52 protein-coding genes and 2 pseudogenes (1 of these 54 only partly in view) are annotated in these 55317 nt (G+C 70.7%); 29 read left to right on the plus strand and 25 right to left on the minus strand.

Translation table 11 applies throughout. From position 1 onward, the window contains the following. Positions 1-256 precede the first annotated feature (256 nt). Positions 257-1498, minus strand: a complete 1242-nt coding sequence (locus H8B08_RS17510; RefSeq protein ID WP_187451487.1) for an argininosuccinate synthase — start codon at positions 1496-1498, stop codon at positions 257-259. Between the two features lie 292 nt (positions 1499-1790). After that, positions 1791-3758: a potassium transporter Kup gene (locus H8B08_RS17515; RefSeq protein ID WP_187451488.1), complete on the minus strand. Its 1968-nt coding sequence runs from the start codon at positions 3756-3758 to the stop codon at positions 1791-1793. A gap of 176 nt (positions 3759-3934) precedes the next feature. Here H8B08_RS17515 and H8B08_RS17520 point away from each other — a divergent pair, with 176 nt between their 5' ends. The 3 genes from H8B08_RS17520 (at position 3935) to H8B08_RS17530 (ending at position 5727) form a co-directional block, all read left to right on the plus strand. Further along, entirely contained in the window at positions 3935-4375 is a 441-nt protein-coding gene (locus H8B08_RS17520) for an Rrf2 family transcriptional regulator (RefSeq protein WP_187451489.1), read from the plus strand. Positions 4376-4616: 241 nt separating this feature from the next. After that, positions 4617-5417, plus strand: coding sequence for an SDR family oxidoreductase (locus H8B08_RS17525; protein ID WP_187451490.1), 801 nt, complete (start codon positions 4617-4619; stop codon positions 5415-5417). A gap of 19 nt (positions 5418-5436) precedes the next feature. Next, positions 5437-5727: a hypothetical protein gene (locus tag H8B08_RS17530; protein ID WP_187451491.1), complete on the plus strand. Its 291-nt coding sequence runs from the start codon at positions 5437-5439 to the stop codon at positions 5725-5727. Here H8B08_RS17530 and H8B08_RS17535 read toward each other — a convergent pair. Further along, positions 5724-7001, minus strand: a complete 1278-nt coding sequence (locus H8B08_RS17535) for an ammonium transporter (RefSeq protein WP_187451492.1) — start codon at positions 6999-7001, stop codon at positions 5724-5726. The two genes, H8B08_RS17530 and H8B08_RS17535, sit on opposite strands and share 4 nt — an antisense overlap. Before the next feature lie 213 nt (positions 7002-7214). Between H8B08_RS17535 and H8B08_RS17540 the strand changes: the two genes are divergently transcribed. Beyond that, positions 7215-8084: an alpha/beta fold hydrolase gene (locus H8B08_RS17540; protein ID WP_187451493.1), complete on the plus strand. Its 870-nt coding sequence runs from the start codon at positions 7215-7217 to the stop codon at positions 8082-8084. 172 nt (positions 8085-8256) lie between these two features. Here the strand turns inward: H8B08_RS17540 and H8B08_RS17545 are convergent, their stop codons facing one another. Next, on the minus strand, positions 8257-8823 hold the full coding sequence (locus H8B08_RS17545; RefSeq protein WP_187451494.1) for a hemerythrin domain-containing protein: 567 nt from the start codon (positions 8821-8823) through the stop codon (positions 8257-8259). A 94-nt stretch (positions 8824-8917) separates the two neighbouring features. Here H8B08_RS17545 and H8B08_RS17550 point away from each other — a divergent pair, with 94 nt between their 5' ends. The 4 genes from H8B08_RS17550 to H8B08_RS17565 all read left to right on the plus strand — a co-directional run bounded on the left by H8B08_RS17550 (position 8918) and on the right by H8B08_RS17565 (position 13955). Beyond that, positions 8918-10219, plus strand: coding sequence for an RsmB/NOP family class I SAM-dependent RNA methyltransferase (locus H8B08_RS17550; RefSeq protein ID WP_187451495.1), 1302 nt, complete (start codon positions 8918-8920; stop codon positions 10217-10219). Between the two features lie 256 nt (positions 10220-10475). Then, on the plus strand, positions 10476-11141 hold the full coding sequence (rpe, locus tag H8B08_RS17555; protein WP_187451496.1) for a ribulose-phosphate 3-epimerase: 666 nt from the start codon (positions 10476-10478) through the stop codon (positions 11139-11141). Between the two features lie 16 nt (positions 11142-11157). Further along, positions 11158-12885 carry a heparinase II/III family protein gene (locus tag H8B08_RS19490; protein WP_187451497.1) on the plus strand — a complete coding sequence of 576 codons (1728 nt, stop codon included), beginning with the start codon at positions 11158-11160 and terminating at the stop codon, positions 12883-12885. After that, positions 12882-13955: a UDP-N-acetylglucosamine 4,6-dehydratase family protein gene (locus H8B08_RS17565; protein WP_187451498.1), complete on the plus strand. Its 1074-nt coding sequence runs from the start codon at positions 12882-12884 to the stop codon at positions 13953-13955. Before H8B08_RS19490 ends, H8B08_RS17565 begins: the two co-directional genes overlap by 4 nt. 57 nt (positions 13956-14012) lie before the next feature. On the opposite strand, the gene H8B08_RS17570 is transcribed toward H8B08_RS17565, so the two are convergent. Beyond that, positions 14013-15194: a sensor histidine kinase gene (locus H8B08_RS17570; protein ID WP_187451499.1), complete on the minus strand. Its 1182-nt coding sequence runs from the start codon at positions 15192-15194 to the stop codon at positions 14013-14015. 134 nt (positions 15195-15328) lie between these two features. On the opposite strand from H8B08_RS17570, the gene H8B08_RS17575 reads away from it, so the two are divergent. Further along, complete coding sequence (locus H8B08_RS17575) at positions 15329-15592, plus strand: hypothetical protein (protein WP_187451500.1); 264 nt, start codon at positions 15329-15331, stop codon at positions 15590-15592. A gap of 232 nt (positions 15593-15824) precedes the next feature. On the opposite strand, the gene H8B08_RS17580 is transcribed toward H8B08_RS17575, so the two are convergent. Continuing rightward, positions 15825-16100, minus strand: coding sequence for a hypothetical protein (locus tag H8B08_RS17580; protein ID WP_187451501.1), 276 nt, complete (start codon positions 16098-16100; stop codon positions 15825-15827). Positions 16101-16246: 146 nt separating this feature from the next. On the opposite strand from H8B08_RS17580, the gene H8B08_RS17585 reads away from it, so the two are divergent. After that, positions 16247-17281: a fatty acid desaturase gene (locus tag H8B08_RS17585; RefSeq protein WP_187451502.1), complete on the plus strand. Its 1035-nt coding sequence runs from the start codon at positions 16247-16249 to the stop codon at positions 17279-17281. A gap of 11 nt (positions 17282-17292) precedes the next feature. Here the strand turns inward: H8B08_RS17585 and H8B08_RS17590 are convergent, their stop codons facing one another. Next, complete coding sequence (locus tag H8B08_RS17590; protein ID WP_187451503.1) at positions 17293-17550, minus strand: hypothetical protein; 258 nt, start codon at positions 17548-17550, stop codon at positions 17293-17295. 1 nt (position 17551) lies between these two features. Beyond that, positions 17552-17800, minus strand: coding sequence for a hypothetical protein (locus H8B08_RS17595; protein ID WP_187451504.1), 249 nt, complete (start codon positions 17798-17800; stop codon positions 17552-17554). Between the two features lie 341 nt (positions 17801-18141). On the opposite strand from H8B08_RS17595, the gene H8B08_RS17600 reads away from it, so the two are divergent. From H8B08_RS17600 to H8B08_RS17615, 4 genes are all read left to right on the plus strand, one after another. Further along, a complete protein-coding gene (locus H8B08_RS17600; protein ID WP_187451505.1) occupies positions 18142-18351 on the plus strand; it encodes a cold-shock protein in 210 nt (69 codons plus the stop codon). Beyond that, on the plus strand, positions 18351-18620 hold the full coding sequence (gene infA, locus H8B08_RS17605) for a translation initiation factor IF-1 (protein WP_187451506.1): 270 nt from the start codon (positions 18351-18353) through the stop codon (positions 18618-18620). The genes H8B08_RS17600 and infA overlap by 1 nt, the downstream gene beginning before the upstream one ends. 11 nt (positions 18621-18631) lie before the next feature. Continuing rightward, complete coding sequence (locus H8B08_RS17610; RefSeq protein ID WP_187451507.1) at positions 18632-18889, plus strand: hypothetical protein; 258 nt, start codon at positions 18632-18634, stop codon at positions 18887-18889. A 305-nt stretch (positions 18890-19194) separates the two neighbouring features. Continuing rightward, positions 19195-19422 carry a hypothetical protein gene (locus H8B08_RS17615; RefSeq protein ID WP_187451508.1) on the plus strand — a complete coding sequence of 76 codons (228 nt, stop codon included), beginning with the start codon at positions 19195-19197 and terminating at the stop codon, positions 19420-19422. An 8-nt stretch (positions 19423-19430) separates the two neighbouring features. On the opposite strand, the gene H8B08_RS17620 is transcribed toward H8B08_RS17615, so the two are convergent. Continuing rightward, positions 19431-20816, minus strand: a complete 1386-nt coding sequence (locus H8B08_RS17620; RefSeq protein WP_187451509.1) for an amidohydrolase family protein — start codon at positions 20814-20816, stop codon at positions 19431-19433. Positions 20817-21300: 484 nt separating this feature from the next. Between H8B08_RS17620 and H8B08_RS17625 the strand changes: the two genes are divergently transcribed. From H8B08_RS17625 to H8B08_RS17645, 5 genes are all read left to right on the plus strand, one after another. Continuing rightward, on the plus strand, positions 21301-21549 hold the full coding sequence (locus H8B08_RS17625; RefSeq protein ID WP_187451510.1) for a hypothetical protein: 249 nt from the start codon (positions 21301-21303) through the stop codon (positions 21547-21549). Positions 21550-21672: 123 nt separating this feature from the next. Beyond that, entirely contained in the window at positions 21673-23286 is a 1614-nt protein-coding gene (purH, locus tag H8B08_RS17630) for a bifunctional phosphoribosylaminoimidazolecarboxamide formyltransferase/IMP cyclohydrolase (RefSeq protein ID WP_187451511.1), read from the plus strand. A gap of 239 nt (positions 23287-23525) precedes the next feature. Then, complete coding sequence (locus H8B08_RS17635; RefSeq protein ID WP_187451512.1) at positions 23526-24386, plus strand: dienelactone hydrolase family protein; 861 nt, start codon at positions 23526-23528, stop codon at positions 24384-24386. A gap of 65 nt (positions 24387-24451) precedes the next feature. Next, on the plus strand, positions 24452-25273 hold the full coding sequence (locus H8B08_RS17640) for a dienelactone hydrolase family protein (protein ID WP_187451513.1): 822 nt from the start codon (positions 24452-24454) through the stop codon (positions 25271-25273). A gap of 101 nt (positions 25274-25374) precedes the next feature. After that, positions 25375-26118, plus strand: coding sequence for a dienelactone hydrolase family protein (locus H8B08_RS17645; protein WP_187451514.1), 744 nt, complete (start codon positions 25375-25377; stop codon positions 26116-26118). 101 nt (positions 26119-26219) lie between these two features. Here the strand turns inward: H8B08_RS17645 and H8B08_RS17650 are convergent, their stop codons facing one another. The 4 genes from H8B08_RS17650 to pyrF form a co-directional block, all read right to left on the minus strand. After that, positions 26220-26696, minus strand: coding sequence for a copper chaperone PCu(A)C (locus tag H8B08_RS17650; RefSeq protein WP_187451515.1), 477 nt, complete (start codon positions 26694-26696; stop codon positions 26220-26222). Positions 26697-26724: 28 nt separating this feature from the next. Continuing rightward, positions 26725-27765, minus strand: a complete 1041-nt coding sequence (trpS, locus tag H8B08_RS17655) for a tryptophan--tRNA ligase (RefSeq protein WP_187451516.1) — start codon at positions 27763-27765, stop codon at positions 26725-26727. Between the two features lie 240 nt (positions 27766-28005). Next, positions 28006-29667 carry a murein biosynthesis integral membrane protein MurJ gene (murJ, locus tag H8B08_RS17660; RefSeq protein WP_187451517.1) on the minus strand — a complete coding sequence of 554 codons (1662 nt, stop codon included), beginning with the start codon at positions 29665-29667 and terminating at the stop codon, positions 28006-28008. 223 nt (positions 29668-29890) lie between these two features. Next, entirely contained in the window at positions 29891-30592 is a 702-nt protein-coding gene (gene pyrF / locus H8B08_RS17665) for an orotidine-5'-phosphate decarboxylase (RefSeq protein ID WP_187451518.1), read from the minus strand. A 97-nt stretch (positions 30593-30689) separates the two neighbouring features. Between pyrF and H8B08_RS17670 the strand changes: the two genes are divergently transcribed. Then, positions 30690-31379, plus strand: coding sequence for a MarC family protein (locus H8B08_RS17670; protein WP_187451519.1), 690 nt, complete (start codon positions 30690-30692; stop codon positions 31377-31379). A 45-nt stretch (positions 31380-31424) separates the two neighbouring features. Here H8B08_RS17670 and H8B08_RS19410 read toward each other — a convergent pair. The 3 genes and pseudogenes from H8B08_RS19410 to H8B08_RS17680 form a co-directional block, all read right to left on the minus strand. Continuing rightward, positions 31425-31514 (minus strand): annotated as a pseudogene (locus H8B08_RS19410) (hypothetical protein); the annotation flags it as partial. 9 nt (positions 31515-31523) lie between these two features. Then, a complete protein-coding gene (rimO, locus tag H8B08_RS17675; RefSeq protein ID WP_187451520.1) occupies positions 31524-32927 on the minus strand; it encodes a 30S ribosomal protein S12 methylthiotransferase RimO in 1404 nt (467 codons plus the stop codon). Positions 32928-33187: 260 nt separating this feature from the next. Beyond that, complete coding sequence (locus tag H8B08_RS17680; RefSeq protein ID WP_187451521.1) at positions 33188-33634, minus strand: hypothetical protein; 447 nt, start codon at positions 33632-33634, stop codon at positions 33188-33190. 495 nt (positions 33635-34129) lie between these two features. Between H8B08_RS17680 and H8B08_RS17685 the strand changes: the two genes are divergently transcribed. Then, positions 34130-34516 carry a hypothetical protein gene (locus tag H8B08_RS17685; protein WP_222934569.1) on the plus strand — a complete coding sequence of 129 codons (387 nt, stop codon included), beginning with the start codon at positions 34130-34132 and terminating at the stop codon, positions 34514-34516. Between the two features lie 13 nt (positions 34517-34529). Here the strand turns inward: H8B08_RS17685 and H8B08_RS17690 are convergent, their stop codons facing one another. The 3 genes from H8B08_RS17690 to rfbA all read right to left on the minus strand — a co-directional run bounded on the left by H8B08_RS17690 (position 34530) and on the right by rfbA (position 37277). Continuing rightward, the gene (locus tag H8B08_RS17690; RefSeq protein WP_187451522.1) at positions 34530-34952 is read right to left on the minus strand and encodes a GFA family protein; all 423 of its coding nucleotides are present in this window, start codon (positions 34950-34952) and stop codon (positions 34530-34532) included. A 53-nt stretch (positions 34953-35005) separates the two neighbouring features. Then, positions 35006-36199 carry a hypothetical protein gene (locus H8B08_RS17695; RefSeq protein ID WP_187451523.1) on the minus strand — a complete coding sequence of 398 codons (1194 nt, stop codon included), beginning with the start codon at positions 36197-36199 and terminating at the stop codon, positions 35006-35008. A gap of 142 nt (positions 36200-36341) precedes the next feature. Then, a complete protein-coding gene (gene rfbA / locus H8B08_RS17700) occupies positions 36342-37277 on the minus strand; it encodes a glucose-1-phosphate thymidylyltransferase RfbA (RefSeq protein WP_187451524.1) in 936 nt (311 codons plus the stop codon). A gap of 66 nt (positions 37278-37343) precedes the next feature. Here rfbA and H8B08_RS19675 point away from each other — a divergent pair, with 66 nt between their 5' ends. Further along, positions 37344-38579 carry a glycosyltransferase gene (locus tag H8B08_RS19675; protein WP_187451525.1) on the plus strand — a complete coding sequence of 412 codons (1236 nt, stop codon included), beginning with the start codon at positions 37344-37346 and terminating at the stop codon, positions 38577-38579. Beyond that, positions 38576-38676 (plus strand): annotated as a pseudogene (locus H8B08_RS19680) (hypothetical protein); the annotation flags it as partial. The gene H8B08_RS19675 and the pseudogene H8B08_RS19680, both read left to right, overlap by 4 nt. Positions 38677-38688: 12 nt before the next feature. Here H8B08_RS19680 and H8B08_RS17710 read toward each other — a convergent pair. The 5 genes from H8B08_RS17710 to H8B08_RS17730 all read right to left on the minus strand — a co-directional run bounded on the left by H8B08_RS17710 (position 38689) and on the right by H8B08_RS17730 (position 45255). Continuing rightward, entirely contained in the window at positions 38689-40347 is a 1659-nt protein-coding gene (locus tag H8B08_RS17710) for a thiamine pyrophosphate-binding protein (protein ID WP_187451526.1), read from the minus strand. Between the two features lie 11 nt (positions 40348-40358). Beyond that, entirely contained in the window at positions 40359-41798 is a 1440-nt protein-coding gene (locus H8B08_RS17715; protein WP_187451527.1) for an aldehyde dehydrogenase family protein, read from the minus strand. Between the two features lie 121 nt (positions 41799-41919). Next, positions 41920-42240 carry a hypothetical protein gene (locus H8B08_RS17720; protein ID WP_187451528.1) on the minus strand — a complete coding sequence of 107 codons (321 nt, stop codon included), beginning with the start codon at positions 42238-42240 and terminating at the stop codon, positions 41920-41922. A 74-nt stretch (positions 42241-42314) separates the two neighbouring features. Next, positions 42315-42998 carry a Fe2+-dependent dioxygenase gene (locus H8B08_RS17725; RefSeq protein ID WP_187451529.1) on the minus strand — a complete coding sequence of 228 codons (684 nt, stop codon included), beginning with the start codon at positions 42996-42998 and terminating at the stop codon, positions 42315-42317. A 61-nt stretch (positions 42999-43059) separates the two neighbouring features. Then, positions 43060-45255, minus strand: a complete 2196-nt coding sequence (locus H8B08_RS17730; RefSeq protein ID WP_187451530.1) for a TonB-dependent siderophore receptor — start codon at positions 45253-45255, stop codon at positions 43060-43062. 112 nt (positions 45256-45367) lie between these two features. Between H8B08_RS17730 and H8B08_RS17735 the strand changes: the two genes are divergently transcribed. The 6 genes from H8B08_RS17735 (at position 45368) to otsA (ending at position 53979) form a co-directional block, all read left to right on the plus strand. Beyond that, positions 45368-46513 (plus strand): PepSY domain-containing protein, encoded by a 1146-nt coding sequence (locus H8B08_RS17735; protein WP_187451531.1) that lies wholly within the window; start codon positions 45368-45370, stop codon positions 46511-46513. A 95-nt stretch (positions 46514-46608) separates the two neighbouring features. Beyond that, positions 46609-47697, plus strand: coding sequence for a glycosyltransferase family 4 protein (locus H8B08_RS17740; RefSeq protein WP_187451532.1), 1089 nt, complete (start codon positions 46609-46611; stop codon positions 47695-47697). Then, on the plus strand, positions 47694-49886 hold the full coding sequence (locus tag H8B08_RS17745) for an amylo-alpha-1,6-glucosidase (RefSeq protein WP_187451533.1): 2193 nt from the start codon (positions 47694-47696) through the stop codon (positions 49884-49886). The genes H8B08_RS17740 and H8B08_RS17745 overlap by 4 nt, the downstream gene beginning before the upstream one ends. 57 nt (positions 49887-49943) lie before the next feature. Beyond that, positions 49944-50708, plus strand: coding sequence for a trehalose-phosphatase (gene otsB / locus H8B08_RS17750; protein WP_187451534.1), 765 nt, complete (start codon positions 49944-49946; stop codon positions 50706-50708). Beyond that, positions 50708-52510: a glycoside hydrolase family 15 protein gene (locus H8B08_RS17755; RefSeq protein ID WP_187451535.1), complete on the plus strand. Its 1803-nt coding sequence runs from the start codon at positions 50708-50710 to the stop codon at positions 52508-52510. The genes otsB and H8B08_RS17755 overlap by 1 nt, the downstream gene beginning before the upstream one ends. Further along, positions 52507-53979, plus strand: a complete 1473-nt coding sequence (gene otsA, locus H8B08_RS17760; protein ID WP_187451536.1) for an alpha,alpha-trehalose-phosphate synthase (UDP-forming) — start codon at positions 52507-52509, stop codon at positions 53977-53979. Before H8B08_RS17755 ends, otsA begins: the two co-directional genes overlap by 4 nt. A 22-nt stretch (positions 53980-54001) precedes the next feature. Here the strand turns inward: otsA and glpK are convergent, their stop codons facing one another. Continuing rightward, positions 54002-55317: the 3' portion of a glycerol kinase GlpK gene (gene glpK / locus H8B08_RS17765; RefSeq protein ID WP_255500932.1), read on the minus strand. Its footprint extends 178 nt past the window's final position; only the last 1316 of its 1494 coding nucleotides appear in the window; the start codon falls outside the window, past its right edge; its stop codon occupies positions 54002-54004.

The following is a 55317-nucleotide window of genomic DNA, read 5'->3' on the forward strand; positions in this document are numbered from 1 at the left end:
GCCGGCGCTTCCGGAGCGACCGGGGCCGCGGGCGGAGCCGGCGGGGCCGGCGGCTGGGCGGCGAAGGCGGCCGTCCCGACGAGCGCGGCCGTCGCGACGACGACCGCGGCCAACTTGTTGCTGCGCATGTGAAGGTCTCCCTATCCCTCGGTCGCGCAGCATGACCTCGGCCGGGCGATCAGGCACCTTAAGCTTGCGTAACCCGCCGCCGGGCGGGACGGCTCACGCCGCGCCGCCCGGACGTGCGGGAGATCGCTTACTCCGGGTTGGCCAGCTTGCGGTCGCGCTTGGCGGCGACGCGCAGACGCAGGGCGTTCAGCTTGATGAAGCCGGCGGCGTCGCGGTGGTCGTAGGCGACCGCGCCTTCCTCGAAGGTGACCAGGTCCTGGTCGTAGAGGCTGAACGGGCTCTCGCGGCCGATGATCGTGACGTTGCCCTTGTAGAGCTTCACGGTCACGCGGCCGGTGACCAGCTGCTGGCTGTGGTCGATGGCGGCCTGCAGCATCTCGCGCTCCGGCGAGAACCAGAAGCCGTTGTAAACGAGCGACGCGTATTTCGGCATCAGCTCGTCCTTCAGGTGCATGGCCCCGCGGTCCAGCGTGATGCTTTCAATGCCGCGGTGGGCGGCCAGCAGGATGGTGCCGCCCGGGGTCTCGTAGACGCCGCGCGACTTCATGCCCACGAAGCGGTTCTCGACCAGGTCGAGGCGGCCGACGCCGTTGTCGTGGCCCAGTTGATTCAACTTGGTCAACAGTTGCGCCGGCGACAGGCGGTGACCGTCGATGGCGATCGGATCGCCCTTCTCGAAGTCGATGGTGAAGACGGTCGGGGTGTCCGGGGCGGCTTCCGGCGAGATGGTGCGCTGGTGCACGAACTCCGGCGCCTCGACGGCCGGATCTTCCAGCACCTTACCCTCGGACGAGGAGTGCAGCAGGTTGGCGTCGACCGAGAACGGGGCCTCGCCGCGCTTGTCCTTGCTGATCGGGATCTGGTGGTTCTCGGCGAAGGCCAGCAGAGCCTCGCGGCTCTTGAAGTCCCACTCGCGCCAGGGGGCGATCACGTGGATGTCGGGCTCCAGCGCATAGTAGCCCAGCTCGAAGCGGACCTGGTCGTTGCCCTTGCCGGTGGCGCCGTGACAGACGGCGTCGGCGCCGACCTTGCGGGCGATCTCGATCTGCTTCTTGGCGATCAGCGGCCGGGCGATCGAGGTGCCGAGCAGGTACTGGCCCTCATAGACCGTGTTGGCCCGGAACATCGGGAACACGTAGTCCCGCACGAACTCCTCGCGCAGGTCCTCGATGAAGATGTTCTCCGGCTTGATGCCGAGCAGCTCGGCCTTCTTGCGCGCCGGCTCCAGCTCCTCGCCCTGGCCGAGGTCGGCGGTGAAGGTCACGACCTCCGCGCCGTATTCGGTCTGCAGCCACTTCAGGATGATCGAGGTGTCGAGCCCGCCGGAGTAGGCGAGGACGACTTTCTTGACGGGCGCGCGGTCGGACATCGGGGGGAGGAGCCTCGACTGGGGGAGAAAGGACGCGCGCCCTTAGCGCCCATACCCCCGAGGTTCAAGAGTCCATTGACGACAGTGTGGGAGGGCGGCGCCTCTCTCCTCACCTGTGGAGCGCAGCGGAACGGGGGAGGGGGACCGCCGAAGGCGGTGGAGGGGGCGAGCCGCGAGCGCGCCCTCAAAGAGATTTAGCAGTCTGGACCAGCCGTCGTGCGCCGGTTCGCCCCCACCGCCATGCTCCGCATGGTCCTCCTCCCCCGCTTCGCAGGGGAGGAGCAACGTCGACTTACACCGTCACCTGCGTGCCCAACTCGACCACGCGTCCCGGCGGGATGTGGAAGAAATCGGTCGGGTTGGCGGCGTTGCGCATCAGGTAGATGAACAGGTGGTCCTGCCACAGCGGCATGCCCGAGGTGGCCGACGGCACCACCGAGCGGCGGCCCAGGAAGAACGAGGTCGACATGATGTCGAACTTCAGCCCCTGGCGACGGCACAGGCCCAGCGCCTTGGGCACGTTCGGGGTCTCCATGAAGCCGTAGTTCAGCACCACGCGCTTGAAGTCCTCGTTGACGGTCTCGATCTGGATCCGCTCGCCCTCCGGCACCCGCGGCGCGTCCGAGGTCGTCACCGACAGGATGACGTTCTTCTCGTGCAGCACCTTGTTGTGCTTGAGGTTGTGCATCAGCGCGACCGGCGCGACCTGCGGGTCGGAGGTCAGGAAGATGGCGGTGCCCGGCGCGCGGTGCGGCGGACGCGCCTTCAGCATCTCGATCAGGTCGTTCAGCGGGATGGAGTCGCGGCGGGTCTTGTCGAACAGGATCTGCGTCCCCTTCGACCAGGTCCACATGATCAGCACCAGGCCGCCGCCCAGCACCAGCGGCATCCACGCCCCCTGCGGGATCTTCAGCAGGTTGGAGCTGATGAACACCACGTCGATCGCGCCGAAGCCGACCGCCACGGCCAGGGCCTGCCAGACCGGGCGCTTCCACATGTAGCGCAGGATCACGAAGGCCAGCAGGGTGTCGACGAACATCGCCCCGGTCACCGCGATGCCGTAGGCCGCGGCCAGGTTGGACGAGGTGCGGAACATCACCAGCAGGATCAGCACGCCGACCATCAGGAAGGTGTTCACCTGCGGCACGAAGATCTGGCCGGCCTGGGTCTCGGAGGTGCGCTTGATGTCGATGCGCGGCAGCAGGCCCAGCTGGACCGCCTGCTGGGTCAGGGAGAAGGCGCCGGTGATGACCGCCTGGCTGGCGATCACGGTGGCCGCCGCGGCCAGGATCAGCACCGGCCAGTAGGCGATCTCCGGGATCATGGCGAAGAACGGGTTCTTGTGGGCTTCGGGATGCGACAGCACCAGGGCGCCCTGGCCCAGATAGTTCAGGGTCAGGCACGGCAGGGCGAACCACAGCCAGGCGGCGCGGATCGGCTTCTTACCGAAGTGGCCCATGTCGGCGTACAGCGCCTCGGCCCCGGTCACCGCCAGGAAGACGCTGCCCAGGATGACAAAGCCTAGGATGCCATTGTCGATCAGGAAGGCCACGCCGTAGTGCGGGCTGAGCGCGCGCACGATCGAGAGGTCGTCGGTGATGTGGTAGACGCCCAGGCCCGCCAGGGTCAGGAACCAGGCGGCCATGATCGGGCCGAAGAACTTGGCCACGCTGGCCGTGCCCTTCGACTGGACCATGAACAGGGCGACCAGGATGACGGCGGCGATCGGCAGCACCAGCGGCGCCATCACCCGTCCCAGGCCCGGCGCGTCCTTCAGGCCCTCGACCGCCGACAGGACCGACACCGCCGGCGTGATGATGCCGTCGCCGTAGAACAGCGAGGCGCCGCAGACGCCCAGGAAGAAGATCCAGGTCGAGCGCTTGCCCAGCGCGTGCTGGGCCAGCGCCATCAGAGCCAGCGTGCCGCCCTCGCCCTTGTTGTCGGCCCGCATCAGGAACATGACGTACTTCACCGTCACGATCAGGATCAGCGCCCAGAACACCAGCGAGATCACGCCCAGCACCGCCAGTTCGGCGGTGCCGCCGCCCTTGGAATGGGCCAGGGCTTCACGCATGGCGTAGAGCGGGCTGGTGCCGATGTCGCCGAAGACGACGCCGACCGCGCCCAGGGCGAGCGCGAAGAAGCCCTCCCCCTCGTGCGCGTGGGGACCCATCATGCCGTGCTTGGAAATTTCGACGCCCGTGGGCGTCGGCGCGGGGCTCGGGGAGGAGCCGTTCGCGCCGGGGGTGTCCCCAGCCATTCAATCCCTCCGGGACCGCGGACTTGCGGCCCGATCTCGCGATTGCGGACGCGCCCATACGCCGTTTCCCGGCGCCGTTCAATCGCGCCGTAACGCTTTACAATCGCGGCGCGGCGCTTTGCGCTTTGAAACCGCCGGTCGTCGGTCTTACGTTCCACTGCAGGAAAACGACACCGATGTCAGACAGCCAGAGATTCCCCGTCGCCGCGCACGCCCTGGCCTATCTGGCCCACAAGGGCGCGTTTGCGGCCGAACAGGCGGTGTCCAGCGCCGTGCTGGCCGCCTCGGTGCCGACCAATCCGGTGGTGGTGCGCCGCGTCACCGCCCTGCTGGCCAAGGCCGGCCTGATCGCCACCCGCCCGGGCGCCAACGGCGGGGCGTGGCTGTTGCGCCAGCCCCAGACGATCACGCTCGATCAGGTGCTGCGCGCCGTGCACGGCTGCGCCCAGCTGGGCTGTCCGCCGGCGGGGGCCAAGGGCTGCCCGGTGGGCGAGAGCATCCCTCGCGCGGTCGGGGCGGCCATCAAGGCCGCCGACGAAGCCGCCGGCGCCCGCCTGGCGCAGATCACCGTGGCCGACCTGTTGAAGGAATGCCCGGCGGCGGTGGCGGCGGAGTAGGCCACTCTAACGTCCGTCATCCCGGCCGTAGCGGGGCGTAAGCTCCGCGGAGAGCCGGGACCCAGCAAGCGCGTGTTGCAGCGCAAGTCCGGAGCGTTGGCGTCGAGCTTGCTGGGTCCCGGATAAGCGCTGCGCGCTTTCCGGGATGACGGTTTGAGGGCGGCCCACAAACCTTCACCGCTTGAACCCTCGCCCCGCCCGTGCTGGTCTCCGGCCCGGTTTCATTCGCGGAGTCCGCATCTTGACCCGTCGGTTGTGTCTGATCACCGGGGCTTCGGCCGGCATCGGGGCGGCCTTCGCCCGCACCTACGCCGCGCGCGGCTGGGACGTGGCCCTGACCGCGCGCCGGACCGAACGGCTGGCCGCGCTCGCCGACGAGATCCGCCTGCGCTACGGCGTCGAGACCCTGGTCATTCCGGCCGACCTGTCCGATCCGGCCGCGCCGGAACAGCTGCTGGAGGCCGTGCACGCCGAGGGCCGCAAGGTCGACGCGCTGGTCAACAACGCCGGCTACAGTAAGACCAACGGTTTCGTGGACACCCCCTGGGACGACCACCGGGCCATGCTTCAGGTCATGCTCATGGCGCCGACCGAGCTGGCGCACCGGGTGCTGCCGGCCATGCTGGACGACCGGTTCGGGCGGATCGTCAACATCTGCTCGGTGGCGGGCCTGCTGCCGGCCAGCCCGGGCGACACCCTCTACGGCCCGACCAAGAGCTATCTGATCAAGTGGTCGGCCGGCCTGCACCTGGAGACCCGCGACCGCGGCGTGCACGTGGCGGCGCTTTGCCCCGGCTACACCTATTCCGAATTCCACGACGTCAACGGCTCGCGCGCCAAGGTCAGCCAGGCCTATCCGGAGTGGATGTGGATGGGCGCCGACGAGGTCGCCGCCGCCGGCTACGAGGCGGCCGAAGCCAACCGCCCCATCAGCGTGCCCGGCGCGCCCTACAAGGCGATCAGCGCGGTGCTGAAGGTGATCCCCGACGAGTGGGTCCTGCACCTGGCGACCCGGCACGCGGGCCGGCTGGGGCGGATCTGAGCCTACTCGGAGATGCGAGATGTGCGGGTCTGGCGAAAGCGAGTTGGATGAAGGCGATCGCCTGTGGGACTGCGCCTATGTCGCCGCCTGCGACTTCGGCGACCAGTGCGCAAAATTTGCGAGGGACAATCCGTATCCGGACCGTGTCGCTCTCGATGAGATCATCAACACGCTGATGACCGAGCTTTGGGATCGCGGCTTTAGCCAGGCCGAGATTCGAACGGCTTTCGAAAAGGCGGTCGGCGACATGAACCGTTACGCGGCCGGTGAGGAGCGAAACGGGCTCCGCCCCACTCCGAGAAAAACTTAGGCGTCGTGCAGCGCCTCGCCGTGCTGGGTCAGGTCGAGGCCTTCGATCTCCTCGTCCTTGGTCACGCGCAGGCCGGTGGTCAGCTTGCAGATCCACAGGATTCCGTACGTCGCCACGCCGCTCCAGGCGATCACGGCCAGCAGGCCCCAGGCCTGCTTGAGCACGCTGGCGCCCTCCGCCGCCGGGTTGATGGCGGCGTTGGCGAACAGGCCGGTGAGGATGGCCCCGACCAGGCCGCCGACGCCGTGCACGCCGAACGCGTCGAGGCTGTCGTCGTACTTGAGTTTCCGCTTCAGCCAGACCGCGCCGCCGTAGCAGGCCGCTCCGCCGATCAGGCCGATGAAAAAGCCGCCCTTCGGGTCGGTGAAGCCGGCCGCGGGCGTGATCGCGACCAGGCCCGCCACCGCGCCGGAGACCAGGCCCAGCAGGGTGGGCTTCTTGCGCTCGACCCACTCCAGCGCCGTCCAGCCGACGCCGCCGGCCGCCGCCGCGATCAGGGTTGAGATCAGGGCCGCCGCGGCGATCCCGTCCGCCGCCCAGGCCGAGCCGGCGTTGAAACCGATCCAGCCGACCCACAGCAGGCTGGCCCCGATCATGGTCAGCACCAGGTTGTGCGGGGCCAGGTTGTCCCGCCCGAAGCCGCGGCGCGGCCCCAGCACCAGCGCGCAGACCAGGCCCGCCACCCCGGAATTGACGTGCACGACCGCCCCGCCGGCGAAGTCCAGCACCCCGGCGCGGCCCAGGAAGCCGCCGCCCCACACCCAGTGGCAGACCGGCGCGTAGACGATCAGGTGCCAGAGCACGACGAACAGCAGGAAGGCCGAGAACTTCATCCGCTCGGCGAAGGCGCCGGCGATCAGGGCCGGGGTGATGATGGCGAAGGTCATCTGGTAGGCGATCCAGAGAAACTCCGGCAGGCCCTTGGCCAGGCTGTGGGCGGTGTCGACCCGCACGCCGTCGAGGAACAGGGCCTGGAAGCCGCCGATCACCGCGTCGAGCCCGGGGCTCGCCGCCTTACCGAAGGCCAGCGAATAGCCGGCGATGAACCACAGCAGGGTGACCACCACGGCCGAGGCCGCCGACTGGGCGACGGTGGCCAGGACGTTCTTGCGCCGCACCATGCCGCCGTAGAACAGGGCCAGGCCCGGGAGAGTCATCAGGAGGACCAGCGCGGTCGAGGTCAGCACCCAGGACGACGCCGCCTGATCAAGCTCCAGCGGGACCTGATGGCGGAGGACCTGAATTGGGACCGCGGCTTGCGCCGACTGAGCCATTCCCCCAACCAGCGCAAAGACGCCTAGGGCGAGACCCGCCCCGAACACTCGACCGCCCGCCACTGTCGCCCCCGCGCGTGATGCTGCGGGTGCGAACTGTGAGCCTGCTTCGCTGCGCCGCGCAAGATGTTCCGTGAACATCGGTCACCTTGCGCTTGACGGCGGCGACGGCGCGGCTCTTCATCGGGCGCTGAATTATTCGGGAGCGGGGCGATGACGGGCTTCACGGATCGCTGGTGGACCTCGGCCGACGGCCTGAAGCTGTACGCGCGCGACTACGCCGCCGCGCCCGGCCCGGCCCGCCTGCCGGTGGTCTGCATCCACGGCCTGACCCGCAACAGCCGCGACTTCGGCGAGGTCGCGCCCTACCTGGCCGCCTCGGGCCGCCGGGTGCTGGCCGTCGACGTGCGCGGGCGCGGCCGCTCTGACCGCGATCCGGAGCCGATGAACTACCACCCCGGCACCTACGCCGAGGACGTCGGCGCCCTGTTCGACCAGCTGGGCCTGTCGCAGGCGGTGTTCATGGGCACCAGCATGGGCGGACTGATCACCATGATGCTGGCGCTTCGCCGGCCCGAGCTGATCGCCGGCTCGGTGATCAACGATGTCGGCCCGCAGCTGTCGCCGGTCGGCCTGGCGCGGATCGTGGCCTACACCGGCAAGCCGGTGGAGATCCGCAACTGGAGGGACGCGCGCGAGTACGTGAAGCGCACCAACGGCGCCGCCTTCCCCAACAATCGCGACCGCGACTGGCGGATGTTCGTCGACCGGGTGTTCGACCGCGGCCCGCGCGGCCGGCCGGTGCTGGCCTACGATCCGCGCATCGCCGAGCCGTTCAAGGCGGCCAGCCCCGACAAGCCGGCCCCCGACATGCTGCCGCTGTTCATGGCCCTGGCCCGCAAGCCGATGCTGCTGGTGCGCGGCGGCATTTCCGACCTGCTGGACCAGGACGGCGTGGCCCTGATGCGCCAGCACGCGCCGAACATGGCCTATGTCGAAGTGCCCGACGTCGGCCACGCCCCCATGCTGACCGAGCCCGCGGCGAAGGCGGCGATCCTGCGGTTCCTGGGGGAGCTGGGGTGAAATCTCTCCCCCCTGCGAAGCGGGGGAGGGGGACCACGCGAAGCGTGGTGGAGTGGGCGAACCGCATCCACCGCGCTTGCACTTGTTCGCTTTGCGCGCCGGCTCGCCCCCTCCACCGCCTTCGGCGGTCCCCCTCCCCCGTTTCGCTTCGCTCACAGGGGAGGAGAAGAGCTCACGCCAGCCGTTGGCCTTCCTTCAGCATCAGCGCCGTCAGCTTGGCGCTGTCCTCGTCCGACAAGCGGTTGCGCAGCGCCGGGAAGATCTCGTCCTCCTCCTTGCGGGCGTGCTCTTCGATGTTGTGGCGCAGCGCGCGGGCCTTGGGCATCCACTGTGGATCGTCCTTGGCCAGGACCTCCAGCTCGTACAGCGCGGTCTTCACGTCGGCGTGGTCGGCGAACAGCTTGGCGGCCTCGCCGCTGGGGTCGGCCCGGGCCAGGGCCGGATAGACCACGTTCTCCTCCTGCACCGCGTGCTTGGTGATCGCCTGGCGGATCTTGATCAGCATGCGCGTGCGCTTGCCGGTCTCGTTGGCGGCTGTCGCCTCCAGCCGGTCGAACAGCTCGAACACCATCAGGTGCTCGGCCTTCAGCACGTCCACCCAGTCGCCGGCCAGGCCTTCCGCGGCCTGGGTCATCGCCTTGCGGCCCCGGTCGGCGACCAGGCCGGCGATCAGGCCGACCGCGGCGGCGCCGGCCACCGCGCCCAGGCCCGTCCGGTGCGCGTGTTCATGAGTTCCCATCGCTCGATCTCCCGTGGCTCCGGAGCAAACCCCCGCCCCCTCCGGCGGTTCCGGCCCTTGCCGACGGGCGGAGACCGGCGCAAAAGCGCGCCCGATGACCCAGCCCGATCCCGGCCAATCCGATCCCGGCCTCCCCGCGCGCCTCGCCGCCCTCGACCTGATCTCCACGGCCCTGGCGCGCCGGGGCGGACTGGACGAGGCCCTGTCCCATCCCGCCTTCGCCAAGCTGCCGCCGCAGGACCGCGGCTTCGCCCGCGCCCTGGCCATGGCCACCCTGCGCCGGCTGGGCGGCATCGACCGGGCGCTGGACGGGCGCATGCAGAAGCCGCCGCCGCAGGCGGTGCGCGAGCTGCTGCGCATCGGTGTGGCCCAGCTGTGGGCGCTGGACGTGCCGGATTTCGCGGCGGTGTCGACCACGGTGAAGCTGGCCGAGCGCGACGGTTCGACCCGCCCGTTCAAGGGCCTGATCAACGCCGTGCTGCGCGGCGTGGCCCGCGACGGCGCGCCGGGGATCGCCGCGGACGCCTGGCTGCCGTCCTGGATCTTCGCCCGCTGGGCCGCGGCCTTCGGCGAGGAGACCGCGCGCGCGGTGGCCGCGACCGTCCCGCAGGAGCCGCCCACCGACCTGACCCTGCGCGATCCGGCCGAGGCCGAGCGCTGGGCCCAGGCGCTGGAGGCCGAGGTGCTGCCGGGCGGAAGCCTGCGCGTGCGCCGCAAGGGCGACCTGGCCGAATGGCCGGGCTTCGCCGAGGGCGCCTGGTGGGTGCAGGACGCCGCCGCCGCCGTTCCGGCCCGCTTGCTGGACGTGAAGCCGGTGCAGACCGCGCTCGACCTGTGCGCGGCGCCCGGCGGCAAGACCCTGCAGCTGGCCGCGGCCGGGGCCGAAGTGGTCGCGCTGGACCGCTCGCCCAACCGGCTGAAGCGGCTGAACGAGAACTTCGCGCGCATCGGCCTGAAGGTCGAAGCGCTCGCCGCCGACGCCGAGGCCTGGGAGGACGCGCGCACCTTCGACGCCGTGCTGCTGGACGCGCCCTGCACCTCGACCGGGACCTTCCGGCGCAATCCCGACGTGCTGTGGGGCACCAAGCCGGCTGACATCGCCAAGCTGGCCGACGTTCAGCACCGGCTGCTGGACGCCGCGGCCGAGCGGGTCAAGCCGGGCGGGCGCCTCGTCTACTGCGTCTGCTCGCTCGAGCGCGAGGAGGGCGAGGCCCAGATCATCGCCTTCCTGCGCCGCCGCCCGGACTTCACGACCGAGCCCTGCGCCCCGGGCGAGGCCGGCGCGCCTGAGGACGCGGTGACCAGGGAGGGCTGGCTGCGCATCCTGCCCTCGGAGTGGCCCGACCGCGGCGGCCTGGACGGCTTCTTCGCGGCGCGCCTGGTGCGGAAGGGGTGAGCCCCTCTCCTCCCTGTGAAGCGCAGCGAAACGGGGGAGGGGGAGCGCCGAAGGCGGTGGAGGGGGCGAACGGGCCGCGTCAACGGTGGAGGTTGATCGCGGGTGCATCGGCTCGCCCCCTCCACCACGCTTTGCGTGGTCCTCCTCCCCCGCGGCTCCGCCGCCGGGGAGGAGATTGATGTTGATCAACCTTGACTCCGGCCCGCGCCACGCCGTCGCCCTTGCCGTGTTCGCGCGGGACACGTAAGTCCGGACCATGACCGCGTCCGCTCCCCTGATCTGCCCGTCCATCCTGGCCAGCGACTTCGCCAAGCTCGGCGCCGAAGTGGCGGCGATCGAGGCGGCCGGGGCCGACTGGGTCCACGTCGACGTGATGGACGGCCACTTCGTGCCCAACATCACCATCGGCCCGGACGTGGTGAAGGCGCTGCGCCCGCACGCCAGGATCCCGTTCGACGTGCACCTGATGATCGCGCCGGTCGACCCGTTCCTGGAGGCGTTCCGCGCCGCCGGGGCCGATTATATGAGCGTGCACCCCGAATCGGGCCCGCACCTGCACCGCACGCTGCGCCGCATCCGCGAGCTGGGCGCCAAGCCCGGCGTGGTGCTGAATCCGGCCACCCCCGTGGAGATCGTCCACGAGGTGATGGAGGAGGTCGACCTGGTGCTGGTGATGTCGGTCAACCCCGGCTTCGGCGGCCAGAGCTTCATCTCGTCCCAGCTGCGCAAGATCGAGCGCATCCGCCGCATGCTGGACCAGGCCGGCTCCAAGGCCGTGCTGCAGGTCGACGGCGGGGTCAACGTTGACACCGCCAAGCGCTGCGTCGAGGCCGGCGCCACCGCGCTCGTGGCCGGCACCGCCGTGTTCAAGGGCGGCCCGGGCGTCTACGCCGACAACATCCGCGCCTTGAAGGGCGCCTGAGTCTGCGGGCGGGGGCATGACGGACCAGCCGCTGCTCGGCCCCGTCCCGATCCGCCTGCCGCATCTGCCGTGGGTCGCCGCGGCCGCCCGCGTGGCCGCCCGACAGGCCGCGGTCGAAAGCTTCGGCGTCCCCGGCTACGGCCTGACCCTGGCCTTCCCCAAGGCGGCGGGCTTCGCCGTCGCGCCGCGCGACTTCCGCCCCGGCGACGCCCAGTCCGCGCGGCTTTTGCTGTCCGGCCGCTATCACTTCGCCGGCGCCCTGCTCGAGGTCGGGCGCGGCGGCGACCCCTGGAACCGCCCCAGCCCCACTCGAGCCTTCGCGGTCGAGCTGCACCGCTTCGCCTGGCTGCCGCACCTGGTCCGGGTCGGCGGGCCCGGCGTGGCCGAGGGCCTGCGCCTGGTCGCGTCCTGGGCCGACACCTTCGGGGCCTGGTCGCCCTTCGCCTGGGGCCGCGAGGTGTTGTCGCGCCGGGTGTTCAACCTGGCCTGCGCCGCCCCATACCTGGCCGCCGCCGGCGAGCCGGCCGACGCCGTGTGGCTGGCCGACCTGCTGGCCCGCCAGGCGCGCCACCTGCTGCGCCTGCCCGACGACCGGGCCTGGGCGGCCGAGCACACCGCCGCGGTCGCCCTGGCCGGCGCGGCGCTGGCCGACCCGGCGGGCCACGGCCTGCTGGCCCGCGCCCTGCCCCGCCTGCGCCGGGGGCTCGGCCGCGCGGTCCTGCCGGACGGCAGCCACGCCTCGCGCAGTCCCGAGGCCGGGCTGGAGCTGCTGTTCGACCTGCTGGCCCTGGACGACGCCCTGCATCGGCTGGGCCGCGCCGCCCCGCCGGAGCTGAACCGCGCCATCGACCGCCTGACCCAGGGCCTGCGGACCTTGCGCCTCGGCGACGGCCGGCTGGCCTGCTTCCAGGGCGGCGAGGCGTCGACCGCCGCCCGGGTCGACGCCGCCCTCGCCCACGACGGCTCCGAAGGGCGGGTCCCGCGCGAGCTGCCCGACGGGCGCTATCACCGGCTCGAAGGCCAGATGCTGCAGGTGATGCTGGACGCCGGCGCGCCGGCGCGGGGCGTCTACGCGGTGTCCGCCTGCGCCCAGCCGCTGGCCGTCGAGGTGGTCTGCGGCCGCGACCGGCTGATCACCAACGCCGGCTGGAGCGAGCGGGTCCACGACCGCCAGGGCTTCCGCCTGACCGCCGCCGGCTCCACCGTCTCGCTGGGCGAGCACTCGGTGCTGACGCCGCTGGACGGCAAGCTGGCCGAGATCCTCGGCGCGCGGCTGGACGGGCCGGCCTTCCGGGTCGAGACGCGCCGCCAGGACGTCGACGGCGCCCTGTGGGTCGAAGCCGCCCACGACGGCTGGGTCGCGCGCTACGGCCTCGCCCATGAGCGGCGGCTGTACGTCGACGCCCGGGCCGACGAACTGCGCGGCGAGGACCGGCTGGAACCGGTCGGCGTGCGGCCCCGGCCGCTGGCCACGCCCTACGCCGTGCGCTTCCATCTACACCCTGAGGTGCAGGTGTCGCTGGCGCGCGATCGGAAAAGCGTTCTTTTGCGCGGACCTTCCGGCCGCGGTTGGTGGTTCCGAACCGACGCCGGGGAGGTCTCCATCGAACCGTCCGCCCACTTCGAGAACGGAACGCCGCGCAAGACCTCGCAGATCGTGCTGAGGGGCGTGGCGCGCACCGACGCACCCACCCGGGTGCGCTGGAAGCTGGCGCCGGCCGGCGCGGCGGAGACGCCTGTATGAACCTGAGCGCCGCCGACCTGCTGGCCCGGCCGGCGCGGGTTCTGGACCTTGATCCTGTCCGCTCGCTGGTCGAGGGGCGGCGGGTGCTGGTCACCGGCGCGGGCGGCACCATCGGCGGCGAGCTGACCCGCCAGGTGGCGGCGCTGAACCCCGAGCGGCTCGTCCTGCTCGACGCCTCGGAATACAACCTCTACGCCGCCGACCAGGAGATGGGCGTCCGCTTCGCCGAGACCGACTGGACGGCGGAGCTCGGCGACGTGCGCGACCGGCGCCGGATGGAGACCCTGTTCGCCCGCGAGCGGCCCGACGTTGTGCTGCACGCCGCCGCCCTGAAGCACGTGCCGCTGATGGAGACCCATCCGTGCGAGGCGGTGCTGACCAATGTCGGCGGGGCGCTCAACGTCATGCGCCTGGCCCGCGAGGGCGCCTCGGCCTTCGTGTTCATCTCTACCGACAAGGCGGTCAACCCGACCAACGTGATGGGCGCGACCAAGCGGATCGCCGAGCGGGTGGTCCAGGCCCTGGCCCCGGACGGTTCGGCCCGGGCCGCCGTGGTCCGGTTCGGCAACGTGCTGGGCTCGGCCGGCTCGGTGATCCCGCTGTTCCAGCGCCAGATCGCGTCCGGCGGCCCGCTCACCGTCACCCACCCCGACATGGTCCGCTGGTTCATGACCGTTGAGGAGAGCGCCGGCCTCGTGCTGCAGGCCGCCGGCCTGCCGGCGGGACCCGGCGACAGCGCCGTCTTCGTGCTCGACATGGGCGAGCCGGTCCGCATCGACGAGCTGGCGCGGCGGCTGATCCGCCAGCACGGCCTGCGCCCGGAGGTCGACGTGGGCGTGGTCTATACGGGCCTGCGCCCGGGCGAGAAGCTGGCCGAGGAAATCTTCTACGCCGCCGAGGACGTCGCCCCGACCAGCCTGGACGGGGTGATGGTCGCCCGCGAAGAGGGCGAGCCGTGGCACCTGCTGGAGGGCCCGCTGCTGGAGCTGCTCGACGCCGCCGCCCAGCGCCGCGAGAAGCACACCCAGGACTGGCTGCAGGCCTTGGAGCCGGCCTTCCGGCCGGGGTGAGTTCGCCTCACGCCGGCGGCGCGCTCCAGGATTTCCGCTCGCGGTCGCCCGCCCCCGTTACTCCGGACACTCAAATCTCACCTCGAGCGCGGCCCCGCCGCCCGGGTTGGCGGCCAGCTTCGCTTCGCCATGGATCTGCTTGGCGAACACCTCGATCAGCCTCAGGCCGAGGCCGCCTGAGGCGGCGCCCTCCGGCGGGCCCACCCCGTCGTCGGCGATCGTGATGCGGGCTTCCGATCCGCGAACCCGCAGGCTCACCTTCAGCCGCCCCGGGCGTCCGCCCGGGAAAGCGTACTTCATGGCGTTGGTGATCGCTTCGCTCGTGATCAGTCCAATGGGAACGACGAGGTCCGGCGGCCAGAACGCGTCGTCGGCGTCGATCTGCAGATCGATCCTTTGCGGCGCGCTCTCCATCGAGGCGATGAGCTTCGGCGCCAGCCGGGCCAGGTAGTCCGCCACCTCGATGTGAGCGGGATCTTCGCCCTGGTAGAGCATGGCGTGCGCTTCGGCGACCCAGGCCAGCCGTTCGATGGCGGTCTTGAGGGCGGCGCGGGTCTCCGGGCTTTCGGTCCGGCCCGCCTGGGCCTGCAGCAGCGACATGACCAGCTGGATCGCGTTCTTGGCGCGGTGGTCGATCTCCTGGGCCAGGGCGCCCTTCTCGGCCAGGTGCCGCTCGTTGTCGGCCAAGGCGTCCCGCAGCACGTGCTCGGCGCTGCGCCTCCGCTCGACTTCGGCCTTAAGGCGCGCCAGCGTGCGTTCCAGCCGCGCTGTGCGCGCCCTCACCCGCGCCTCCAGGGTTTCCGCCAACTCCTCGATCCTGTGGCCCCGCGCGACGCTGGCGGTGACGTCGACCAGGGACGAGACCCGTCGCACGACGCGGCCGTCCTCGACGACCGGCGCGACAGTCTGCGAAACCCACACCGGGCGGCCGCCCTTCGCGTAGAGCTCGAGCTCCACGGTCACGTTCCCGTCTGCGACGGCCGCATCCAGCCGGCGTGCGACCTCAGGGTCGGTCCCCGGCCCGTGCAGCAGTCGCCAGCTGCGCCCGACGATCTCTGCGCGGTCGTAGCCGAACACGGTGGTGAAGGCGGTGTTGGCGTAGATCACGACGTCGCCGTCCGGGGCGGGCTCCAGCACCAGCAGGGGCGCCGGCGTCGTCTCGGCCGCCTCGACGAACGCGCCGCCACGTCGCTCCGCCGCCTCCAGCTTCCGCTTCTCGTCGTCCTGGCCGGAAGGCATGGCTCGACTGCCGCCTACGTGAATAGCGAAGAGCGCGATGCGCGCCCGCTCATCGGCGAACCCCCCGCTGAACCGGACGTTCCCTCTTCGGGAGCGGCGGGGCGATGGCGGGGCGGCGAACTGGAAAGAGCGCGATGGCGTCAAAATCCCAAGGGATTCCCGATCTCGAACAGCGCCTGCTCGCTGAAGAGCGGTTGCTGAGCACGCTCGTCGCGGTCCTGTCCGCCCGAGATCCGAGCATCCTCGACGAGTTGGAGGAGGTGTTCTCCAATCCGGAGTTCGCTTCGGACCCGGCCGGCCGCGCCGCGACCCAGGTCTGGAGGCGGGTGGCCGACGATCTCGCCCGCACGCGCTCCATGGTCTCCAGCGGCGGCGGCCTCTGGCCGGCTGCCCGCTGAGGGCTGCGGAACCGACCACGCAGAAGACGCGAGTGTGCGACATGCCGAAAACAACGAGCGGCCGGAACAAGAACGAGCTTGAGAATGAGCGCGAAGCCGAGGCCCGCGCCCGCGCCCGTCATGGCGAGACGGATCGCCGGGACGCCCGCAACGTGGCCGAACGCGCGGAGCGAACGGGGCCGGCGCCCCCGGACGACAACGACAGGCCTGACTGAGCCCCGACGGGGTCGGCTCAGGACCTCGCGATCAACGAGGAGAGCCCCACCATCTCGGAGTCGGTGAGGACGATGTTGATCGTGCACGTCTGCTCGTCGCCTTCGCCGGAATACATGTAGATCCGGCTCTCGACATACCGGAGCAAGGGATCCTTGCCGCCGAGCATGACGTGGTCGCCGCTCGCCGGCAGCAGCGTCGGGTGGATGTCCGGCGCGAACGTGAAGGGGACCTGGAGGATCTGCGGGAGGGTGTCGCCTTTAGGACGATACTGGAACTGGATCGCGTAGCGCATTGGAACGCCTTTCCCTCGGCTCCCGCTCCAGACAGATGGAGGCGCATGCGGGCAAACCAAGCGACAGCACGGCCGCCCTCTAGGGCCTGAACCGGCCACCCGCCGACACGTTCCACTCCGTGAACCCGAACGTCGGAGGGCCGTGGATGAACAGGCCAGGCGATGTCGCCCCGCCATCCTTGCGGCCGGACGAGGCCGCGCAGGCGTGGCCCCGAACGCTCGCCGTCTATCGGACCCCCAGCACCCGGCGCGGCCTGTGGGAACTGGTCGTCACCGCGGGGCCGCTGGCCCTGCTCTGGGGGTTGGCGTGGACAACGCTCGAACGCGGCTGGTGGTGGGGGCTGCTGCTGGCGGTCCCGGCCGCGGGTTTTCTGGTCCGCCTGTTCATGATCCAGCACGACTGCGGTCACGGCGCCTTCTTTCCCCGGCGGGCGGCCAACGACTGGGTCGGCCGCGCCATCGGCGTCCTCACCCTGACCCCTTACGACTGCTGGCGGCGGCAGCACGCCTCGCACCACGCCGGCTCGGGCAATCTCGACCGCGACGCGTTCGGCGGGATCGAGACCCTGGCGGTGGCGGACTACCTGGCCATGTCATGGCCGCGGCGGCTGCGTTACCGGCTGTTCCGCCACCCGCTGGTGCAGTTCGGCCTGGGCCCGGCCTACCTGTTCCTGCTGCAGCAACGCGTGCCGTTCGGGTTCATGCGCAAGGGCTGGCGGTCCTGGATCAGCGCCATGGGCACCAACCTGGCCTTCGCCGCCTTCGCGGCCGCCGGCGCGGCCCTGTTCGGGACGGCCGCGTTCCTGGGGGTCTACCTGCTCACCCTGATGCTGGCCGCCACCGCCGGGGTCTGGCTGTTTTACGTGCAGCACCAGTTCGAGCGGACCTTCTGGGCTCGGGACGGCGAGTGGGTGCTGCAAGAGGCGGCGCTGAAGGGCAGCTCCTACTACGAGCTGCCGACCCCGCTGCGCTGGCTGACCGCCAACATCGGGGTGCACCACGTCCACCACCTGAACAGCCGCATTCCGTTCTATCGCCTCTACGACGTGCTGAAGGACCACCCGGAACTGACGCGGCAGGGTCGGCTGACCCTGCGCGAAAGCCTGGGATGCGTGCGGTTGGCGCTGTGGGACGAGGCGAGCGGACGGCTGGTGTCGTTCCGGGACCTGCGCCGGGCCTGAGCCCGTCGGCGTCAGAACTCGTAGGGGCGGTTCTGGTGGAAATCGATCACCCGGCAGCGGGCCCGCCAGCCTCCCTCGGAGGCGGCGACCTCGGTGACCAGCATCGAATAGAGCCCGTCCGAGCGCTCGATGTTCAGGCCGTCGCCGACGACCAGTCGCTCGGCCTGAACAGCGCTGATCGACACCTCGCGCCCCTCGGCGAGGTGCGCGTAGGAAATGCGGTAGTCGTGATGGCCGAACGGCGGCGGCGGGCGGCGGACCGGGTCCATGTCAGCCGAAGTCCGGCGCGTCGTCCGCGTCTTCCGCGAAGCGCTCGCTCATCTCGCGGGACAGGCCATCGGCGGAAATCTCCGCGCAGCCGGGCTCGGCCAGCGCCCGGCTGACCGCCTGGTGGACCAGGTAGTAGGCTTCGTTGACGTCGTTGGTGAGCGCCGCGGCGTCGCCCCTCAGGGCTTCGCCGGCGTTGACGGCGTCCACCGCCCGCGTCGTTCGGCAGGTCGCTTCATTCTGTTCCGACATACCGCACCTCCGAGGTTCTGAATGTTTTGCACGCCGCCATCGGATTGAACGCGTGAACACCCGATTTCGTCAGGTCGTCGAAAGAATATTTCGAGAAAGATACGAGGGAATTTCGCACGAAATTCCACGTCTGAACCCGGAAAATTTGGACGCGCCGGAAATTATTCTGTCGTGACGCTGGACTCAGCGGGTCGCCGCGCCCATTTTGCCGGACGTCGAGCTATCTGTCGCTGTCAGCGCCTTCTTCCGTTCGCGACGCGCTCGGTTTCCAAGACGCCTCTTCAGACTTGACCCCGACCGCCGCGCTCTTGCGGCGGCCGCACTCACGCACGGAGGCCATCATGGCGACCGGTACTGTTAAATGGTTCAATTCCACCAAGGGCTACGGCTTCATCCAGCCTGACGACGGCGGCAAGGACGTCTTCGTCCACATCAGCGCCGTCGAGCGCTCGACGCTGGGCCGCATCGACGAAGGCCAGAAGCTCGCCTACGAGCTCGAGATCGACCGTCGCAGCGGCAAGGAATCCGCGGTCAACCTGCAAGCGGCCTGATGGCCAAAGAAGAGTTCATCGAGTTCGAGGGCGAAGTCATCGAGCTTCTGCCCGAGGGACGCTTCCGCGTTAAACTCGACAACGAACACGTGATCCTGGCCTACACGGCCGGGCGCATGAAGCGGAACAGGATCCGGTCGCTCGTGGGCGACCGGGTCACCGTCGAGATGACTCCTTACGATCTCGACAAGGGCCGCATCACCTTCCGGCACAAGACCGAGGGAGGGTTCCGCCCAGGCGGGGCGCGTCCTCAGTATCGCCGGCGCTAAGGAGACCCGCCATGAGCGTGTCCGACCGTCTGCCGACCATGACCGACGCGGACCTGCAGACCCTGAAGGCGAACGCCGAGCGGCTGCAGACCAGCGGGGTTCCCGCGCAACAACGGGCCGCCGTCGAGCTCCTGCCGCTGATCGAGGCCGAGCTCGCCGGTCGTCCGGCCAAGGCCGCGAGGACCGTACGGGCGGTGAAGCCGGTGAGCGCCGTAAAAGCGGCGAAGCCGGCCAAGAAGACCAAGGCCGCGGCGCAAGCCGCGGAATAAGTCAGTCGCCGCGCACGGCCAAAAGACGCCTCCCGGGTCCACACCCGGGAGGCGTCCTGCGTTTTGCGCGCAACCTCCGCCCCTCCCAGCCGTTCGCTTGGCTATGCCGAGAGTCCTGACGACGTGTCCGCGAACGGACGAGGCGGTCTCCACCTGCCTGCGCATGCAGGAGGCGGAACTCGCCGTGATGACCGAGACCCGGATGTTCCGGTGCGCCGGCTGCGGCCATGTCCACGAGTGGTTCCGGTCCGAGGCCTGGGTCGAGCGCGACCCGGCCGAACTCGCGCGCCTGACCTGAGCCGCCCATGCCGGTTTACCTTGAGCGTCCGGCGCTCAGAGCCTCGCCCGACGAGGTGGAGGTGCTGCGCGCCACGACCGCCTATGGCGCCGTCGTCTACATAAATTCCACCCCGGAGCTGCTGGCCCTGTTCGGTCGAGACCGCGCCGGCCTGTTTGAAGCCGAAGACCGTGGCGGCGCCGGCTGGGACGTGCGCTACCGCGTGGACGTGGCGGCTAACGACAACCTTGGCTAGCGGCGAGCTCAGGCCAGCGTGTTCTTGTAGATCGTCCCGGCCTTCATGATGACGCGGAAGCTGCGCTCGGGATCGGCGACCAGCTCCAGGTTCTGAAGCGGGTTGCCTTCGACCAGCAGCAGGTCGGCGTGCGCGCCCGGCTCCACCACGCCCAGCCTTCCGGGATAGGGGTTCGAAAAGCCGGACATGGCCAGCAGCTCGGCGTTCGCGGCGGTGGCCATCCGCAGCGCCTCGGCCGGGCTGTACCACCGGGTCATCAGCGCCAGATACGCGCCCTGGCGGGCGGCGGCGACCGGATTGAACAGGATGTCCGAGCCCCAGGCGGTCTTGGCCCCCAGCTTCCGGGCCAGCCGGTAGGCCCGGTCGGTGCCGGCGAACACCTCTCGGGCCTTCACCTGCGAGACCGGGCTCATGGCCGCGAAGGTCTCGGGATTGTAGCTCAGCGGCTGCAGGCTCCACCAAAGCCCCTTGTCGACCAGCAGCTTGGCGGTGGCCTCGTCGATCAGCTGGCCGTGGTCGATGCATTTCACCCCCGCCGCGATCGCCTGGCGGATGGCCGGCGGGGTGTAGGCGTGGATGGCGACGTAGGTGCCCCAGTTCTCGGCCGCCTCGACCCCGGCGCGGATCTCGGGCTCGGTGAACTGGACCGACTCGATCGGATTGTACTGCGAGCTGACCCCGCCGCCGCCCATCAGCTTGATCTGGCTGGCGCCCTGACGGAGCTGCTCGCGGGCCCGCAGCCGCACCTCGTCGGGGCTGTCGGCGATGGCCGAAATGCCCTCCTGCTCGGACCAGCTCAGCGGCCCCCCGGGGCTGCGCGGCAGTTCGAACGGAAAGCGGAAGTCGCCGTGCCCGGAGGTCTGCGAGATCATCGCCCCTGAGGGATAGATCCTCGGCCCGACCGCGGCGCCCTCGTCGATGGCGCGCTTCAGCCCGAACACCGGCCCGCCCATGTCGCGGATGGTGGTGAAGCCGCGCAGCAGCGTGGCCTGCGCCTGCCGCGCGGCCAGCAGGTTCAGATAGCCGATGTCGCCGGTCAGCAGCACGGGCTGCGGCGTGCCGGCCATGAAGGCGTGCCAATGGGCGTCGATCAGGCCGGGCATCAGCACCCGCCCGCCGCCGGCGATCTCGGTCGCGTCGCCGATAGGCGGCAGGCCGGCTCCCATCTTCTCGATCACCCCGCCGCGCACCAGCACGTCGCTCGGGCCTGACAGGGCGTCGCCGCGCCCGTCGAACACGCGGACATTGCGGAAGACGGTCGCGCCGGCGGACGGCGGCGGCGCGGGCGGGGCGTCCACCCGCAGGTCGTCCTCAGCCAGGGCCGCCCGGGCCAAGCCGAACAGCCCCGCCGCCGCCAGTCCTCCGAACAGCCCGCGTCGCGTTGTGTCGACCATCGCCTGGGTCCTCGAGCGTGCGCTCACGCTCGCCGACCCAACGCTTCCCCGCTCCGCTCGTTCGCCCCTAGGGCCGACCCGAGCGGCGACTCAGTGAAATCCCCTCTCCCGGTCGGGAGAGGGAGGGGCCCGCGCCGCAAAGCGGCGTGGGAGGGTGAGGGTCACGGGAGGGGGCAGGACTAGGCGCGCCAGGAGCCGCCGCCGTCCGTAACCCCTCATCCTCCCGCGGGGACCTCCGCGCGAACGCGCTCCGGTGCGCGGGGCCCGTCCTTCTCCCTCTGGGAGAAGGGATCCGACGGATCACTGGAGCGCCTTAAGTCCATGGTGGAATTGGAGCGCTCGGGACTGGGCTGCTCAAGGCGCGGGTGGGCGCTTGGGTCTTGTTCGATGTACAAACAATGCTCGCGCACCTTTGCCCCCCTAAGTTCGGACACCTCATGTCGAGTTCTGGCGCGAGGGCCTCAAGGATCTCGTTGGTGCCTATGTGAACCAAGGCTCCTTTGAGGACGCCGCGAAGTACATGGCCTCGATGAGCGCGTCGTACCCGGAGATGGACGCCGAATGGCTCCTCCTGTTTGACAGGGGGCTCAGCCTGGCGCGCGATCGCGATCCCTACGTGATCGAATGTGTGAACTGGAGCGGCTATAAAGCGGACAGCTTCGACGACGCGGCGTGCATCATACAGGAGCTCGCCGATCACTACGCCGCGGCGGTCCAGCGTACCGCGAACTAGTCCGCCCCGGCTGCGGCATCTAGGGCGCCGGCCGCCGGTCTCTCGCCGCCCCGCCTTCCCGTCCCGCCGTTCCGGTGGTAGGTGCGCGCGCGTCTTTCCTCCCCGCACGAAGGCCCCTCCCCCATGCCCGCCGCGCCCGACTTCCCGCCCGCTCCCGATCGCGTCCAGCCGACCCGGGCGCTGATCTCGATCTCCGACAAGACCGGGCTGGAGGAAGGCGCGCGCGCCCTGCACGAACTGGGCGTGGAGCTGGTCTCGACCGGCGGCACCCGCGCGGCGATCGAGAAGGCCGGCCTGCCGGTGAAGGATGTCGCCGACCTGACCGGCTTCCCGGAGATGATGGACGGCCGGGTGAAGACCCTGCACCCGAAGGTGCACGGCGCCCTGCTGGGCGTCCGCGACGCCGAAAGCCACGCCAAGGCCATGGCCGAGCACGGCATCGTCAACATTGATGTGGTGTGGATCGACCTTTACCCGTTCGAGGCGACCGTCGCCTCCGGGGCCGGCTTCGACGCCTGCATCGAGAACATCGACATCGGCGGCCCGGCGATGATCCGCTCCTCGGCCAAGAACCACGGCTATGTCGCGGTCGCCACCGACAAGGCCGCGATCGACGAGGTGATCGCCGCGTTGAAGGCCGACGGCGCCACCACGCTGGAGCTGCGCAAGCGCCTGGCCGCCCGCGCCTTCGCCCGCACCGCCGCCTACGACGCGGCCGTCTCGGGCTGGTTCGCCGGGCAGGTCGGCGACGCCTATCCGGCCCGCAAGACCATCGCCGGCTCGCTGCTGCAGACCATGCGCTACGGCGAGAACCCGCATCAGTCGGCGGCCTTCTACAAGACCTCGGAAGTGCGCCCGGGCGTGACCACGGCCCGCCAGCTGCAGGGCAAGGAGCTCAGCTACAACAACGTCGCCGACACCGACGCCGCCTTCGAGCTGGTGGCCGAGTTCGACCCGTCGGTCGCCGCCGCGTGCGTCATCGTCAAGCACGCCAACCCGTGCGGCGTGGCCATCGGCGCCGATCTGGCGACCGCCTACCAGCGCGCGCTGGAGTGCGATCCGGTCTCGGCCTTCGGCGGCATCGTCGCCGTGAACCGCAAGCTCGACCGCGCGGCCGCGGAGAAGATCGTGGAGATCTTCACCGAGGTGGTGATCGCCCCCGAGGTGGACGAGGACGCCGCGGCCGTGTTCGCGGCCAAGAAGAACCTCCGCCTGCTAGTCACCGACGGTCTGCCCGACCCGCTGGCCGGCGGCGAGGTGTTCCGTTCGGTGGCCGGCGGTCTGCTGGTCCAGTCGCGCGACATCGCCCGCATCAAGGCGGCCGACCTGAAGATCGTCACCAAGCGCCAGCCGACCGACGAGGAAGTGCGCGACATGCTGTTCGCCTTCACCGTCGCCAAGCACGTGAAGTCGAACGCCATCGTCTACGCCAAGGAAGGCCGTACCGCCGGCATCGGCGCCGGCCAGATGAACCGCCGCGACAGCGCCCGCATCGCCGCCCTGCGCGCCAAGGAGGCGGCCGAGGCCCTGGGCCTGACGGACTCGCTGGCCAAGGATTCGGCCTGCGCCTCGGAAGCCTTCTTCCCGTTCCCGGACGGCCTGCTGGAGGCGGCCGCCGCGGGCGCAACGGCGGTGATCCAGCCCGGGGGCTCGATCAAGGACGCCGACGTCATCGCCGCCGCCGATCAGGCCGGCCTGACCATGGCCTTCACCGGCGTGCGGGTGTTCCGGCACTAAGAGGGTCCTTCTCCCCTTGCGGGAGAAGGTGGCCGGCGAAGCCGGTCGGATGCGGGGTGTCAGCGCCGGGGCTTCCGAGCCTTGGCGCGGATCTTTTTTCCCCTGACGTCCGGCCGGCGCGCCGACACTCCTCATCCGGCGCGCGCTGCGCGCCACCTTCTCCCGCAAGGGGAGAAGGAAGGCTTGACCCCGTCGCCGACCCGCGTTCGTCTGGGGTCCTGAGCTTTCAAAGGGCGGTCATGTCCTCCCGTCGAGACTTTCTTCTGGCTGGCGGCGCCGCAGCCGCCTCAGGTGGTTCGGCGCGCGCCCAGACCCCGCGCGAGCGCCACAAGCTGGACACCTGCGCCGAGCGGTGGGCCAGGCTCGAGCCCTTCACCCAGGTTTACGGACCGGACGACGACACCCCCCGCCCGGCGGTGCTGCTGTTCCACGGCTGCGGCGGGGTGCGGGTGCACCTCTCCGAATACGCCGAAGCGGCGGCGGCGATCGGGGTGCGCGCCTTCGTGGTGGATTCCTACTCGGCCCGCGGGTGGAGCCCGGAGTTCGGGCGCGCCTTCGTCTGCACCGGGGCGGTGTTCCGCGGCGATCAGCGGGCCGGCGACGTGCTGGCCGCGATCAAGGGCGTGTCGCAGCGCCCCGACGTCGACCCGACCCGGCTGGCGGTGGCCGGCTGGAGCCACGGCGGCTGGGGGATCATGGAGCTGATGTCCTCGCCGCTGGAGCACGCCGGCGAGATCGGCCTTGCCGACCCGCAGGACCCGGACCTGTCGGGGGTGAAGGGCGCCTTCCTGGCCTACCCTTACGTCGGTTTCGTCGCCACCGGCCGCAGTCGGCCATGGCGGCGCCGGCCGCAGACCCTGGGCGTCATCGCCAAACGGGACCACCTGACGACCGTGCGCAACGCGCGCCGAGTCTACGACGTGGTCGGCGGATCGGGCGTGCCCGTCGAGGTCTGGGAGGCGGAGGGCACCCACTCATTCGACGAACGCACCGGCTTCGGGCCGATGAAGTATGACCCTGAGGTCACGGCCGAGTCCGTGCGCCGGTTCACCGCCTTCCTCCGCACCGGGCTGGACGTAACGGCGACCACGACCGCGTGAGGAACCAACTCCCGGCTTGACCGCGTTTGCGCACCTGCGTTCGTTAAGCGGGACGGAGATCGTTGATGGACTCGCTCGAAGACCGCTGGATGAAGCTCCAGCCGCACGTCCAGGTTTTCGGGCCCGAGGACGACGCGCCCCGCCCGGCGGTCCTGCTGTTCCACGGCTGCGGCGGCGTGCGCTCGCACATCACCGGCTATGCGGAGGCGGCGGCGCAAGCCGGCCTGCGGGCCTTCGTGATCGACTCCTACGGCCCGCGCGGCTGGGCCCGGCCGTTCGCCCTGGCCACCGTCTGCACCGGGGTGATCTTCCGCGGCCGCGAGCGGGCCGGCGACGTGCTGGCCGCCCTGTGGGGCGTGGCCCGGCGGCGCGACGTCGACCACACCAGCCTGGCCGCGGCCGGCTGGAGCCACGGCGGCTGGGGCATCATGGAGCTGATGTCCTCGCCGCTCTCGAGGGCCGGGGAGTTCGGCCTGGCCGATCCTCAGGGCACGGACCTTTCAGGCCTGAAGGCGACCGTGCTGGTCTACCCGTATGTCGGGATCGGCGCGACGGCGCGGATGAAGCCCTGGAAGCGGTGCCCGAAGACGCTGGCGGTGATCGCCGAGCAGGACCACCTGACCACGGTCGAGAACGCCCACAAGGTCTACGACGCGGTGAAGGCCTGCGGGGTGGAGGTGCAGACCTGGCAGGCGGCCGGCACCCACGCCTTCGACGAGCCCGGCGGAAACGGGCCGATGAAGTACGACGAGACGCTGACCAAGGAGGCCTATGGCCGCTTCGTCCGTTTCCTGCAGGCCGCCCTCCTCCCGCAGCCCGAGGCCAAGCCGGCCCCGAAGCGCCGCGCCCGCGCCGCCAGCCCCGCCCAGTCCGCCCAGGCCGGGTGAGGCTGGAAATACCCGAACCGGGGCATTTCGCTCGCCGGATCGGGGCGCAGGCTTGACCGCTCGCGCCGACCCGCGTTCGTTGACGCGGGGGTTGGAGTTTCATGGACACGCTTAGGGGCCGCTGGGCGAAGCTATATCCGCACGTGCTGCAGTTCGGTCCGCAGGACGAGCTGCCGCGTCCGGCCGTCCTGATGTTCCCCGGCTGCGGCGGAGTGCGCAAGCACCACATGGAATACGTGAAGGCGGCGGTGCGGGCCGGCTGGCGGGCCTATCTGGTCTCCAGCTACGGCCATCGCGGCTGGTCCAAGCGCTTCGCCGCCACCTTCGTCTGCACCGGGGCGCTGCTGCGCGGGGCCAGGCGCGCCGGCGACGTGCTGGCCGCGGTCTGGGGGATTTCGCAGCTGCCGGGCGTCGATCCCGAGCGGGTCGCCCTGGCCGGCTGGAGCCACGGCGGCTGGTCGATCATGGACCTGATGACCATGCCGCTGCTCCGCCGTGGCGAGGCGGGCCTGGCGGACCCTGATCCGCGCTGGCTCTCCGGGGTCGAGCGGCTGTTCCTGGGCTATCCGTATGTAGGCGTTCTGGCCCGCAGCTCGCGCCGGCCCTGGCTTCGCGCGCCGCGCACCTTCGGGGTCGTGCCGCGGCGCGACCACATGGCCACGGTGCGCACCCACATGAAGGTCTACGCCGCCCCGCTGGCGGCCGGGGTGGACCTGGAGCTGTGGTCGCCGGACGGAACCCACGCCTTCGACGAGCCGGGCATCCGCGTGCCCCTGCCCATCACCTTCGACGCGGACCTGCTGGGCGAGGCGGTGCAGCGGTTCGAGAAATTCCTGAGGGGCTGACGCGAAATCCTCGTCCTTCGACAGGCTCAGGATGAGGGTTTCTACTGCGGCCTAAGCAGCCTCATCCTGAGCCTGTCGAAGGACGAGGGCGTGTGCCGCGATCAGTGGTGGTGCCCGCCGCCGCCGGTCGCGCCCGGATCGTTCATCACGTGGAAGGCGGTGGTGACCGCGCCGGCCTTTTCGAACCGCAGGGTCATCTGCACCATGTCGCCGGTCTTCACCGGCTGCTTCAGGCCGAACACCATCAGGTGCTTGCCCCGCGGAGCCAGGACCAGCTGGCCGCCGGCCGGGACCTCGAAGCCGTCGACCTTCTTCATCTTCATCACGCCGCCCACGTCGGACATCTCGTGCAGCTCGACCCGCGCGGCGCAGGCGCACGAGGCGCCGACCAGCCGGTCCTTGGCGGCGCCCCGGTTGGTCACCGTCAGATAGGCGCCGGTGTTGGGGTTGTTGCCCAGCGAGGCGCGCATGTGGGTGTCCTTGACCACCAGCGACCCCGCCGACGCCTGGCGGGCGGCGGCGGGAACGGCGGCCAGGGCCAGAACGGCGGCGGCGACGGCGAAGACGCGGGCGGACATCGAAACGGCTCCTGAACTCGGCCTCTAGTTAGGCACGGCCGGGCCAGAACCCAACCAGGCGCTTGACCTCCGCCACGACCGGCTCGGCGATCTCGCTGGCGCGGCCGGCGCCGTCGGCCAGCACCTTGTCGATCTCGGCCTTGTCGCCCAGGAAGCGGCGCATGGCGTCGCTGACGGGGGCCAGGCTCTCGACCGCCAGGTCGGCCAGGGCCGGCTTGAAGGCGCCGAAGCCCTGGCCGCCGAACTGCTTCAGCACCTCGGCCGAGGAGATCCCGGCCAGCGCCCCGTAGATGCCGACCAGGTTCTTGGCCTCCGGACGGCCGTCCAGGTCGGCCGCGTCTTCCGGCAGCGGGTTCGGGTCGGTGGTCGCCTTCTTGATCTTCTTGGCGATGGTGTCGGCGTCGTCGGTCAGGTTGATGCGCGACAGGTCCGACGGGTCGGACTTCGACATCTTCGCCGAGCCGTCGCGCAGGCTCATGATCCGCGCGCCCGGGCCCTGGATCATCGGGTCCGGCTGCGGGAAGAAGCCCGGCGCGTTGAAGTCGTTGTTGAACTTGGCGGCGATGTCGCGGGTCAGTTCCAGGTGCTGCTTCTGGTCCTCCCCCACCGGCACGCGGGTGGCCTTGTAGGCCAGGATGTCGGCGGCCTGGAGCACCGGGTAGGTGTAGAGGCCGATCGACGACCGTTCCTTGTGCTTGCCCGACTTCTCCTTGAACTGGGTCATGCGGTCGAGCCAGCCGAGGCGGGCGACGCAGTTGAACACCCAGGCCAGCTCGGCGTGCGCGCGCACGGCCGACTGGGGGAAGATGGCGGCCTTCTTCGGATCCAGGCCGGCGGCCAGGTAGGCGGCGGCGATCTCGCGGGTCTGGTCGGCCAGCAGGGCCGGGTCCTGCCACACCGTGATGGCGTGCATATCGGCCACGAACAGGAAGGTCGGGAACTGGTCCTGCAGGGCGACGAACTTCTTCAGCGCGCCCAGGTAGTTGCCGAGGTGCAGCGCGCCGGACGGCTGCACGCCGGACAGCACGCGCTCAGGACCCGCGTAGGCGGGGGTCGGTTGGTCGGTCATGGGAGATCTTTCTGGCGGGAGACGGAGGTTGAGATCAGGCGCAGGCGAGGGCGCGCTCAGCAAAAGTGGGGACCGGTTTTGCGCTCGGAGCGCGCCCCATCTTGGATGGCGCGCCTTCCGGGCGGCTGACCGGAGGCCACTCAGCCTGAAGGCGCGCCGCGGCGCCATCGCCGCCCGTGCGTCTCGTCCGTCATGCGTCCCGTCAGCATCATCGCCGCGCAGTTACGCCCAAGGGCCGGCTCAGAGCAAGTCGGCGCCCGCGGGGGCCTTGGTCTTCGGATCGCGCTTGAGGGCGCGCTTCAGGTCGGCCGGGCGGATGGCGCCGGTCAGCGGCAGCAGCAGGGCGTAGAGCGCCACGCCGGCCAGGGCCACGGCCGCGACCGCGTACTCCTTCGGGCCCAGGACGTGGTGGCCGAAGAGGTCCAGGCTCATGCCGGCGAACGGGGCCTCGACCATCGGGCGGAAGGTCTGGGCGGCGAACAGCAGGGCGCCCATGATGCCGGCCGACAGGGCGATGCGGGCCCAGCGCGACACCGCCTGCTTGGTGGGCGTGTAGTCGCCGCGCTTGCGCAGGGTCATCCACATCATGGTCACGTTGAGCCAGGAGGCGGCGGACGTGGCCGCGGCGATGCCGGAGAAGCCGATCACCTGGAACAGGCCCACGCCCAGCACGATGTTGGCCACCACCGAGATCAGGGCGAAGCGCATGGGCGCCTTGGTGTCCAGCCGGGCGAAGAAGGCCGGGGTAAGGATCCGCACCAGCACGAAGGCGGGCGTGCCCCAGCCGTAGTGCAGCAAGGCGAGCGCCGTCTGCTGGGCGTCGTAGGCGTGGAAGGCGCCGCGCGTGAACAGGCCGTCGATCAGGAAGACCGGCATGGCGAACAGGGCCGCGGCGGCCGGCAGGGTCAGGGCCAGGGTGAAGGTCAGGGCCTCGTCCATGGCGTCGCGCGCGCCGTCGTGGTCCCTGGCCTGCACCGCCATCGCCAGACGCGGCAGCAGGGCCACGCCGACGGCGACGCCGACCAGGCCCAGCGGCAGCTGGTAGAGGCGGTCGGCGACGTTCAGCCAGGCGCGCGCGCCGGCCTCGCCCATGGACGCCAACGCCTGGGAGACGAAGATGTTGATCTGGGTGGCGCTGGCGGCGATGGCGCCGGGAATGGCCAGGCCGATCAGGGCCTTGATCTCGGGGGTCAGGCGCGGCAGGCGCACGCGGATCTTCGCGCCGGTGCGGCGCGCGCCGACGAACAGCATGGTCGCCTGGATCACGCCGGCGACCAGCACGCCGACCGAGGCGGCCTTGGCGGCGCCCTCCGGCGAGTGCTGCGGCAGCACGGCGATCAGCATGACGATGTTGAGCACGGCGGCCACGCCCGCCGACAGGGCGAAGCGGTGACGCGCGTTCAGCACCCCTGACAGCAGGGCCACGATCGCCATGCACGGCAGGTAGGGCATGGTGATGGTGGTGAGCAGGATGGCCAGCTTGAACTTGGCCGGATCGCTGGCGTAGCCGGGGTTGATGACGTGCATCAGCCACGGCATGGCCAGCTGGGCGGCTACTGTCAGGATAATGGTCGCCGCCGCGATGGTGGCGAGCGCGTCGCTGGCCAGGGCGTCGGCCTTGTCCGCGCCTTCGCCCTCCAGCTTGCGCGCATAGGCCGGCACGAAGGCGGCCGCGAAGGCGCCCTCGGCAAAGATGCGGCGGAACAGGTTGGGGAAGCTCAACGCCGTGTAGAAGGCGTCGGCCGCGATGGTCGCGCTGGCCCCGAGCGCGCTGGTCAGCACGATGTCGCGGGCGAAGCCCATCAACCGGCTGACGAGCGTCCAGGCGGAGAAAACCAGAGAAGCGCCGATCAGGCTCTTCTTCTTGCGGGGCGGGGCGTCGGCGACGGTCACGGTGCTCACGCGCCAGTGGTAGGCGGCGGGCGGAAAACCGGCAAGCGGGATGACGCCGCAGGGCGAGTACTCCTCCCCTGTGGAGCGCAGCGAAACGGGGGAGGGGGACCACGCGAAGCGTGGTCGAGGGGGGCGAGCGGCTGTGAAACGGGCTCGATCCTAGCGCGGTGCGCGGGTTCGCCCCCTCCACCGCCTTCGGCGGTCCCCCTCCCCCGCTTCGTAGGGGAGGAGATCAGGCCGCCGCCATCTCCGCCGCGATCGCCAGGGCCGCGGCCCGGGGATCGGCGGCGGCGGTGATCGGGCGGCCGACCACCAGGTGGGTGGCGCCGGCCTGCAGCGCCTGCTTCGGTGTGGCGATGCGGGCCTGGTCGTCGGTCGCGCTACCTGCCGGGCGCACGCCAGGCGTGACGACGATGAAATCCGGCCGGCCGGCCGCGCCGGCGATCTCGCTGATGCGCGCGGCCTCCTGCGGCGAGCAGATCACCCCGTCGCAGCCCGCGTCGATGGCCTGGCGCAGGCGCCGTTCGACCAATTCGGCGGCGGTGTAGGCGAAGCCCATCTCGGCCAGGTCGGCGTCGGTCAGGCTGGTCAGCACGGTGACGGCCAGCACCTTCAGGCCGCTGTCGCCCGCGCCCTTCACGGCCGCGCGCATGACCTGCGGCTCGCCGTGCACGGTCAGGAAGTCGCCGCCGGCGCGGGCCAGGGCGGTCGCGGCCTTCTCCACCGTCGCGCCGATGTCGTGCAGCTTCCAGTCCAGGAAAACCTGCTTGCCCTGCGCCTTCAGCTCGCGGGCCAGGGTCATGCCGTCGCCGGCGAACAGCTGCAGGCCGACCTTGTAGAAGCTGACCGCGTCGCCGATGCGCTCCACCAGGGCGCGGGCCTCGGCCACGGTCGGCACGTCCAGGGCCACGATCAGGCGGGGGTCGGCGGTCATTTTCAGCGTCCTTCAGGTTGCGGCGACGCTGGGCGCGGCTAAAGCTCGCCCGAGGCGCAGGGGGTGCGTCGATTCGAAATCAGGCTGAGGGGTCCCAATGAGCCTCGCCGCACTCGCGGTCAACTTCTTCGTGGCCCTGTTCGCCCTGATCGATCCGGTCGGGAACGTGCCGATCTACGCGGCCGCCACCAGCGGCGCGAGCTCGGCCCAGCGCCGGCGCCTGGCGCTGTATCTGTCGCTGTTCATCATCGCCTTCCTGACCTTCTTCTTCTTCACCGGCCTGGCGCTGCTGCAGTTCTTCGGCATCTCCATCGCCGCCTTCCGCATCGCCGGCGGCATCCTGTTGTTCCTGCTCGGCCTGGAGATGGCGCGCGAGGACTTCATCGCCGTCTTCGCCGACTCCGAGACGGGCGATCCCGCCCACGAGGTCAGCGAATACGCCCGCAAGCGCTTCGAGCGCCTGATCGTGCCGTTCGGCATGCCGCTCTTGATCGGCCCGGGCGTGATCTCGGCGGTGATCATCCAGGCCAGCGAGGTGAAGAAATTCGGCCTGAACGGCGTGCTCGCGGGCCTCGGCGTGATCCTGGCCGTGGGCGTGGCCACCTTCGCCAGCTTCGCCCTGACCGGCCCGATCAGCCGCGTCCTGGGCAAGATCGGCATGGCCATCGTCGTGCGGGTGCTGGGCCTGATCCTCTGCGCGCTGGCCGTGCAGTTCATCATCGCCGGCCTCGGCGAAGCCACGCACGGCTTCATCACCAAGAGCGTGGCGACGCCTTACGCGCATTGATCAATGTTGAGCGCTAATCCTTCTCCCTAGAGGGAGAAGGATGGGCCGCCCTCGTCCTTCGACAAGCTCAGGATGAGGGCTACTTGGGCCGCAGTAGAAATCCTCATCCTGAGCCTGTCGAAGGACGAGGGTTTCGGGCCCGCGTCAGATCCGCGAAATGACCCGGTGCATCCGCGCGCCGGGGCGCGGGGCGAGGGGCGGACGGTTGAGCGTCCGGCCGGCCGGTTCGGCCCACAGGTCGTAGGCCTCGGTCCTGGTGACCTTCACCTTGGCGAACTCGCCGATCTTCAGCAGGCCGCCGCCCTTCACGAACACGTTGCCGTCGATCTCGGGCGCGTCGCCCCGGGAGCGGGTCACGGCCACGCCGTCGCGGCGGACCTCGTCGACGATCACCTCGATCTCGCGGCCGACCTTCTCGCGCAGCTTGGCGCGGCTGATCTTCTGGGCCGCCTCCATGAAGCGCTCGCGGCGCTCCTGCTTGAGTTCCTCGGGCACGTGGTCGGGCAGGTCGCGGGCCTTGGCCCCCTCGACGTTCTCGTAGGCGAAGGCGCCGACGCGATCGAGCCTGGCCTCCTCCAGCCAGTCCAGCAGGAACTGGAAGTCCTCCTCGGTCTCGCCGGGGAAGCCGACCACGAATGTCGAGCGGATGGTCAGGTCGGGGGCGACGGCGCGCCAGTCGGCCAGGCGCTGCAAAGTCTTCTCCTGGTTGGCCGGGCGGCGCATGGCCTTCAGCACCTTCGGCGAGGCGTGCTGGAAGGGGATGTCCAGGTAGGGGAGGATCTTGCCCTCGGCCATCAGCGGGATGACCGCGTCGACGTGCGGGTAGGGGTAGACGTAGTGCAGGCGCGTCCACACGCCCAGCTCGCCCAGGCCGCGGGCCAGCTCCTCGAGATTGGCGCGGTACTTCTGCCCGCGCCACTCGCCCTCGGCGTACTTGATGTCCAGGCCGTAGGCGGAGGTGTCCTGGGAGACGACCAGCAGCTCCTTCACCCCGGCGTCGACCAGGGCCTCGGCCTCCTTCAGCACGTCGCGCACCGGGCGCGAGGCGAGGTCGCCGCGCAGCTGCGGGATGATGCAGAAGCTGCAGCGGTGGTCGCAGCCCTCGGAGATCTTCAGGTACGCGTAGTGCTTGGGGGTCAGCTTGATGCCCTGAGCCGGGACCAGGTCGCGGAACGGGTCCGGCGGCGGCGGAACGTGCTTGTGCACGGCGCTGACGACCGCGTCGTAGGCGTGCGGGCCGGTGATCTCGACCCGGTCGGCGAAGCGCTCGCGGATGACGTCGGCCTCGGCGCCCAGGCAGCCGGTGACGATGACCTTGCCGTTCTCCGACAGGGCCTCGCCGATCGCGTCCAGGCTCTCCTCGCGGGCGGAGTCCAGGAAGCCGCAGGTGTTCACCACGACCGTGTCGGCGCCCTCGTAGGTCGGGCTGATCTCGTAGCCCTCGCCGCGCAGGCGGGTGAGGATGCGCTCGGAGTCGACCAGCGCCTTCGGGCAGCCGAGGCTGACGAAGCCCACCTTGGGCGCGGATTTGGTCGAGGCGTCGGTCATGCGGGCTCCGGCGGCAAAACGGGCCGCCTGATAGCCCAAACCGGCGTTCGCGTCATCGCTCCCGCGTCGATGGGGCGCGGGAGGGCCTCTGAATGTCGCCCTCGTGCGCGGGGGGCCGGCTTACCCTCAGGCAGGCAGGAGTACCCACGGTTCATGGGCCGGAATGCGTAACCGCCTAGTCGGTATAGGGCTTCTAGGACAACCGAGCGCCCCAGCTCCAGGGCGAAGCTGAAACGCCCGGGGTCGATCGGCTCGAGGGCCTACTTCTTCGCCTTGTCCATCAGCTCGCCCCATTTCGCGTTGTCGACATAGGCCCCGAGCGCGGACATCTCCTTGTTGACGGCCGGATTGGAGAGCAGCTCGCCGGCGGCGGCCTGGCCAAACAGCCTGAAGCTCTCATTCATCGATTCCGGGCCGTCTTGCTGGACGGCGGCGACGGCTTCCGCGTGGCAGTCCACCAGCACCAGCCGATCCATGACGGTGGCGGCCTGCCGCGTGTAGGCGGCGCGTTGTTCCGGCGTGACGCTTGCAATCGCGCTGACGTTCGGATGCGTCGAGAGGGCCGCGAAGAACCATTGCACGAACACGATCCGATCCTTGCCGGTGGACGACTCCACGAGGCACTTGCCGAAGGCGTCGGAGGCCGGGCCGGCGTGAGCGGCGCCGGCCGCGCCGAGCGCGACGGTCAGGGCGGCGGCGGCGATCATCTTGGTCTTCATCGGAGTTCCCCCTTGGCGCGCCGCATACAGCTTCGGCGCGTGACGCGGCGAAGCTACAGCATAGGACGCGCCTGGAGGAACCGCGGATCGCGTCCGGTTACCCCTTCACGTCCTTTCAGCATCAGCATCTGGCCGATCAGCCGCTGAGGCGGGAGCGATCACCTCGCGGGTGAAGATCACCGAGAACGCGGCGAAGGTGACGAAATAGCCGACGAAGAGCATGCCTGCGGCCCCCCGCGGTTCGGCGCGACCGTGGCACGACCCGGACGTGTGGCTCAACCTGTTCCGCTGCAGCGGAGGCCGGAACGCGGTTCGGGCAGCGTGACCGAAACGCCACCGACGTCGGCGGAAACTCCGGTTTCCGGGCCAGGAGGGTAGAACCGCGGGCGGGCGCGCCACACCTTGGCGGCGATGGATGCGCGGACCTCGACGTCGACTGATCCCCATCCCGGAGCGCTGGCGGCTCCGGAGGACCTCCTGAAGTTGGCCGACGAGTACCGGACGGCGGCGCACGCGCTGTTGACGGCCGGCCAGCGCGGCAAGCCGCTACGGGCGCCGTTCTGCTTGTCCGCCCTGCACGCCATCGAGCTCTATTTGAACGCCCTGCTCCTGCACCGTGGGTGCACGGCGCGCAGCCTGCGCGGCCTGCAGCATGACTTTGCGAAACGGGCGAAGCAGGCGGCTGACGGAGGTCTGGTGCTGCGACGGCGCACGGCTCAGCACCTCGCCACGGTGGCGGCGACCCGCGAGTACGTCGTGACCCGCTACGGGCCGGAGATGGCCGCCCCCGCTTCTCAGGTGAACCGACTGTCGGCGAGCCTCGAGGAGGTCGCGAAAAAGGTGAAGGTGTTGCTGGCCGGTCCGGGCTGACCGCTGCGGACGCCTACTCCGCCACCATCTCCCCCGAGCCGCCGAACTCGGCCGGGAAGTCCTTCAGCTTGGGCAGGCCGTCCTTCATCGGCAGCACGGTCTCGGCGTAGTTCACGTGCACGGCCGGTTTGAAGTCGAGGGTCGGCAGGGTGGCGGCGTAGACGTCGGTCATGCCGAGCGTCGGGTGCCGGCCCATGAGGTGGCCGCCGCACTGGTCGCAGTACATGCGCTCGGTGAAGGGGGTCTTCTGGTAGCCGGCGAGATGGTCCTCGCCCTTGGTCACCTTCACCTGCTCGGGCTTCCACAGGCTGAAGGCGTTGACCGGCGACGCCGACCAGGAGCGGCAGGAGTTGCAGTGGCAATAGCCCATGGCCTGCGGCTCGCCCTCGGCCTCGACGCCGACCGCGCCGCAGAAGCAGGTTCCCTTGTGGGTCATGTCCCGGTCCCTCGCGATGTTCGGCCCACAACTCGCGAGCGGCCGCAAAGGGCTCAGGTCGGGCGCCGCGTCGTGCGGGGGCCGCCCAGGCTGGCGTGGGTGAAGCCGGCCAGGCGCGCGATGGCCAGCTGGCGGGGCGAGGTCAAACCGGCGACCAGCCGCCTCGGCGCGACCGGCTCGGCCATCCGCGCGACGCGCCGCAGCCAGGCGAAGAGCGCGTTCTCGTCCTCGTGCCCGCCGGGGTCGCATTCGAAGGTGAGGCCCTTCAGCCCGCAGCCGGTCAGCCGCTGGACCGCCGCGCGGTCCGGCTCGGCCGCGCCGGTGACGGCGAAGCAGAACGGCTGGATCAGGGACACGGCCTCCCACAGCCGCCCCGTCGGCACGCCCTTCAGGCCCTGGACGCTGACCAGGGTCTTGAGCGCCAGGTCGTCGCGCGCGTCGCAAAAGGCCTGGGCCAGGGCGGCGCGGCCGCGGGTGGAGGCCAGGGTGGTGAAGGCTAGCGGCACGACCACGCCGGGTTTCTGTTCGCGGCGCGGATCGCTCTTCAGGCGCGCCAGGCCGCGTTCCAGCACTGCAAGGTCGACCCGCTCGCGGTCGGCCCAGTCCAGGGCGTCGATCTGGGCGGGGGTGAGGACCGCGCCGGTGGCGGCGTTCAACACCCGAGGCTGCAGGCGGTGGCCGATCAGGGTCAGGCGCGACAGCTCGAACAGGGGCTGGATGGCGCAGGAGACGCTCAGCGACCGCCCGTCCTGAGTGGCCATGACGCTCCAGGCGGCAGGCTCGACCCGGCGCAGCGGCGGCAGGGGCGCCTCGGCCGTGGCGACCTCCATGGCCGCGTCGGCGATCTCGGATGGGTCGAGGCGCCGGTAGGCCAGGCCCGCGGCCGACACCTCGGTGACTTCGCGCAGCGCCAGGTCGGCGGCCCGCGCCTGGCCCAGGAAGAAGTTCAGCACCTCCTTCAGGGCGTTCAGGCAAAGGGCCTGGGCCTCAAAGCGAGTGGCCGCCGGCTGCACCACCAGGAAGTCGGCCTCGCCGACCCGCAGGAACCAGCCGACCACGCCCAGCTTGCGCGTCAGGCAGCGCTCGACATTGTCCCAGATCTGTTCGCGCTTGCCGGGCCATCGCTCGCCCAGGCGCTCGCGCACGGCGTCCAGGCCCAGCAGGTGCACGCGCCCCTCGGCGGCGAGCGGCGAGCCCTGGAGGCGCTCGATCGCGGCGGCCGCGTCGACGGCGACCAGCCGGTCCACGGGCGTCCGCCCGTGGTCGCCCGTCCGCGACTGCCTGGTCCCCGCCTGCACCTGAACGCCTCGCCGGGCTCCCGAGGCCCTGCCTGTCACTCGGGCGGGAACTCTGCGGGGATCAGGCTTTAGCGCCCGTAAACTTGCGGGTTCAAATCAGCGCCGCGCCGGCCTTGTAGGCCGCCAGGCCTTCGGTCGAACCGATTGGCGGGCTGGGCAGGCTGGATTCGACAATGCCGCGCAGGTAGGCCCCGTAGGGCGAGTTCTCCAGTTCGGCGGCGCGGGCCAGCAGGCCCTCCTCGTCGATCCAGCCCTTGGCGAAGGCGATCTCCTCCAGGCAGGCGATCTTCAGCCCCTGGCGGTGCTCGATGGTGCGCACGAACTCGCCGGCCTCCATCAGCGCCTCGAAGGCCCCGAGGTCCAGCCAGGCGTAGCCGCGGCCCATACGCTCGACGCGCAGGCGTCCGCGTTCCAGATAGAGGCGGTTGAGGTCGGTGATTTCCAGCTCGCCGCGGGCCGAGGGCTTCAGGGTGCGGGCCAGTTCGGTGACCTCGGCGTCGTAGAAGTAGAGCCCCGTCACCGCCCAGTTCGAGCGGGCGTCCAGCGGCTTTTCCTCCAGGGCCAGGGCCCGGCCGCCGGCGTCCATTTCGACTACGCCGAAGCGGTTGGGATCGCGCACGCGCTGGGCGAAGACGGTGGCGCCCTTGGTGCGGCGCGCGGCGGCCAGCATCTGGCTCTCCAGCTGGGCGCCGTAGAACAGGTTGTCGCCCAGCACCAGCGCGCAGGGCCTTCCGCCGATGAAGTCGGCGCCGACCCGGAAGGCGTCGGCCACGCCGCGCGGCTGGTCCTGGACCGCATAGCTGAGCGACACGCCCCAGACCCGCCCGTCGCCGAGGACGGCCCTCATCGAAGGCAGGTCCCGCGGGCTTGAAATGATCAGGATCTCCCGGATCCCCGCCATCATCAGGATGGACAGGGGATAGTAGATCATCGGCTTGTCCCACACGGGAAGGAGCTGTTTGTTGATCCCGAGCGTTACCGGATGCAGACGCGTCCCGGAGCCGCCGGCCAGCACGATGCCCTTCATACGTCACCCCGTCCGTGAGCGTGTGTCCTGGCGGACAACTCGCGGGACGCCGAAAGGCTGCGCTCTGTGAGCGTGATCCGGCTGTTGCCGCCGACGGTCCGGCGCCCGGTGGTCCGGGCCGTATTGTCGGGGCTGCGCCTGGCGCGCTCGCCGCAGTGGTCGCCGCCGGCCGCGCCCGCCGAGATCCGGCCCGGGCCGCTGGTGGTCACCGGCTTCATGAACGAGGTGCTGGGCGTCGGGCGGGCCGGGCGGATGACCGCCGACGCGCTGGAGGCGGCCGGGTGGCCGGTGGTGCGCCACGACCTGCGTCCGTCCTTCTTCCGCATCCGCCGCGCGGGCATGACCCTGCCGACCGAGCGGGAAGGGGGCGTCTGGATGATCCACGCCAACGCCCCTGAGGCGGAGATCGCCTTCCTGACCCACCAGCCGCAGGCGTGGGCAGGGCGCTACCGGATCGGCTACTGGGCCTGGGAGACGCCGCGGGCGCCGGCCGCCTGGGTGCGCGCCGCGCCCTGGTTCCACGAGATCTGGGCGACCAGCCGCTACACCCGCGACGCGCTGGCCGCGGCCTTTCGGGCGCAGGGGCGGGCGGACCTGGAGCCACGGCTCAAGGTCATGCCGCACCCCCTGCCGGACGTGGGCGGGGCCAAGGCGGACCCGCGCCGCTTCGGGCTGGCGCCCGGCGCCTTCAACGTGCTCAGCGCCTTCGACGCCCGCTCGACCTTCGTGCGCAAGAACCCGATGGGGGCGGTGGAGGCCTGGCGGCGCGCGTTTCCGCAGCCGCGGCCGGACGCGCGCCTGACCGTCAAGGCGGTGAAGCTGGAGGCCGACCCGGCCCGCGCGCGCGCGCTCTACGCCGCCGTCGCCGGCAGGCCGGACATCCGGGTGCTCGACGAGGAGCTGACCGACTCGGGCGTGCTGGATCTGCTGGCCAGCGTCGACGCCTTCCTGTCGCTGCACCGGGCCGAAGGCTTCGGCCTGTCCCTGGCCGAGGCCATGGCCCTGGGCAAGGTGGTGATCGCCACCGGCTGGTCCGGGCCGCTGGACTTCCTGGACGCCGACAGCGCCGCCCTGGTCGGGTTCGGCCTGGCGCCGATCCGCGATCCGTCGGGCATGTACCGCGGCGGCGCGTGGGCCGAGCCTGACCTCGACCAGGCCGCCGGCCTGCTGCGGACCCTGGCCGACGACCCGGAGCGCCGCGGCCGGATCGGCGACGCCGCCCGACGGAAGGTGGCGGGCCTGGCGGAGGCGTGGAGCGCGGAGACGCTGCGGGCCGCGCCGTTCGCCGGCCTGGTGGGGTGAGCGGGCCCGAAATCCTCGTCCTTCGACAGGCTCAGGATGAGGATTGCTACTGCGGCTCAGTCGCCCTCATCCTGAGCGTGTCGAAGGACGAGGGCGGACCACCGAGTTGTCAGGCTCTGCCGCCCCGCAGCTGGGTGATCGTCCGACCGGGCGCGATCTGCTCGGGGTCGGTCTTCAGGTGGATCAGGGCGGGCTTGCCGGCCGCGCGGGCGGCGGCGAAGGCGGCGGGGAAGTCCTCGCCGCGGTCGACCGTCTCGGCCCAGGCGCCGAACGAGCGGGCGTAGGCGGCGAAGTCGGGGTTCTGCAGGTCGGTGGCGATCACCCGGCCCGGATACTCGCGCTCCTGGTGCATGCGGATGGTGCCGTAGGTGCCGTTGTCGACCACGACGGTGATCACGTTCGCGCCGTACTGCACGGCGGTGGCCAGCTCCTGCGAGGTCATCATGAAGTCGCCGTCGCCGGCGAAGCAGACCACGTCGCGTTCCGGATGGACCAGCTTTGCGGCGATGGCCGCCGGGAAGCCGTAGCCCATGGCGCCGGAGGTGGGCGCGAGCTGGGTGCGGAAGCTCCGATGACGGATGAACCGGTGCAGCCAGGCGGCGAAGTTGCCGGCCCCGTTGCAGATGATGGCGTCCTTCGGCAGCACCTCGGCCATGTGGGCGACGACTTCCGACAGGTTGACCGCCGCCGGCACGTCGATCGGGGCGGTGAAGGCCTCGTAGTCGGCCCGCGCGGCTTCGCGCCAGGCGGTCCACTTGCGGTCGCCGCCGATGCTCGCGACGGCCAGGGCGGCGGGCGAGACGTCGGCGACGCCGGCGGCGCTGGCCGGCCACACCCGGCCCAGCTCTTCCGGCCCCGGGTGAATGTGGATCAACCGTTGAGCGGTGAACTCGGGCGTCAGCAGGGAATAGCCCTGGGTCGGGTTCTCGCCCAACCGCGCGCCGATCGCCAGGATCAGGTCGGCCGACTTCACCCGCTCGACCAGCTTGGGGTTCGGGCCCAGGCCGAGGTCGCCGACATAGCAGGGGTGGTCGTTGTCGATCAGGTCCTTGCGGCGGAAGGACAGAACCATTGGCAGGTCGTGCGCCTTCAGCCAGTCACTGAGCGCGGCCAGGGCCGGGCGGGTCCAGCCCGAGCCGCCCAGCACCACCAGCGGCGCCTCCGCCTCCTTCAGGCGCTGTTCGATGGTCTCCAGCACCGCCGGGTCGAGGCCGGCGCGGGCCGGGGCGACCGGGCGGACCGGGGCGGGGCCGCCGTCCTCGTGCAGCTTGTCCTCGGGCAGGGCCAGCACCACCGGGCCCTGCCGGCCCTGCGTCGCGGTGGCGAAGGCGCGGCCGACGATCTCGGCCGTGCGGCCCGGCTCGTCCAGTTCGGCCGCCCACTTCGACAGCGGCCCGAAGGCGGCGTGGTAGTCGACCTCCTGGAAGGCGCCGCGGCCCTTGTCGGCCGCCGCCACCTGGCCGACGAACAGGATCATCGGGGTGGAGTCCTGATGCGCCGTGTGCACGCCGACGCTGGCGTGCGTGGCGCCGGGCCCCCGCGTGACCATGCAGATGCCCGGCCGGCCGGTCAGCTTGCCGTAGGCCTCGGCCATGTTGGCCGCGCCCGCCTCGTGGCGGCAGGCGACCACGCGCACCCGGTCCTCGACGTCGGCCAGGGCGTCCAGCACGGCCAGATAGCTCTCGCCGGGAACGCAGAACACGTGGTCCACGCCGTTGGCGACCAGGGCTTCGACCAGCCGGCGCGCGGCGTTGGGATTGGCGGACATGGGATGCGTTCTCAGGCTTGGACGTAGGAGGTCTTCAGGCGGGTGTAGAATTCGCGCGCGTACGGCCCCTGCTCGCGCGGGCCGAAGCTCGACGCCTTGGTCCCGCCGAACGGGGCGTGCAGGTCGACGCCGGCGGTCGGCAGGTTGACCATGACCATGCCGGTCTTCAGGCCGTCCTGGAACATCCGCGCGTGCTTCAGCGAGGTGGTGTAGACGCCGGCCGACAGGCCGAACTCGGTGTCGTTGGCGATCTCCAGCGCGTGCTCGGCGCTGTCGGCGAGGATGGCCACGGCGACCGGGCCGAAGATCTCCTCGCGGGCGACGCGCATCGAATTGTCGACGTCGGTGAACAGGGCCGGGCGCATGTAGAAGCCGCGCTTGGGCATCTCCAGCCGCTCGCCGCCGAAGGCGAGGGTCGCGCCCTCCTCCGTGCCGACGCGGACATAGTCGAGGTTCTGGCGCAGCTGCGGGTCGGACACGACCGGGCCCATCTGGGTCGCGGGATCGCGCGCGTCGCCGACCTTGAGGGCTTCCAGCCGGGTCTTCAGACGACGGACGAATTCGCCGTAGACGCCCTTGGTCACGATCAGCCGGCTCGACGCGGTGCAGCGCTGGCCGGTGGAGAAGAAGGCGCCGTTCAGCGCGCCCTCGACCGCCAGGTCCAGATCTGCGTCGTCCAGCACGACCAGCGGGTTCTTGCCGCCCATCTCCAGCTGGAAGCGCTTGAAGTTTTTCGCGCAGGCCTCGGCGATGCGGCCGCCGACGCCTTGCGAGCCCGTGAAGGAGATGGCGTCGACGCCCTTGTGGTTGATCAGCGCCTCGCCGACCACGGAGCCGCGGCCCATCACCAGGTTGAACACCCCCGCCGGCGCGCCGGCTTCGTGGATGATCTCGGCGAGCGCCCACACGCTGGCCGGCACGATGTCGGCCGGCTTGATCACCACGCAGTTGCCGTAGGCCAGCGCCGGGGCCGCCTTCCAGGCGGGAATGGCGATCGGGAAGTTCCAGGGCGTGATCAGGCCGACCACGCCGACCGGCTCGCGGCGGGTCTCGACGCTGACGCCCGGGCGCTGCGAGGGCAGCACCTCGCCCACCGCACGCCAGCACTCGCCGGCGAAGAACTTGAAGATCCGCCCGGCCCGCTGCACCTCGCCCTTGGCCTCAGCCAGGGTCTTGCCCTCTTCGCGGGCCAGGAGCTCGCCGAGCTCGGCCTCGCGAGCCAGCAGGCGGTCGGCGACCTTGTCCAAGAGGTCGCCGCGGACCTGGGCGGTCGCGCGGCTCCAGGCGGGCAGGGCGGCCTGCGCCGCGGCGACCGCGCGGTCGACGTCGGCGGCGTCGCCTTGCGCGAACTCGCCCACCACGTCGTCCAGGTCGGACGGGTTGAGGTTTTGCGCGGCGTTCGCGCCGTCGACCCACTCGCCGCCGATCAGGTTGGCGTACCGCTTCGCCATCACCGCCCTCGCTTGCCGGAACGGCGCTCTCTAGCGCGGTTTCGGGGGCAGGGGCCACACCCGGCAGCTAGGGGCGGCGTAAATTGAGGCGACAACATCAGGCGACCGAGCCTGGATGCCCTCACGGCCGAAACCAAACCTCGAATTCTGCGCCGCCGACATCCACTTTGCCGGAGCGGTAATGGTCCAGTGCCCACCCGTTACTCTTTTGGGCCATGGTCGCTCGATCTTCGCCAGCGTCCTCCAACTCGTTCAAATCGACATAGAACCCGCACTCGGTGCGGGGAATGCGCCCCGCTTCGCCCGTCGCGTCGATGGCGGACAGCGGGAGGTCGCGCTCTCGACCCGTTTCGAGCAACTGGAGCATTCGAACGAAAGAGAGACGACCGGACCCCTTCGCGGTGAGCGCGGCAGCTATCGTGCGATCGAGGTCGAAGGACATTTGGGGGATGCTGTCGGACGTTCGGATTTAAGCCACGCCATCAACGTGCCGGCGCCGGAGAGGGGAGACAAGCGTCAGGGCTCGGCCCACATCCGCAGCAGGTTGTGGTAGCAGCCGGTCAGGGCGACGATCTGCGGGTCGGTCTGGCCGGCGGTCTCGGCCAGGCGCTGGATCGACAGGTCCATGTCGAACAGCAGGGTGCGCCGGGCGTCGTCGCGCACCAGGCTCTGGATCCAGAAGAAGCAGGCCACGCGCGCGCCGCGGGTGACCGGCTCGACCCGGTGCAGGCTGGAGGCCGGATAGAGCACCATCGAGCCCGCCGGCAGCTTCACCTGGTGGACGCCGTAGGTGTCGTCGACCGTCAGCTCGCCGCCGTCGTATTCGTCCGGCTCGGCCAGGAAGAGCGTGGCGGACAGGTCGGTGCGCACCGCGCCGGAGCCGTCGGGCAGGCGGCGGATGGCGTTGTCGACGTGATCGCCGAAGTCCTGGCCGCTTTCGTAGCGGTTGAACAGCGGCGGGTAGATCCGCTGGGGCAGGGCGGCGGACAGGAACAGCAGGTTGCGCTCCAGGGCCTTGGTGACCAGCGCCCCCAGTTCCAGCGCCTGGACGCAGTCCTGCGGCAGCTGGCGGTTGCGCTTGGCCAGCGCCGACTGGTGGCCGGCGGTGATGCGGCCGTCCGCCCAGGGCGCGGTCTCCAGCACCTGGCGCGCATAGGCCACCTGCTCTGGCGTCAGCACGTCGGGAACTTGCAGCAGCATGGGGCCTCCGAACGCGGAAGGGCCCCGCCGGGACGGGGCCCTCAAGCTTGATCAATCTGGACTAGAAGCGGAAGCCGAGGGACAGGACCGCCGACCGGGCCGCGCCGGGGGCCAGGTGGCCGCCCCCTACGTTATCGAAGTAGCGCTCGTCGGCCAGGTTGTAGACGTTCACGCGAACCGAGACGTCGTCGGTGACGTCGTAGGCCGCCATGGCGTCGAAGGTCCAGTACTCCGGCACTTCGCGGGTGTTGGTGTTGTTGGCGAAGCGCGCGCCGACGTACTGGGCGCCGGCGCCCAGCTGCACCTTCTGTACCGGCTCCCAGGTCGCCCACACGTTGAAGGTGTTCTCCGGCGTGTTCGACAGGGTCTTGCCCTGTTCCGGGATGAGGTTGGTCACGGTGTTGGACTTAACGATCGTCCCGTCCATCCAGGTGTAGCCGGCGAACACGGACAAGGTTTCGGTCAGCTGGCCGCTGACGCCGATCTCGAAGCCGTCGACGCGTTGCTCGCCCTCCAGGATGACCGTGGAGTCGAAGGCGCTGGTGGGCGTCCGGGCGTTGGTCTTTTCGGTGCGGAACAGCGCGGCCGTGACCAGCAGCGACTTGTCCAGCAACTCCCACTTGGTTCCCAGCTCGTAGCTGCGGCTCTCCTCGGGGTCGAGGGTGGTGTTCGTCGGGGTGGCGCTCGCCAGGTTGACGAAGTCGATGCCCGGATTGAACGAGGTGCCGTAGCCGAAGTAGACGCTGCCGTTCGAGGTCGGCTTGTAGATCAGGCCGGCCTTCCAGCTGACCATTTCGTCCGTCTTCCTATTGAAGTCGACAGAGGTGTTCGGCTGTTGCGGGGTCACGCTCAGGGCCTGGACCGGGTTGTAGGTCAGCTCGTAGCGATCCCATCGCAGGCCGGCGGCCACCTCCCAGTGCTCGTTCAGGGCGACGGTGTCGAAGGCGTACAGGCTGACCGAGTCGCCGCGGACCTTGTTGATCCCGTTGTCGACGATCGTGCCGGTGTAGGGGCGGCGGAAGTCGGGGTTGTACAGGTTGGTCGGACTCGAGTTCGGGCCGCTGAGGAAGTGGTTCTTGGAGTCCTCGCGGCTGAGCTCCAGGCCGGCCACCGCCTTGTGGTCCAGGGCGCCGGTGGCGAAGCGGGCCGTCAGCAGGGTCTGGTTGATCAGGATTTCGTCGGTCTGGTCGCGGTGCTTGAACTCGGCGACCACGTCGGCCGAGCTGGCGCTGGCGAAGCGCGGCGACGAAACGACCGAGTCCCGGTGAGTGCGGATGTAGCGCAGGGTGTTGGACAGGCTGACGGCGTCGGAGACGTCGCGCTCGATCTTCACCGTGCCGACGTCGGTCCTGACGTCTTCGTAGTCTCGGTTCACCAGGCCGTAGAAGTTCGAGGGGTCGACCGGGGCCGGCTTGCCGCGCCAGGCGGCGAGCGTCGGATTGGTGTTGGTCTCCGGCACCCAGGGGATGCCGTAGTCGGGCATGTTGTCCTGCTCCAGGTGCAGCCAGCCGGCGGTCAGGCGCGTGGCGGTCTCCAGGCCGAAGGCGATGGTCGGAGCGACGCCCCAGCGGCGCGCGTAGACCTCGTCGCGGCCCGGCGCGTCGGCGCTGTAGGCCATGGCGTTCAGGCGCAGCGCGACGGTGTCGCTGACCGGCAGGTTGGCGTCGACGGTGGCGCGGGCGTAGGCCGAGCTGCCGCCGCCGACCGTGCCGGCGACGAAGCGGTCCAGGGTCGGGGTCTTGCTGACCTGGTTGATCGAGCCGCCGGTCGAGCCGCGGCCGACATAGGCCGAGGCCGGCCCCTTGATCACTTCGACGCTCTCCAGGTTGAAGGAGTCGCGGGTGTAGCCGCCGACGTCGCGCACGCCGTCCACGAACATGTCCGTGCGGGCGCTGAAGCCGCGGATCGTCAGATTGTCGCCGTTCGGCACGCCACCTTCGCCGGCCTGCATGCTGATGCCCGGCACGTTGCGCAAGACGTCGCGCAGGGTGGTCGCGCCGCGGGCCTCGATCACCTCCTGCGGGACGATGGTGATGCTTTGCGGCGCGTCGAGCAGCTTGCCGATCTTCGGATCGGCCGAGCGTTCGGCGCCCGGCGCCTCGACCGTCACGCTCGATACGCTGGTGGGCTCGTCGAGCTCCGCCGTTTCGGCCAGGGCCGCGGGCGCTAGCAGGGCGGCGGCCGCGCCGGCCAGGCTCACCCGCAGGACAGCGGTCTTGGCGGCGGCCTTCACCCCCGACGGGTTCGACGATCTCATTTTCTTGCGCCCCTCAGCGCTCGCTTTTGCGAGTGGTTCTCAATTGCGGGTGATTGATAATCACTCGCAGAGGGGCTAGGCAAGCGAAACTTGGCAATAAGGGGCGACCGGCATGGCGCGGCGGGGCGATTTGCGGCGAGTGTGGTTCCAGGTCCACTTGTGGATCGGGGTGCTGCTGTCGGCGGTGCTGATCCCGCTGAGCCTCACCGGCACGCTGCTGGTCTGGCACGACTGGACCGACGGGATCGCCAATCCCCAGCGCTACAACACCTCGACCCAGTTGGCCTCGCTGCCGATGTCCGCCTACGCGCAGGCGGCGCGCGCGGTGCTGAAGCCCGACGAGCGGATCGCCTCGGTCGAACTGCCCGACCACGCCGGGTCGCCGGTGGTGGTCACCGCCGCCGGCAAGCCGGTGAAGGGCGCGCGCCCGGGCTCCGCCCCGCGGCCGACCGTGTGGCTGGATCCCGCCACCGCCCGGGTGCTCGACCAGGGCGACGCCAACACCGGCGTGCTGCGGATCCTGCACGTCTTCCACGGCACGCTGAACATCCCCGAGGTCGGCCGCAAGGTGGTGGGCTGGTTCGGCTGGGCCATGCTGACCTCGGCCCTGACCGGCCTGTGGCTCTGGTGGCCGCGCAACGGCGCCGTCCTGAAGGGGCTGCGCTGGACGCGCGGGCCGCTGTTCACCGGCAACCTGCATCACCTGGTCGGCTTCTGGATCTGCATCCCGCTGGCGACCCTGGCCTTCACCGGCGCCTATATCTCCTTCCCGCAGACCATGAAGGCCGCCGTCGCGCCGCTGGTCGGCGAAGCCCGCGCCAAGGGCGCCGGCCCCGCCCAGGGCGGCCCGCGCGGCCGCGCCCGTCCGGTGGCGGAGACCATGCTCACGCCGGACCAGGCCGCGGCCCGGGCCCTCGAGAGCGCCCAGGGCGGCCGGGCGGACGCGCGGGTGACGCGCCTGGGCTGGCCGACCGAGAAGAGCTCGGACTGGACCGTCCGCCTGACCGGGACCACGGCCGAAGTGAAGGTCGCCGACGCCTCAGGCGAGGTTTCGGTCGACGCGCCCAAGGGCGGGACCGACGGCGTCGCGCGCGTCATGCGCCAGATCCACTACGGCACGGACACCGGCCCGGTGTGGCAGGCCATCATCTTCCTGGGCGGGATCGCGCCTCTGCTGCTGGGCGTCACCGGCGTGGTCATGTGGTTGAAAAACCGGGCCGGACGACGGGCCGTGGAGGCTGCGCGGCGTGGTCGGTGAAGCTTTACAAAGCAAGGGTTTAAGCGTCCCGGCCTAGGGAACGCCCCCCCGGCGCGCGAGTTCTCCCTCGACCTGACAGGCCGAGGTGACCCTCCATGCGCATCGCCCAGATCGCCCCGCTCGCGGAGGCCGTACCGCCGAAGATGTACGGTGGGACCGAGCGGGTCGCGTCCTGGCTCACGGAAGAACTGGTGGCCCAGGGGCACGAGGTGACCCTGTACGCCAGCGGCGATTCGGTGACCTCGGCGGAGCTGGTGCCTTGCACGCCGACCGGCCTGCGCCTGGCCGGCATCCGCGACCACGTGGCGTCCACCTTGGTCATGCTGGATCGGCTTCGCCGCGAGGCGGACCGCTACGACGTCCTGCACTTCCACGTCGACCTGCTGCAGTTCGCCCTGTTCAAGGACCTGGCGCACAAGTCGGTCACCACCCTGCACGGCCGTCTGGACATCCCGGACTACCAGCCGGTGTTCCGCGCCTTTCCGCACATGCCGCTGGTGTCGATCTCCGACGCCCAGCGCCGGCCCATGCCGCCGGTCAACTGGATGGCCACCGTCCATCACGGCCTGCCCCCCGACCTGATCGGCTTCTCGCCGCGGCACGCGGGCTATCTCGCCTTCCTGGGCCGCATCTCGCCGGAGAAGCGGCCCGACCGGGCGATCGAGATCGCGCGCCGGGTGGGCCTGCCGCTGCGCATCGCCGCCAAGGTCGACAAGGCCGACCAGGACTATTTCGAGCAGCGGATCCGCCCGCTGCTCGACGACCCGCTGGTCGAGTTCATCGGCGAGATCGGCGACGCCGAGAAGCCGGCCTTCCTGGGCGGCGCGGCCGCCCTGCTGTTCCCGATCGACTGGCCCGAGCCGTTCGGCCTGGTGATGATCGAGGCCATGGCCGCCGGCACGCCGGTGGTCGCCTGGGGCGACGGCTCGGTGCCGGAAGTGATCGACGACGGCGTCTCGGGCTTCGTGGTCGACAGCCTGGACGCGGCGGTCGAGGCGGTGCGCCAGGCCGCCGCCTTCGACCGCAACGCCGTACGCGCGCGTTTCGAGAGCCGCTTCACCGCCGCGCGCATGGCCCACGACTACGTCGCCGTCTACGAGTCCCTGCAGGCCGTCGAGGCCGCCAAGGTCGCGGTGGCGGATTCCCTGGCCGGCCGCCGCGCCGCAGTCCTGGCGTCGACATGAACAAGCCGATGAACCCGCCGCCGAACGGCGGCGAGCCGCTGCCCGAACACTACATCGAGGCCGAACGCTCCCTGGTCGACCGGGCGCTGCGCACGCTCAAGCACCAGGACGCCTTCGCCGTGTTCGACGCCTACGGGGACGTCGGCACGGTCGAGGACGGTCCGGAGGGGCTGTACTTCCAGGACACCCGCTTCCTGTCGCACTACGAGTTCCTGCTGGAGAAGAAACGGCCTCTGCTGCTGAGCTCGGTGGTGCTGGACGACAACGCCGCCCTGGCGGTCGACTGCGCCAACCCGGACATCCGGGGCGAGGACGGCAACCTGCGGCTGCCGAAAGACTCGATCTTCGCCGCCCGCAAGAAGTTCCTGCGCGACGGCGTGTGCTTCGAGCGCTTCTCGCTGCGGAACTTCGCCGCATGCAAGGAGCGGTTCAGCGCCGACCTGCTGTTCGGCGCCGACTTCCACGACCTGTTCGAGGTGCGCGGCGAGCGCCGGCCGGCGCGCGGGACCACCACCATCAACCGCGTCTCCGACCGGGAGATCCGCTTCGTCTACCTGGGCCTCGACGGACTGGAGCGGACCACCACCGTCTGCTTCTCGCCGACCCCGGCCAAGCTGGACACCGGCCGGGCCAGCTGGAACTTCGAACTGGAGCCCAACGGCCGCGCCCACATCGTGGTCACCGTCACCTGCCGCATGTCGAAGTCGGCCGGCGAGGACCCCTCGCGCTACGCCGACGCCTACCGCCACACCCGCCGGGCGATGCGGGCGCGGGTGCGCCGGCTGCTGAACGTCTCCAGCTCCAACGCCCTGTTCAACGCGGTCATGTCGCGGTCGATCTTCGACCTGAACATGCTCTTCACCGAGACCAAGTACGGTCCTTACCCGTACGCCGGCGTGCCCTGGTTCTCGACCGTGTTCGGCCGTGACGGGATCATCACAGCCATGGAGGTGCTGTGGTGCGAGCCCGAGGTGGCGCGCGGCGTGCTGGGCGTGTTGGCCCGCACCCAGGCCACCACGTCGAACCCCGCCGCCGACTCCCAGCCGGGCAAGATTCTGCACGAGCTGCGTGGCGGCGAAATGGCCCGGCTCGGCGAGGTGCCGTTCCGCGAGTACTACGGCACGGTCGACGCCACGCCGCTGTTCGTCATGCTGGCCGGCATGTACTTCGAGCGGACCGGCGACCTGGAGACCGTCCGCCAGATCTGGCCGAACATCCTGGCCGCCATCCGTTGGATCGACGAGTACGGCGACCTCGACGGCGACGGTTTCGTCGAATACGCGCGGGAGACCGAACAGGGCCTGGCCAACCAGGGCTGGAAGGATTCCAACGACTCCGTGTTCCACGCCGACGGCCGTCTGGCCCGCGCGCCCATCGCGCTGGTCGAGGTGCAGGCCTACGTGCACGCCGCGAAGCGCCACGCCGGGGTGCTGGCGCGCGCGCTCGGCGAGGACGCGCTCGCGGCCGAGTTCGACGCGGCGGCCGAGACCCTGCGCGAGGCGTTCGAGAAGGCGTTCTGGGACGAGGAGCTGGGCACCTACGCCGAGGCGCTGGACGGCGACAAGAACCCCTGCCGGATTCGCACCTCCAACGCCGGCCACGCCCTGTTCACCGGCACGGCGGCGCCCGAACGGGCCCGACGGGTGACCGACGCCCTGATGAGCGAGGCCAGCTTCACGGGGTGGGGCATCCGCACCGTCTCGGCCAGCGAGGCTCGCTACAATCCGATGAGCTACCACAACGGCTCGATCTGGCCGCACGACAACGCCATGTGCGCCATGGGCATGGCCCGCTACGGCCACAAGCGCCAGGCCGCCAAGGTCCTGGAGGGCCTGTTCGAGACCGCCGCCTACCAGGACTTCAACCGCCTGCCTGAGCTTTTCTGCGGGTTCGCACGCAAGACCCGGCGCGGACCGACCGCCTATCCGGTGGCCTGTTCGCCGCAGGCCTGGGCCGCGGCCGCGCCCTTCGCCCTGCTCGCCGCCTGCATGGGCATAGAGGTCGACCACGCGGCCGACTGCGTGCGCTTCTCCGACCCGATCCTGCCGGCGTTCCTGGACTTCGTGATCCTGCGCGATTTCGAGGTGCGCGACTCCAAGCTCACCCTGCGGCTGTACCGATACGGCGACGACGTCATGGTCAACGTCATGAAGCGGGCTGGCCCGGCGCGGGTGATCCTCATGAAGTGAGCCGGGCGGACCCGGCCGAGGGGAACGCCGCGGGCGGACGCGTGTTGCTGTCCTTCGATGCAGGCCCCTTCGTACGAGCGCGGGTCGCCGCCGCCGCCCGAGCCGCTCGGGCGGGGGCGCGACAGTCTTTTTCTCGACCTCGACGGCACCCTGGTCGGCATCCGCGCGCGCCCGGAAGACGTGGTCGCCGAGGCGGAGCTGCTGGAGCTGCTGCCACGGCTTTCCGATTGGCTGGAGGGTCGGGTGGCGGTGGTCAGCGGCCGCTCGGTCGCCGACGTCGACCGTATCCTTCAGGGCCGGGTGCGCTGCGTGGCCGGCGTGCACGGCCTGGAATGGCGCTCCGAGTTCGGCGGGCCGGTGGTCCTTGCGGCCGAGCGTCTGGACCCCGTCGTCGCCGGCGAGCTGAAGGCCTTCGCCGAGAACCGCCCCGGCCTGCTGGTCGAGGACAAGGGGCTGGGCGTGGCGCTGCACTACCGCGGCGCGCCCGAGCGCGAGGGTGAAGCGGTCGCCTTCGCCGAGCGGCTGGCCGCAGAGCACGGCCTGACCGCCCAGCACGGCGCCAAGGTCGTGGAGGTGCGCTCGCCCGCCGCCGACAAGGGCGAAGCCATCGCCCGGTTTCTGACCGCGCCGCCGTTCGCGGGCACGCGTCCGGTGTTCGTGGGCGACGACGTCACCGACGAGGACGGCTTTCGCCGGGCCGCCGAACTGGGCGGCCTGGGCGTGCTGGTCGGCCCGGTGCGGCCGACGGCGGCGACGTGCCGGTTGCCCGACGAGGGCGCCGTGCGGGTTTGGCTTCAAAGGTCGCTGGGGAGTGAGGCGTAATGGCTGACGTCAATTTGGACCTGGCCCCGATCGGCAACTGCACGGTCAGCGCCCTGGTCGACCGGCTGGGCCGCTACATCTGGGCCTGCGTGCCGCGTGTGGACGGCGATCCGGTGTTCTGCGGCCTGCTGGGCGGGCGCGACCCGTCCGCGCCCGACGCCACGGGGGTCTGGTCGATCGAGCTGGAGGACCTGGCCTCGGCCGAGCAGACCTATCTGCGCAACACCCCGGTGCTCAGCACCCGGCTGACCGACCGCCAGGGCGCGGTGCTGGAAATCCTCGACTTCTGCCCGCGCTTCCGGCGGCTGGGGCGCATGTACCGGCCGATCGCCTTCGCGCGGCTGGTGCGACCGGTCTCCGGCGCGCCGCGCATCCGCATGAAGCTGCGCCCCATGGTCGACTGGGGCCGGCGTCCGGCGGAGCGGACCTGGGGCTCGAACCACGTCCGCTATGTCGGCGACCGCGGCGCCCTGCGCCTGACCACCAACGCGCCGGTCAGCCACGTGATCGATGAGCGGGTGTTCCGGGTCGAGGGCGAACTGGCCTTCTTTCTGGGGCCGGACGAGTCGTTCTCCGAGGACGTGGGCCAGCGCACCCGCCAGATGGTCGACGAGACGGTCGGCTACTGGCGCGACTGGGTGCGTACCCTGTCGGTGCCGCTGGAATGGCAGCAGGTGGTGATCCGCGCGGCCATCACGCTCAAGCTCTGCGCCTTCGAGGAGACCGGGGCCATCGTCGCCGCCCTGACCACCTCGGTGCCGGAGGCGCCCCACAGCGGACGCAACTGGGACTACCGCTTCTGCTGGATCCGCGACGCCTACTACGTGGTGCAGGCGCTCAACCGGCTGGGCGTCGCCGACATGCTGGAGAACTATCTCGGCTATCTGCGCAACCTGGTCGACAACGCCCGCGGCGGGCACATCCAGCCGCTGTACGGCGTCGGCCTGGAGCCGGTGCTCAGCGAACGGATCATCGAGAACCTGCCGGGCTATCGCGGCATGGGCCCGATCCGTTGCGGCAACCAGGCTCACGAGCACCTGCAGCACGACGTCTACGGCCAGATCGTGCTGTCCAACGTCCAGGCCTTCTTCGACCAGCGCCTGCTGCGCATGGCCGACGTGGAGGACTTCAAGGCGCTGGAGAAGGTGGGCGAGCGGGCCTGGCAGCTGCACGCCTCGCCCGACGCGGGGCTGTGGGAATTCCGCACCCGCGCGGCGGTGCACACCTATTCCTCGGCCATGTGCTGGGCCGCCTGCGACCGGTTGTGCAACGCCGCCGGCGCGCTGGGCCTGGCCGAGCGCCAGGCGTTCTGGCGCGACCGGGCCGACCAGATCCGCGCCCGCATCGACCGCGAGGCGTTCAATCCGCAGCTCGGCCGCTACGCCGCCACCTTCGGCGGCGTGGACGACATCGACGCCAGCCTGCTGCAGCTGGTCGAGATGCGCTTCGTCCAGCCCGAGGACCCGCGCTTCAAGGCCACCCTCGACGCGGTCGAGCGCGGGCTGCGGCGGGGCTCCTACATGCTGCGCTACGCCGTCCCCGACGACTTCGGCATGCCGGAGACCGCGTTCAACTTCTGCACCTTCTGGCTGATCGAGGCCCTGCACCGGGTCGGCCGCACCCAGGAGGCGCGCGACCTGTTCAACGAGACGCTGAAGACCCTGACCCATTCGGGCCTGCTGTCCGAGGACACCGACCTGAAGACCGGCGAGCTGTGGGGGAATTTCCCGCAGACCTATTCGCTGGTCGGGCTCATCAACTGCGCCGTCCTGCTGTCGCAGCCCTGGAGCTCGGTGCGTTGAGCAGGCTGATCTGCGTTTCCAACCGGGTGACGCCGCCCTCCACGAAGGGGGCGGGCAGCCAGGGGGGCTTGGCGCTCGCGCTCGGCGCGGCCCTGCGCCAGTACCGCGGCATCTGGCTGGGCTGGAGCGGCCACACGACGCCGGAGTTCACCGGCCAGCTGACCATCCAGCGGACGGCCGGCGTCACCCTGGCGACCGTCGACCTCGAGGAGCAGGACGTCCAGGAGTACTACAACGGCTACGCCAACATGACGCTGTGGCCGCTGTTCCACCACCGCATCGACCTGACCGCCTACGACCGGTCGTTCGGGTCCGGCTACGAGCGGGTGAACCGGCGTTTCGCCGAGGTGCTGGCCCCGCTGATCGAACCCGACGACCTGATCTGGGTGCACGACTACCATCTGATCCCGTTGGCCCGGGAGCTGCGCAAGCGCGGGGTGAAGAACCCGATCGGCTTCTTCCTGCACATCCCCTGGCCGGCCCGCCAGCTCTTGGTCACGCTGCCCAGGCACCGCCAGCTGGTGGAGTCCCTGTTCGAGTACGACCTGGTCGGCTTCCACACCGACGAGTGGCTGGACGCCTTCCACGGCTACGTCGCCAAGGAGGCCGGCGGCCAGGTGCTGGCCGACGGGCGGGTGCGCGCCTTCGGGCGGACTATCCGGGCTCGGGCCTTCCCGATCGGCATCGACGCCGAGGACTTCGCCGCCATCGCCGGCTCGACCACCGCGAAGCGCAGCTGGGAGCGGATGATCAAGAGCGCCCAGGGGCGGGCCATGATCGTCGGTGTCGACCGGCTGGACTACTCCAAGGGGCTGGAGGAGCGCTTCCACGGCTACGAGCGCTTCCTGGCCGACAATCCAGACCTGCAGAAGCACGTCTTCCTGCTGCAGATCGCGCCGCCGACCCGCGAGGACGTCGAGGAATACCAGGAGATCCGTCAGCGACTGGAGGCCCTGACCGGCCGGATCAACGGGGTTTTTTCCGACGTCGACTGGGCGCCGATCCGCTACGTCAACCACGCCTTCCGGCGCGACGAGCTGGCCGGCGTCTATCGCGCCGCGCGGGTCGGCCTGGTCACCCCCTTGCGCGACGGCATGAACCTGGTGGCCAAGGAGTACGTCGCCGCCCAGGACCCGGAGGACCCCGGCGTGCTGATCCTTTCCCGTTTCGCCGGCGCGGCGCGGCAGATGCGCGAGGCGCTGATCGTCAACCCGTACAGCCAGGAAGACCTGTCTGACGCGCTGAAGCAGGGCCTGGCCATGCCGCTGGAGGAGCGGGTCGCGCGCTGGAGGGCGCTGATGGGCGGGGTGATGCGCGACGACGTGGTGGCCTGGCGCAATTCTTTCGTCGACGCCCTGACCGCCGTGCGCGAGGCTCCGCTGGAGGAGCTGGAAGGTCTGGCCGCGCCGGTCGAGCCGCGCAGCTTCGCCCCCGACCCGGCCAGCGCCGCCCTGGGTTTGCCATCCTAGCGTCAACGGTTGATCGCGTTGATCAGCCCGCGCGCGCCGTCGCCAGCACGCCGTTGACCGCCGCCTTCCAGCCGCGCCGCAGCCGCGCGCGTTCGTCCTCGCCCATGCGCGGCGCCCAGCGGACCGGCGCGTCGGCGGCCGGGACGTTCAGGCTGTCGATCAGGCCGGCCCCCAGCGCGGCCAGGCGGGCTGCGCCCAGCGCGGTCATCTCCTGGAAGGCCGGCCGCTCCACCGGCACGGCGCAGACGTCGGCCAGGAACTGCATGGCCCAGGCGTTGGCGGTGACTCCGCCGTCGACCTTCAGCACCGAGGGTCGCGGCGCGCCGTCGGCGTTAAGCGCGTCCAGCAGGTCGGCGGTCTGGTAGGCCAGCGACTCCAGGGCCGCGCGCACCAGGTGGGCGCGGGTGGTGTCGCGGGTGAGGCCCATCACCGCGCCGCGCGCTTCGGCCTCCCACCAGGGGGCGCCGAGGCCCGTGAAGCCCGGCACCAGATAGACCCCGCCGTTGTCGGTCAGGCTCTGCGCCACCGCCTCGGACTGGCGCGAATGCTCGATGACGCCGAGCCCTTCCTGCAGCCACTGCACCGCCGATCCGGCCGAGAAGATCGCGCCTTCCAGGGCGTAGGCCGCTTCGCCGTCGATGGAATAGCCCAGGGTCGAGAGCATCCGGTGCTTCGACGCGCGGGGCGTCGCGCCGACGTTCATGACCAGGAAGGCCCCGGTGCCGTAGGTCACCTTCGTCTCGCCGGGCTCAAGCGCGCCGTGGCCGACCAGGGCGGCGTGCTGGTCGCCGGCCATGCCGCAGATCGGGATGGCCCGGCCGAACAGGGCCGGATCGGTCTCGCCGAAGCGGCCGGCGCAGGGGCGGATCTCCGGCAGCACCGCGCGCGGCACGCCGAAGCGGGCCAGCAGGCCGTCGTCCCAGCGCCGCTCGGCCAGGTCGAACAGCAGGGTGCGCGCGGCGTTGGTGGCGTCAGTGGCGTGCACCGCTCCGCCGGTCAGGCGCGAGAGCAGGAAGCAGTCGATGGTGCCGACCGCCAACTCGCCGCGCTCGGCGCGCGCGCGCGCGCCTTCGACCCGGTCGAGCAGCCAGGCGATCTTGGTGGCGGAGAAGTAGGGGTCGAGCACCAGGCCGGTCTTCGCCTGGATCGCGGGCTCCTGGCCGTCGGCGCGCAGCCGCTCGCAGACGCCCGCCGTGCGCCGGTCCTGCCAGACCAGGGCCTTGTGCAGGGCCGCGCCGCCAGCCCGGTCCCACAGCACGGTGGTCTCGCGCTGGTTGGTGACGCCGATGGCGGCGATGGCGCTGGGCCCGCCCACGTCGCTGATCGCCTCGCGACAGA

It is taken from the genome of Caulobacter sp. 17J80-11, assembly GCF_014349105.1.
Taxonomy (GTDB): domain Bacteria; phylum Pseudomonadota; class Alphaproteobacteria; order Caulobacterales; family Caulobacteraceae; genus 17J80-11.

Excerpts from the sequence above, each read along its gene's own strand:
- H8B08_RS17510 (WP_187451487.1), bottom strand. The coding sequence starts at position 1,498 with ATGTCCGACCGCGCGCCCGTCAAGAAAGTCGTCCTCGCCTACTCCGGC.
- H8B08_RS17515 (WP_187451488.1), bottom strand. The coding sequence starts at position 3,758 with ATGGCTGGGGACACCCCCGGCGCGAACGGCTCCTCCCCGAGCCCCGCG.
- H8B08_RS17520 (WP_187451489.1), top strand. The coding sequence starts at position 3,935 with ATGTCAGACAGCCAGAGATTCCCCGTCGCCGCGCACGCCCTGGCCTAT.
- H8B08_RS17530 (WP_187451491.1), top strand. The coding sequence starts at position 5,437 with ATGTGCGGGTCTGGCGAAAGCGAGTTGGATGAAGGCGATCGCCTGTGG.
- H8B08_RS17535 (WP_187451492.1), bottom strand. The coding sequence starts at position 7,001 with ATGGCTCAGTCGGCGCAAGCCGCGGTCCCAATTCAGGTCCTCCGCCAT.
- H8B08_RS17540 (WP_187451493.1), top strand. The coding sequence starts at position 7,215 with ATGACGGGCTTCACGGATCGCTGGTGGACCTCGGCCGACGGCCTGAAG.
- H8B08_RS17545 (WP_187451494.1), bottom strand. The coding sequence starts at position 8,823 with ATGGGAACTCATGAACACGCGCACCGGACGGGCCTGGGCGCGGTGGCC.
- H8B08_RS17550 (WP_187451495.1), top strand. The coding sequence starts at position 8,918 with ATGACCCAGCCCGATCCCGGCCAATCCGATCCCGGCCTCCCCGCGCGC.
- rpe (WP_187451496.1), top strand. The coding sequence starts at position 10,476 with ATGACCGCGTCCGCTCCCCTGATCTGCCCGTCCATCCTGGCCAGCGAC.
- H8B08_RS19490 (WP_187451497.1), top strand. The coding sequence starts at position 11,158 with ATGACGGACCAGCCGCTGCTCGGCCCCGTCCCGATCCGCCTGCCGCAT.
- H8B08_RS17565 (WP_187451498.1), top strand. The coding sequence starts at position 12,882 with ATGAACCTGAGCGCCGCCGACCTGCTGGCCCGGCCGGCGCGGGTTCTG.
- H8B08_RS17570 (WP_187451499.1), bottom strand. The coding sequence starts at position 15,194 with ATGCCTTCCGGCCAGGACGACGAGAAGCGGAAGCTGGAGGCGGCGGAG.
- H8B08_RS17575 (WP_187451500.1), top strand. The coding sequence starts at position 15,329 with ATGGCGTCAAAATCCCAAGGGATTCCCGATCTCGAACAGCGCCTGCTC.
- H8B08_RS17580 (WP_187451501.1), bottom strand. The coding sequence starts at position 16,100 with ATGCGCTACGCGATCCAGTTCCAGTATCGTCCTAAAGGCGACACCCTC.
- H8B08_RS17585 (WP_187451502.1), top strand. The coding sequence starts at position 16,247 with ATGAACAGGCCAGGCGATGTCGCCCCGCCATCCTTGCGGCCGGACGAG.
- H8B08_RS17590 (WP_187451503.1), bottom strand. The coding sequence starts at position 17,550 with ATGGACCCGGTCCGCCGCCCGCCGCCGCCGTTCGGCCATCACGACTAC.
- H8B08_RS17595 (WP_187451504.1), bottom strand. The coding sequence starts at position 17,800 with ATGTCGGAACAGAATGAAGCGACCTGCCGAACGACGCGGGCGGTGGAC.
- H8B08_RS17600 (WP_187451505.1), top strand. The coding sequence starts at position 18,142 with ATGGCGACCGGTACTGTTAAATGGTTCAATTCCACCAAGGGCTACGGC.
- infA (WP_187451506.1), top strand. The coding sequence starts at position 18,351 with ATGGCCAAAGAAGAGTTCATCGAGTTCGAGGGCGAAGTCATCGAGCTT.
- H8B08_RS17610 (WP_187451507.1), top strand. The coding sequence starts at position 18,632 with ATGAGCGTGTCCGACCGTCTGCCGACCATGACCGACGCGGACCTGCAG.
- H8B08_RS17615 (WP_187451508.1), top strand. The coding sequence starts at position 19,195 with ATGCCGGTTTACCTTGAGCGTCCGGCGCTCAGAGCCTCGCCCGACGAG.
- H8B08_RS17620 (WP_187451509.1), bottom strand. The coding sequence starts at position 20,816 with ATGGTCGACACAACGCGACGCGGGCTGTTCGGAGGACTGGCGGCGGCG.
- purH (WP_187451511.1), top strand. The coding sequence starts at position 21,673 with ATGCCCGCCGCGCCCGACTTCCCGCCCGCTCCCGATCGCGTCCAGCCG.
- H8B08_RS17635 (WP_187451512.1), top strand. The coding sequence starts at position 23,526 with ATGTCCTCCCGTCGAGACTTTCTTCTGGCTGGCGGCGCCGCAGCCGCC.
- H8B08_RS17640 (WP_187451513.1), top strand. The coding sequence starts at position 24,452 with ATGGACTCGCTCGAAGACCGCTGGATGAAGCTCCAGCCGCACGTCCAG.
- H8B08_RS17645 (WP_187451514.1), top strand. The coding sequence starts at position 25,375 with ATGGACACGCTTAGGGGCCGCTGGGCGAAGCTATATCCGCACGTGCTG.
- H8B08_RS17650 (WP_187451515.1), bottom strand. The coding sequence starts at position 26,696 with ATGTCCGCCCGCGTCTTCGCCGTCGCCGCCGCCGTTCTGGCCCTGGCC.
- trpS (WP_187451516.1), bottom strand. The coding sequence starts at position 27,765 with ATGACCGACCAACCGACCCCCGCCTACGCGGGTCCTGAGCGCGTGCTG.
- pyrF (WP_187451518.1), bottom strand. The coding sequence starts at position 30,592 with ATGACCGCCGACCCCCGCCTGATCGTGGCCCTGGACGTGCCGACCGTG.
- H8B08_RS17670 (WP_187451519.1), top strand. The coding sequence starts at position 30,690 with ATGAGCCTCGCCGCACTCGCGGTCAACTTCTTCGTGGCCCTGTTCGCC.
- rimO (WP_187451520.1), bottom strand. The coding sequence starts at position 32,927 with ATGACCGACGCCTCGACCAAATCCGCGCCCAAGGTGGGCTTCGTCAGC.
- H8B08_RS17680 (WP_187451521.1), bottom strand. The coding sequence starts at position 33,634 with ATGATCGCCGCCGCCGCCCTGACCGTCGCGCTCGGCGCGGCCGGCGCC.
- H8B08_RS17690 (WP_187451522.1), bottom strand. The coding sequence starts at position 34,952 with ATGACCCACAAGGGAACCTGCTTCTGCGGCGCGGTCGGCGTCGAGGCC.
- rfbA (WP_187451524.1), bottom strand. The coding sequence starts at position 37,277 with ATGAAGGGCATCGTGCTGGCCGGCGGCTCCGGGACGCGTCTGCATCCG.
- H8B08_RS17710 (WP_187451526.1), bottom strand. The coding sequence starts at position 40,347 with ATGTCCGCCAATCCCAACGCCGCGCGCCGGCTGGTCGAAGCCCTGGTC.
- H8B08_RS17715 (WP_187451527.1), bottom strand. The coding sequence starts at position 41,798 with ATGGCGAAGCGGTACGCCAACCTGATCGGCGGCGAGTGGGTCGACGGC.
- H8B08_RS17720 (WP_187451528.1), bottom strand. The coding sequence starts at position 42,240 with ATGTCCTTCGACCTCGATCGCACGATAGCTGCCGCGCTCACCGCGAAG.
- H8B08_RS17725 (WP_187451529.1), bottom strand. The coding sequence starts at position 42,998 with ATGCTGCTGCAAGTTCCCGACGTGCTGACGCCAGAGCAGGTGGCCTAT.
- H8B08_RS17730 (WP_187451530.1), bottom strand. The coding sequence starts at position 45,255 with ATGAGATCGTCGAACCCGTCGGGGGTGAAGGCCGCCGCCAAGACCGCT.
- H8B08_RS17735 (WP_187451531.1), top strand. The coding sequence starts at position 45,368 with ATGGCGCGGCGGGGCGATTTGCGGCGAGTGTGGTTCCAGGTCCACTTG.
- H8B08_RS17740 (WP_187451532.1), top strand. The coding sequence starts at position 46,609 with ATGCGCATCGCCCAGATCGCCCCGCTCGCGGAGGCCGTACCGCCGAAG.
- H8B08_RS17745 (WP_187451533.1), top strand. The coding sequence starts at position 47,694 with ATGAACAAGCCGATGAACCCGCCGCCGAACGGCGGCGAGCCGCTGCCC.
- otsB (WP_187451534.1), top strand. The coding sequence starts at position 49,944 with ATGCAGGCCCCTTCGTACGAGCGCGGGTCGCCGCCGCCGCCCGAGCCG.
- H8B08_RS17755 (WP_187451535.1), top strand. The coding sequence starts at position 50,708 with ATGGCTGACGTCAATTTGGACCTGGCCCCGATCGGCAACTGCACGGTC.